The 53,020-nt window shown below is 67.8% G+C and carries 70 protein-coding genes (1 of these 70 cut by a window edge); 36 read left to right on the top strand and 34 right to left on the bottom strand.

All coding sequences use genetic code 11. The annotated features are described in order from the left end of the window. The 9 genes from WC729_RS29500 to WC729_RS29460 form a co-directional block, all read right to left on the bottom strand. Nucleotides 1-1,967: the 5' portion of a DNA polymerase gene (locus WC729_RS29500; protein ID WP_372858390.1), read on the bottom strand. 235 nt of this gene lie to the left of the window's left edge; 1,967 of the gene's 2,202 nt are visible here — the first part of the coding sequence; its start codon is at nucleotides 1,965-1,967; its stop codon lies beyond the left edge, outside the window. Nucleotides 1,968-2,044: 77 nt separating this feature from the next. Beyond that, nucleotides 2,045-2,584 (bottom strand): hypothetical protein, encoded by a 540-nt coding sequence (locus tag WC729_RS29495; RefSeq protein WP_372858389.1) that lies wholly within the window; start codon nucleotides 2,582-2,584, stop codon nucleotides 2,045-2,047. Nucleotides 2,585-2,641: 57 nt separating this feature from the next. Next, nucleotides 2,642-5,761: an LAGLIDADG family homing endonuclease gene (locus WC729_RS29490; RefSeq protein WP_372858388.1), complete on the bottom strand. Its 3,120-nt coding sequence runs from the start codon at nucleotides 5,759-5,761 to the stop codon at nucleotides 2,642-2,644. Next, the gene (locus WC729_RS29485; RefSeq protein WP_372858386.1) at nucleotides 5,758-6,030 is read right to left on the bottom strand and encodes a hypothetical protein; all 273 of its coding nucleotides are present in this window, start codon (nucleotides 6,028-6,030) and stop codon (nucleotides 5,758-5,760) included. Before WC729_RS29485 ends, WC729_RS29490 begins: the two co-directional genes overlap by 4 nt. Continuing rightward, nucleotides 6,027-6,452, bottom strand: coding sequence for a hypothetical protein (locus WC729_RS29480; protein WP_372858385.1), 426 nt, complete (start codon nucleotides 6,450-6,452; stop codon nucleotides 6,027-6,029). Before WC729_RS29480 ends, WC729_RS29485 begins: the two co-directional genes overlap by 4 nt. A gap of 86 nt (nucleotides 6,453-6,538) precedes the next feature. Then, nucleotides 6,539-8,371: a PD-(D/E)XK nuclease family protein gene (locus WC729_RS29475; RefSeq protein ID WP_372858384.1), complete on the bottom strand. Its 1,833-nt coding sequence runs from the start codon at nucleotides 8,369-8,371 to the stop codon at nucleotides 6,539-6,541. 22 nt (nucleotides 8,372-8,393) lie between these two features. Next, nucleotides 8,394-8,837 carry a hypothetical protein gene (locus WC729_RS29470; RefSeq protein WP_372858382.1) on the bottom strand — a complete coding sequence of 148 codons (444 nt, stop codon included), beginning with the start codon at nucleotides 8,835-8,837 and terminating at the stop codon, nucleotides 8,394-8,396. 1 nt (nucleotide 8,838) lies between these two features. Then, nucleotides 8,839-9,675: a ParB/RepB/Spo0J family partition protein gene (locus WC729_RS29465; protein WP_372858381.1), complete on the bottom strand. Its 837-nt coding sequence runs from the start codon at nucleotides 9,673-9,675 to the stop codon at nucleotides 8,839-8,841. A 54-nt stretch (nucleotides 9,676-9,729) separates the two neighbouring features. Beyond that, nucleotides 9,730-12,297, bottom strand: coding sequence for a DUF5906 domain-containing protein (locus WC729_RS29460; RefSeq protein ID WP_372858379.1), 2,568 nt, complete (start codon nucleotides 12,295-12,297; stop codon nucleotides 9,730-9,732). 492 nt (nucleotides 12,298-12,789) lie between these two features. On the opposite strand from WC729_RS29460, the gene WC729_RS29455 reads away from it, so the two are divergent. Beyond that, entirely contained in the window at nucleotides 12,790-13,200 is a 411-nt protein-coding gene (locus WC729_RS29455) for a hypothetical protein (RefSeq protein WP_372858378.1), read from the top strand. 81 nt (nucleotides 13,201-13,281) lie between these two features. Here WC729_RS29455 and WC729_RS29450 read toward each other — a convergent pair whose 3' ends face one another. From WC729_RS29450 to WC729_RS29435, 4 genes are read right to left on the bottom strand one after another with little or no spacing between them, the layout of a single operon-like run. Next, complete coding sequence (locus WC729_RS29450; RefSeq protein WP_372858377.1) at nucleotides 13,282-13,659, bottom strand: hypothetical protein; 378 nt, start codon at nucleotides 13,657-13,659, stop codon at nucleotides 13,282-13,284. A gap of 3 nt (nucleotides 13,660-13,662) precedes the next feature. Next, a complete protein-coding gene (locus tag WC729_RS29445; RefSeq protein ID WP_372858375.1) occupies nucleotides 13,663-13,965 on the bottom strand; it encodes a hypothetical protein in 303 nt (100 codons plus the stop codon). Next, on the bottom strand, nucleotides 13,965-14,204 hold the full coding sequence (locus WC729_RS29440) for a hypothetical protein (RefSeq protein WP_372858373.1): 240 nt from the start codon (nucleotides 14,202-14,204) through the stop codon (nucleotides 13,965-13,967). Before WC729_RS29440 ends, WC729_RS29445 begins: the two co-directional genes overlap by 1 nt. After that, entirely contained in the window at nucleotides 14,201-14,899 is a 699-nt protein-coding gene (locus tag WC729_RS29435) for a hypothetical protein (protein ID WP_372858372.1), read from the bottom strand. Before WC729_RS29435 ends, WC729_RS29440 begins: the two co-directional genes overlap by 4 nt. Nucleotides 14,900-15,108: 209 nt before the next feature. Here WC729_RS29435 and WC729_RS29430 point away from each other — a divergent pair, with 209 nt between their 5' ends. The 35 genes from WC729_RS29430 to WC729_RS29260 all read left to right on the top strand — a co-directional run bounded on the left by WC729_RS29430 (nucleotide 15,109) and on the right by WC729_RS29260 (nucleotide 42,658). Then, nucleotides 15,109-15,498 (top strand): hypothetical protein, encoded by a 390-nt coding sequence (locus WC729_RS29430; RefSeq protein ID WP_372858370.1) that lies wholly within the window; start codon nucleotides 15,109-15,111, stop codon nucleotides 15,496-15,498. Beyond that, a complete protein-coding gene (locus WC729_RS29425; RefSeq protein WP_372858369.1) occupies nucleotides 15,488-16,219 on the top strand; it encodes a hypothetical protein in 732 nt (243 codons plus the stop codon). The genes WC729_RS29430 and WC729_RS29425 overlap by 11 nt, the downstream gene beginning before the upstream one ends. Then, on the top strand, nucleotides 16,219-16,806 hold the full coding sequence (locus tag WC729_RS29420) for a hypothetical protein (RefSeq protein ID WP_372858368.1): 588 nt from the start codon (nucleotides 16,219-16,221) through the stop codon (nucleotides 16,804-16,806). The genes WC729_RS29425 and WC729_RS29420 overlap by 1 nt, the downstream gene beginning before the upstream one ends. Then, the gene (locus WC729_RS29415; protein ID WP_372858366.1) at nucleotides 16,803-17,171 is read left to right on the top strand and encodes a hypothetical protein; all 369 of its coding nucleotides are present in this window, start codon (nucleotides 16,803-16,805) and stop codon (nucleotides 17,169-17,171) included. Before WC729_RS29420 ends, WC729_RS29415 begins: the two co-directional genes overlap by 4 nt. An 8-nt stretch (nucleotides 17,172-17,179) precedes the next feature. After that, nucleotides 17,180-17,443, top strand: coding sequence for a hypothetical protein (locus tag WC729_RS29410; protein WP_372858365.1), 264 nt, complete (start codon nucleotides 17,180-17,182; stop codon nucleotides 17,441-17,443). Further along, complete coding sequence (locus WC729_RS29405; protein WP_372858364.1) at nucleotides 17,440-17,817, top strand: thioredoxin domain-containing protein; 378 nt, start codon at nucleotides 17,440-17,442, stop codon at nucleotides 17,815-17,817. Before WC729_RS29410 ends, WC729_RS29405 begins: the two co-directional genes overlap by 4 nt. Next, entirely contained in the window at nucleotides 17,818-18,126 is a 309-nt protein-coding gene (locus tag WC729_RS29400) for a hypothetical protein (RefSeq protein WP_372858363.1), read from the top strand. A 3-nt stretch (nucleotides 18,127-18,129) separates the two neighbouring features. After that, nucleotides 18,130-18,435, top strand: a complete 306-nt coding sequence (locus WC729_RS29395; protein ID WP_372858361.1) for a hypothetical protein — start codon at nucleotides 18,130-18,132, stop codon at nucleotides 18,433-18,435. Further along, a complete protein-coding gene (locus WC729_RS29390; RefSeq protein ID WP_372858360.1) occupies nucleotides 18,435-19,937 on the top strand; it encodes a hypothetical protein in 1,503 nt (500 codons plus the stop codon). Before WC729_RS29395 ends, WC729_RS29390 begins: the two co-directional genes overlap by 1 nt. 254 nt (nucleotides 19,938-20,191) lie before the next feature. Then, nucleotides 20,192-20,662: a hypothetical protein gene (locus WC729_RS29385; protein ID WP_372858359.1), complete on the top strand. Its 471-nt coding sequence runs from the start codon at nucleotides 20,192-20,194 to the stop codon at nucleotides 20,660-20,662. Nucleotides 20,663-20,672: 10 nt separating this feature from the next. After that, complete coding sequence (locus WC729_RS29380) at nucleotides 20,673-20,993, top strand: hypothetical protein (RefSeq protein WP_372858358.1); 321 nt, start codon at nucleotides 20,673-20,675, stop codon at nucleotides 20,991-20,993. Nucleotides 20,994-21,003: 10 nt separating this feature from the next. Continuing rightward, the gene (locus WC729_RS29375; protein ID WP_372858357.1) at nucleotides 21,004-21,690 is read left to right on the top strand and encodes a hypothetical protein; all 687 of its coding nucleotides are present in this window, start codon (nucleotides 21,004-21,006) and stop codon (nucleotides 21,688-21,690) included. A gap of 12 nt (nucleotides 21,691-21,702) precedes the next feature. Further along, nucleotides 21,703-21,930 (top strand): hypothetical protein, encoded by a 228-nt coding sequence (locus WC729_RS29370; RefSeq protein WP_372858356.1) that lies wholly within the window; start codon nucleotides 21,703-21,705, stop codon nucleotides 21,928-21,930. Between the two features lie 54 nt (nucleotides 21,931-21,984). Beyond that, the gene (locus WC729_RS29365) at nucleotides 21,985-22,458 is read left to right on the top strand and encodes a hypothetical protein (protein WP_372858355.1); all 474 of its coding nucleotides are present in this window, start codon (nucleotides 21,985-21,987) and stop codon (nucleotides 22,456-22,458) included. A 171-nt stretch (nucleotides 22,459-22,629) separates the two neighbouring features. After that, nucleotides 22,630-23,325, top strand: a complete 696-nt coding sequence (locus WC729_RS29360) for a hypothetical protein (RefSeq protein WP_372858354.1) — start codon at nucleotides 22,630-22,632, stop codon at nucleotides 23,323-23,325. Nucleotides 23,326-23,473: 148 nt separating this feature from the next. Then, the gene (locus WC729_RS29355; RefSeq protein ID WP_372858353.1) at nucleotides 23,474-24,661 is read left to right on the top strand and encodes a hypothetical protein; all 1,188 of its coding nucleotides are present in this window, start codon (nucleotides 23,474-23,476) and stop codon (nucleotides 24,659-24,661) included. Nucleotide 24,662: 1 nt separating this feature from the next. Next, the gene (locus WC729_RS29350; protein WP_372858352.1) at nucleotides 24,663-25,586 is read left to right on the top strand and encodes a hypothetical protein; all 924 of its coding nucleotides are present in this window, start codon (nucleotides 24,663-24,665) and stop codon (nucleotides 25,584-25,586) included. After that, nucleotides 25,586-26,479 carry a hypothetical protein gene (locus WC729_RS29345; RefSeq protein ID WP_372858350.1) on the top strand — a complete coding sequence of 298 codons (894 nt, stop codon included), beginning with the start codon at nucleotides 25,586-25,588 and terminating at the stop codon, nucleotides 26,477-26,479. Before WC729_RS29350 ends, WC729_RS29345 begins: the two co-directional genes overlap by 1 nt. 2 nt (nucleotides 26,480-26,481) lie before the next feature. After that, the gene (locus tag WC729_RS29340; RefSeq protein WP_372858349.1) at nucleotides 26,482-27,399 is read left to right on the top strand and encodes a hypothetical protein; all 918 of its coding nucleotides are present in this window, start codon (nucleotides 26,482-26,484) and stop codon (nucleotides 27,397-27,399) included. A gap of 22 nt (nucleotides 27,400-27,421) precedes the next feature. Further along, nucleotides 27,422-27,895, top strand: coding sequence for a hypothetical protein (locus tag WC729_RS29335; RefSeq protein WP_372858348.1), 474 nt, complete (start codon nucleotides 27,422-27,424; stop codon nucleotides 27,893-27,895). Nucleotides 27,896-28,269: 374 nt separating this feature from the next. Beyond that, nucleotides 28,270-28,833 (top strand): hypothetical protein, encoded by a 564-nt coding sequence (locus WC729_RS29330; protein ID WP_372858347.1) that lies wholly within the window; start codon nucleotides 28,270-28,272, stop codon nucleotides 28,831-28,833. Continuing rightward, nucleotides 28,830-28,991, top strand: a complete 162-nt coding sequence (locus tag WC729_RS29325; protein WP_372858346.1) for a hypothetical protein — start codon at nucleotides 28,830-28,832, stop codon at nucleotides 28,989-28,991. The genes WC729_RS29330 and WC729_RS29325 overlap by 4 nt, the downstream gene beginning before the upstream one ends. Further along, a complete protein-coding gene (locus tag WC729_RS29320) occupies nucleotides 28,992-29,723 on the top strand; it encodes a hypothetical protein (protein ID WP_372858344.1) in 732 nt (243 codons plus the stop codon). A 69-nt stretch (nucleotides 29,724-29,792) separates the two neighbouring features. Then, nucleotides 29,793-34,772 (top strand): hypothetical protein, encoded by a 4,980-nt coding sequence (locus WC729_RS29315; protein WP_372858343.1) that lies wholly within the window; start codon nucleotides 29,793-29,795, stop codon nucleotides 34,770-34,772. Nucleotides 34,773-34,781: 9 nt separating this feature from the next. Next, entirely contained in the window at nucleotides 34,782-35,579 is a 798-nt protein-coding gene (locus tag WC729_RS29310) for a hypothetical protein (RefSeq protein WP_372858342.1), read from the top strand. Next, a complete protein-coding gene (locus WC729_RS29305; protein ID WP_372858341.1) occupies nucleotides 35,576-36,019 on the top strand; it encodes a hypothetical protein in 444 nt (147 codons plus the stop codon). Before WC729_RS29310 ends, WC729_RS29305 begins: the two co-directional genes overlap by 4 nt. Nucleotides 36,020-36,022: 3 nt before the next feature. Further along, nucleotides 36,023-36,820, top strand: coding sequence for a hypothetical protein (locus WC729_RS29300; protein WP_372858339.1), 798 nt, complete (start codon nucleotides 36,023-36,025; stop codon nucleotides 36,818-36,820). Between the two features lie 101 nt (nucleotides 36,821-36,921). Further along, on the top strand, nucleotides 36,922-38,469 hold the full coding sequence (locus tag WC729_RS29295) for a hypothetical protein (RefSeq protein ID WP_372858338.1): 1,548 nt from the start codon (nucleotides 36,922-36,924) through the stop codon (nucleotides 38,467-38,469). Nucleotides 38,470-38,473: 4 nt separating this feature from the next. After that, nucleotides 38,474-38,833 carry a hypothetical protein gene (locus WC729_RS29290; protein WP_372858337.1) on the top strand — a complete coding sequence of 120 codons (360 nt, stop codon included), beginning with the start codon at nucleotides 38,474-38,476 and terminating at the stop codon, nucleotides 38,831-38,833. Between the two features lie 47 nt (nucleotides 38,834-38,880). Further along, nucleotides 38,881-39,480 (top strand): hypothetical protein, encoded by a 600-nt coding sequence (locus WC729_RS29285; protein WP_372858335.1) that lies wholly within the window; start codon nucleotides 38,881-38,883, stop codon nucleotides 39,478-39,480. 3 nt (nucleotides 39,481-39,483) lie between these two features. Beyond that, entirely contained in the window at nucleotides 39,484-40,059 is a 576-nt protein-coding gene (locus tag WC729_RS29280) for a JAB domain-containing protein (protein ID WP_372858334.1), read from the top strand. A gap of 13 nt (nucleotides 40,060-40,072) precedes the next feature. After that, complete coding sequence (locus WC729_RS29275) at nucleotides 40,073-40,378, top strand: hypothetical protein (protein ID WP_372858333.1); 306 nt, start codon at nucleotides 40,073-40,075, stop codon at nucleotides 40,376-40,378. A 5-nt stretch (nucleotides 40,379-40,383) separates the two neighbouring features. Further along, nucleotides 40,384-41,466 (top strand): glycoside hydrolase family 19 protein, encoded by a 1,083-nt coding sequence (locus WC729_RS29270; RefSeq protein WP_372858330.1) that lies wholly within the window; start codon nucleotides 40,384-40,386, stop codon nucleotides 41,464-41,466. 287 nt (nucleotides 41,467-41,753) lie between these two features. Further along, entirely contained in the window at nucleotides 41,754-42,380 is a 627-nt protein-coding gene (locus WC729_RS29265; protein WP_372858329.1) for a hypothetical protein, read from the top strand. A gap of 80 nt (nucleotides 42,381-42,460) precedes the next feature. Further along, a complete protein-coding gene (locus tag WC729_RS29260; protein ID WP_372858328.1) occupies nucleotides 42,461-42,658 on the top strand; it encodes a hypothetical protein in 198 nt (65 codons plus the stop codon). A gap of 97 nt (nucleotides 42,659-42,755) precedes the next feature. Here WC729_RS29260 and WC729_RS29255 read toward each other — a convergent pair whose 3' ends face one another. The 21 genes from WC729_RS29255 to WC729_RS29155 form a co-directional block, all read right to left on the bottom strand. Next, nucleotides 42,756-42,983, bottom strand: a complete 228-nt coding sequence (locus WC729_RS29255; RefSeq protein ID WP_372858327.1) for a hypothetical protein — start codon at nucleotides 42,981-42,983, stop codon at nucleotides 42,756-42,758. 3 nt (nucleotides 42,984-42,986) lie between these two features. Further along, nucleotides 42,987-43,403 carry a hypothetical protein gene (locus tag WC729_RS29250; protein ID WP_372858325.1) on the bottom strand — a complete coding sequence of 139 codons (417 nt, stop codon included), beginning with the start codon at nucleotides 43,401-43,403 and terminating at the stop codon, nucleotides 42,987-42,989. Next, a complete protein-coding gene (locus tag WC729_RS29245) occupies nucleotides 43,400-43,864 on the bottom strand; it encodes a hypothetical protein (protein ID WP_372858324.1) in 465 nt (154 codons plus the stop codon). The genes WC729_RS29250 and WC729_RS29245 overlap by 4 nt, the downstream gene beginning before the upstream one ends. Before the next feature lie 11 nt (nucleotides 43,865-43,875). Next, on the bottom strand, nucleotides 43,876-45,021 hold the full coding sequence (locus WC729_RS29240) for a sigma-70 family RNA polymerase sigma factor (RefSeq protein WP_372858322.1): 1,146 nt from the start codon (nucleotides 45,019-45,021) through the stop codon (nucleotides 43,876-43,878). Next, the gene (locus tag WC729_RS29235) at nucleotides 45,022-45,609 is read right to left on the bottom strand and encodes a hypothetical protein (RefSeq protein ID WP_372858321.1); all 588 of its coding nucleotides are present in this window, start codon (nucleotides 45,607-45,609) and stop codon (nucleotides 45,022-45,024) included. Then, entirely contained in the window at nucleotides 45,606-45,926 is a 321-nt protein-coding gene (locus WC729_RS29230; protein WP_372858319.1) for a hypothetical protein, read from the bottom strand. The genes WC729_RS29235 and WC729_RS29230 overlap by 4 nt, the downstream gene beginning before the upstream one ends. Before the next feature lie 43 nt (nucleotides 45,927-45,969). Beyond that, nucleotides 45,970-47,067, bottom strand: coding sequence for a tyrosine-type recombinase/integrase (locus WC729_RS29225; RefSeq protein WP_372858317.1), 1,098 nt, complete (start codon nucleotides 47,065-47,067; stop codon nucleotides 45,970-45,972). Then, nucleotides 47,064-47,660 carry a hypothetical protein gene (locus WC729_RS29220; protein WP_372858316.1) on the bottom strand — a complete coding sequence of 199 codons (597 nt, stop codon included), beginning with the start codon at nucleotides 47,658-47,660 and terminating at the stop codon, nucleotides 47,064-47,066. The genes WC729_RS29225 and WC729_RS29220 overlap by 4 nt, the downstream gene beginning before the upstream one ends. After that, a complete protein-coding gene (locus tag WC729_RS29215) occupies nucleotides 47,657-48,004 on the bottom strand; it encodes a hypothetical protein (protein WP_372858314.1) in 348 nt (115 codons plus the stop codon). The genes WC729_RS29220 and WC729_RS29215 overlap by 4 nt, the downstream gene beginning before the upstream one ends. Further along, a complete protein-coding gene (locus tag WC729_RS29210; protein ID WP_372858313.1) occupies nucleotides 48,001-48,240 on the bottom strand; it encodes a hypothetical protein in 240 nt (79 codons plus the stop codon). The genes WC729_RS29215 and WC729_RS29210 overlap by 4 nt, the downstream gene beginning before the upstream one ends. A gap of 9 nt (nucleotides 48,241-48,249) precedes the next feature. Next, nucleotides 48,250-48,825, bottom strand: a complete 576-nt coding sequence (locus WC729_RS29205; protein ID WP_372858311.1) for a hypothetical protein — start codon at nucleotides 48,823-48,825, stop codon at nucleotides 48,250-48,252. After that, the gene (locus tag WC729_RS29200) at nucleotides 48,825-49,136 is read right to left on the bottom strand and encodes a hypothetical protein (protein WP_372858309.1); all 312 of its coding nucleotides are present in this window, start codon (nucleotides 49,134-49,136) and stop codon (nucleotides 48,825-48,827) included. Before WC729_RS29200 ends, WC729_RS29205 begins: the two co-directional genes overlap by 1 nt. Nucleotides 49,137-49,256: 120 nt before the next feature. Further along, nucleotides 49,257-49,604, bottom strand: a complete 348-nt coding sequence (locus WC729_RS29195; RefSeq protein ID WP_372858307.1) for a hypothetical protein — start codon at nucleotides 49,602-49,604, stop codon at nucleotides 49,257-49,259. After that, complete coding sequence (locus tag WC729_RS29190; RefSeq protein ID WP_372858305.1) at nucleotides 49,601-50,125, bottom strand: hypothetical protein; 525 nt, start codon at nucleotides 50,123-50,125, stop codon at nucleotides 49,601-49,603. Before WC729_RS29190 ends, WC729_RS29195 begins: the two co-directional genes overlap by 4 nt. Next, nucleotides 50,125-50,505, bottom strand: coding sequence for a hypothetical protein (locus WC729_RS29185; RefSeq protein ID WP_372858303.1), 381 nt, complete (start codon nucleotides 50,503-50,505; stop codon nucleotides 50,125-50,127). The genes WC729_RS29190 and WC729_RS29185 overlap by 1 nt, the downstream gene beginning before the upstream one ends. Next, on the bottom strand, nucleotides 50,502-50,714 hold the full coding sequence (locus WC729_RS29180; protein WP_372858302.1) for a hypothetical protein: 213 nt from the start codon (nucleotides 50,712-50,714) through the stop codon (nucleotides 50,502-50,504). Before WC729_RS29180 ends, WC729_RS29185 begins: the two co-directional genes overlap by 4 nt. Beyond that, nucleotides 50,711-50,947 (bottom strand): hypothetical protein, encoded by a 237-nt coding sequence (locus WC729_RS29175; RefSeq protein WP_372858301.1) that lies wholly within the window; start codon nucleotides 50,945-50,947, stop codon nucleotides 50,711-50,713. The genes WC729_RS29180 and WC729_RS29175 overlap by 4 nt, the downstream gene beginning before the upstream one ends. Continuing rightward, nucleotides 50,944-51,210, bottom strand: a complete 267-nt coding sequence (locus WC729_RS29170; RefSeq protein WP_372858299.1) for a hypothetical protein — start codon at nucleotides 51,208-51,210, stop codon at nucleotides 50,944-50,946. The genes WC729_RS29175 and WC729_RS29170 overlap by 4 nt, the downstream gene beginning before the upstream one ends. Before the next feature lie 202 nt (nucleotides 51,211-51,412). Beyond that, entirely contained in the window at nucleotides 51,413-52,051 is a 639-nt protein-coding gene (locus WC729_RS29165; protein ID WP_372858298.1) for a MazG nucleotide pyrophosphohydrolase domain-containing protein, read from the bottom strand. Continuing rightward, nucleotides 52,048-52,767 carry a hypothetical protein gene (locus tag WC729_RS29160; protein ID WP_372858296.1) on the bottom strand — a complete coding sequence of 240 codons (720 nt, stop codon included), beginning with the start codon at nucleotides 52,765-52,767 and terminating at the stop codon, nucleotides 52,048-52,050. The genes WC729_RS29165 and WC729_RS29160 overlap by 4 nt, the downstream gene beginning before the upstream one ends. Beyond that, nucleotides 52,764-53,020: hypothetical protein (locus tag WC729_RS29155; RefSeq protein WP_372858295.1), on the bottom strand; the 257-nt coding region annotated here is incomplete at its 5' end. The genes WC729_RS29155 and WC729_RS29160, both read right to left, overlap by 4 nt.

Genomic DNA, 53,020 nt, shown 5'->3' with positions numbered 1-53,020 from the left:
GGCGTGAAGACCCGCATCACCTCGACCATCACCTTGGACATCCGGAACGCGGCGGCGTGCGCCTTCTTCGGGTCGTCCGATACCTCCCCGATGATCTCGTCATGCACGAACGCCACCGGCCGGGTGCCGTAGAGCGGGCTCTCGCGGACCGTGTAGCACTCCTTGCTGACCTCGTACATCGCGGCCTTGGCGCCACGCGCCGCGAGGCCCTGGAAGCCGGTGTTCGCGCCGTCGCAGAAGTGGCAGTTGCCTCGCGTGAGCCCAGGGCCGGGGTTTGGGTCCGCGCCGGGGACGACGATGAAGCCGCCGAAGGGGCCGTCGGTGTTGGCCTGGATGGCCTCGTGGTACTTGCCGACCTCGGTCCACTGCGAGAACCAGGAGGACCGGAGGTCCTTGGCGATGCTGAAGCAGTCCGCGCACAGCGGGTTGCCGTGCCGGTCCTTCGTCATGTTCCGGCCGCACTCACCCTCGTTGTTCTTGCCGGACAGCTCGCAGAAGCGGGCGTTGTAGGCGACGCGGGCGTAGTTGACGAGCGCGGAGGCGCCCAGGCCACCAGGCAGCCCGAAGTTCGCCGCCTTGCTCATCTGGCGGAAGGCCTTGGCCGTCTTGTCGCCGGCCTTCAGCTGGGCCATGAAGGCGTCGTAGGCGATGCCCAGCACGCCGGCTCCAAACTGCGCGTGGAGGTCGCGGCCAGCGTTGATGGCGTCGGCCATGTTGCTGTACCCGACGTACCAGATGCACACCTGGGCGAGGGTCACCAGCTCCAGGGTCGAGTAGTCGCAGCTGCAGTAGAGCCGCCCCTCGCGGGCGCAGTAGCACTCGCGGATGCGCCCGTTGCGTGGCTGGTTCTGGAGGTTGGGGTTGCGGTAGGAGCAGCGCCCCGTGTCCACCAAGACGTTGATGTCCGGGTTGATGGGGGACCGTGCGCCGCGCCGGATGATGGGCAGGTAGGTCGAGAAGAACTTCTCGTTCTCCCCGATGCCCGCGAAATCCTCGAGGACCTTGCTGCCGCTCTGCTTGAGCGTGTCCTCGTCGCAGCAGACCTTCCCGGTGGGCGTCTGCGGAACGCAGGAGAGGTCCAGGCCGGCGCCGTGGCAGTCCGGGCAGTTGACCGGCTTGCTAGTCCGCGAACTGAGCGTCTTGCCGCTGCCCTTGCAGAGGGCGCACGGGTCCTTCGCGCCGTAGGCCTCCGCGACCATCCGCGCCAGCTTGTTGGTGTCCTTCTTGCCCGCCTTCGGGCCCTCGGACCGGAAGAGCCCCACCGCGGCGAAGCGCGCGAGCGCCTCGTGGTGGCCCTTCTCGATCTCGCCCGCGACCTCCTCCACGATCTTCGGGTCGGTCCGGATGCCCCAGACGCTGGAGAGGTAGAGCGCCCAGGCCGCACGCGCCTGCTCGCTCTGGTGATGCAGGTTCTCGACGCGGGTCTTCTGGATGATGGCGCAGTCGAGCGCGTTCTTCGCGTCGTCCAAGACGTACTGCCGGGCCTCCGGAGGCCACTGCTCCACGGGGATGCCGTCAAGCTCCCGGTACCGCAGGCGCCAGGCATCCTCGCCCAGCTTCGCCGCCGTGCGGTCGATGCCCAGCAGGCGCTTCTCGATGATGGCGAGGGTGTAGCGGAAGATGGGCTGCCTCGTCTCCGGGTCGGTGAGCAGCTGCCCGTGGTAGATATCGTAGAGCGCCTCCGCGATGGCGAGATCAAAGATGCGACCGTGGTCGTAGGCTCTGAAGATGGTCTTGAGCAGCCGCGGCCTCGCCGCCGAAGCGCAGGCGAGGTCGTAGGGCAGGTGCTGACCGATGATCTCCACGTCGTCGTCGTTGAGAAGGGCCTCCAAGTAGTCGAGGGCCGTCTCCCGCAGCGCCAGGCCGGGCGCCTTCGTCTTCTCGGCCCACGAGCCGCAGACGACGCGCGGCGTCATGTTCCCGGCGAAGAAGGGGTACGTCTCGCTGTCGAAGGCGACCGAGATCATTCACGCTCCAGCTGTCCGACCGCACGGCCGGGGGCGCCCACACCCGCCCCCGGCCGGTCGCTGTTCGCTTCGGTGAGCTACGCCGTCGGCTTGCCGGCCGCGGCGTCCGCAGCGACCTTGTCGTCGGCAGCCTTGCGCCGCGCCATCACCTGGGCGAACTCCTCCTCGCTGGGCTCGATGTGCTCCCAGTTGTGGTAGGTGAACATCTTGGACGGGTCGTTCCTCTGCGGCTTCTCGAACGCCACGTCCTTGATGCGGAAGAAGCGGAGCGGCTGCGTCTTCTCGTTGGTGGCCTCCTCGATGGCCTGCGCCGTCACCTGCTCCTCGGGGACGCCCAGCGCGGCCATGAGGAACGCCTTGACGTTGCCGGGCGACGACAGCTGGTTCATCGTCACGACGTAGGAGGCCTGCGACTTCTCGGCGTTGGGCTTGTACTTGTCGTTGGTCATCCACGACTTCAAGACGACGAACTCCACGATGAACGTGTCGCCCTTCGTCTTCTTGTCGAACATGACCTTCTGGATCTCCAGCTCGTAGCCGGCGGGGACGAGGTAGACGCCGTTGCGGTTGGCCTTGGACGCCGCGATGGATGCCGCGAGGGATGCGCTGATGCCCATGATAGTGGTGCTCGCTTTCGTTGCCGTTGTTGGGGTTGGACTTACTTCCGCTGCCGTTCAGAACGTGCGTGCTGCGTAGAGCAACCGCTGCTTCCCGCCCGTGCTCTGCTCGATGTACCGGGCGTCCCGCGTGGCCTGCTCCAGGGCCTCGCGAAGTTCTTCGGTGTGCTGGTAGAAGTCGCCGTAGACCTCGTCCTTCTTCTGCCCAAGGCGGTGCGTGCGCCCCAGCAGCTGCTCGATGTCCTTTCCGCTCGACGGCGGGCTGGCGATGAGGTTGCGGTAGAAGATCTGGAGGTTCTTGCCGGTGCCGTGCGCCTTGAGCGAGGCGACGATGGACCGGTCGCCCTTCTCGCGGATGATCTTGCTGCTGGCCTCCGCGCCAGGCCCGAAGAAGGCGAGGCCCAGCTGCTGGAGTTTGCGCCCGAAGGCGTCGGCCTCGTACCAGATGATGCCCGGCTCGTCCTTCGCCCAGGCTGCCGCGTCCTGCACGAGGTAGTCGCTCACCCAGACCGCCTCGGTCTGCGGCTCTGCGGTTTCCTTCAACTCCCTCCACTGCAAGAAGGTCTTGGAGTCCCAGGTGAGCCGGTGCTTGGTGTGGGGCTCGTGCTTGGTGCCGTTCTCGTCGGTGAAGCCGTCGTGCCAGCGCGCGGCGGCGTTGGTGAGCAGGAGCGGCGAGTCCATGAACTCACGGCTGTGCTTGAGCTTCTCGCGGACCTCCTTGTGCCAGTCGCGCCGGGCGAAGAGCCACGCCTCGATGACGTTCTTCGACTCCCCTCTCGGCCAGATCCACCGGTAGTAGAAGCCCTGGGCCAGCTCGCGGCAGACGCGCGCCTTCGTCATCGCGTCGGTCAGCTCCTCGCCGTCCGGGCGCTGCCAGGTGTTGCGGATGCCCTGGAGGGCCTTCTCGACCTCCGGGGGCAGCGCCGGCATCCGGGAGTTGAGGATGAGCGAGGTGCCCAGCACGCCCTCCTCGGTGGCGACGACACCCTTCGTCTCGACCAGCCTGCGCCGGAAGCCCTCGCGGACGTGCTCGCCCTCGTTGCACAGCTTCCGGAGCGCGCCGATGGGCGAGGCGATGGTGTTGGGCCGCTCGGCGTCAATGGCGCCGGACCACTCCTCGACGGTCGGCCAGTGCAGCGGGAGCGGGCTCCCCTCGCCCAAGGCGAGCTTGGAGAGGTGGGCGTAATCCTCGAGCGAGCGGGAGGTCAACGTCCCGGAGAGCGCGACGAGGCGGGTCCGGGGGTTCTCGCTGAAGTGCCGGAGGAACCTCTTCGTCCTGGCCGCATCGCGGCGGCGCACGTTCTGGGCCTCGTCGCAGATGACCGTGTCCGGCGTGATCTTCTTGAGGAGGTCGGTGCTCTTGGCGCTGGACAGTTCGCTGTAGGCGACGACGTGCAGGACCGGGCGCCCCGGTGTGAAGTAGCGGCCCCCCGCCAGCTGCGGCGTCTTGAAGTGGACCGACCACTGGGGGTAGTCGCGCTCCAAGAACTGCGCCTTCAGGTTCGACGGGATGAGGAGCACGGTGCGCTGGCAGTCCGGCAGGACCATCGGCAGCAGGATGTCCAGGCCGGTGTTGTGGACGACCATCCCGTTGGCGACGAGGTTGTGCGTGTCCCTCACGCTCACGTCGTAGACCGGCTGCTCCCCGATGTTCTTGACGCTCTGCACCCGCTCCCAAGCGACCCGGTCGAGCAGCAGCTGCTTGGCGTACCGGCCCTGGTAGTCGAAGTGCTGGCAGAACTTCAGGAACTTCTGCCGTGAGAGGTACTGGCCGTCCGTCGCTCCGGTGAACTCCCGGACCTCCGTCTTGCGCCCGACCCAGCCGGCCTCGTCGTGAATCTCATTCAACTCCTTGCGACCGATAGGAACGCTGTCGAAGTTGGGGTTCTTGGTGGTCTTACGCAACCGCTCCAACAACTCCCAGTACCTGTGCTCACACCCGATGACGGGCCCGACTTCCTCCAAGAAACGCTCAAGGTCCGCGCCCGACACCTGAATCCTCCAGGCGTCAAACTTCTTGCCATTGCAGCTAGCCAACTTGAAGTGCTTCCGCGACCGGACGCCCAGGCGCAGGAGCAGGAACCGGATGTCGTCCACCAGACCTTCGGAGGCCAACGTACATTCCGCCTGATGCCCCTTCCCGAGGTGCCCGTCGCAAGCCCAGAAGCGGTTGAGGAACAACCGGACGTGTGGCGTCGAAAGCCCCCAGAGCTTCGGGTGCAGGCGCTTGTGCTTGGACAGGTCGTGGAGGTCCCAGCGCGCCGCCAAGTCCTGACCCTTGAGCAGGGTAAACTCCCGCGCTTTTGTACGACTCCTACCCTCCCCATACCCGCCGCAGATGGTGAGGGCGCACCGCTGGAACTCCGCGCAGGTGCTCTCGTTCTCGTCGGTGAAACGAATCGTGGAGCTGGTGAACCCGCCGTCCGCGTAGAGCAACCCAAGCAACGACACCTCGTCGTCGCTAATCTCCAACGTCGACCAGGGCTGCGGCATCTCAGACGGCACGGCGACGAAGTCGCACGTCGTCAGGTTTGCAGCAGGCACCCACCCGCGCGCCGTCAACACCTCATGGTCGGTGCTGGCGTCGATGGAGGCGCCGTCCCGGAGCGTCACGCGGACGCAGACCTTAGAGCCGGAGGGGAATGCCGTCCCCGGCTTCACGCAGAGTCCATGACCCTCCTGAACCGATGCCACAGCCAGCGGTCCAGGCTCCACGACTCGACGCCGCTCGCCCGCGGCAACATCAAAGACCTCGGTGTTCACACCCAGACACTTCCCTTCGCCTACGCCGATGAGCCCGAGGAGCCCGCCGGACGCGGCCTCCTCCAGGCCGTTGCCTTGGATGGGCAGCAGCTGCTTGATGCAGAAGCCCCACTTCTGCAGGCAGTCGCAGGTGCCGTCGTTGTCGAAGCGGCGCAGGAGGCTCGTCCACTTCTTCCCCGCGGCCGGGTCACGCACGTCGAGGGTGCGCCGGGGGAGCTCGAGGATGCGCGACAGGTCCCGCGAGGGCCCCACGGCCTGCTTGCCGTAGCGCGTGCCCGCCGGCTCCGGGTTGAAGAGCAGGGAGTCGGGCACGGCGACGCTGGTGCGCCCCAGGCGGTCCATGAGCGAGAACTGCTTCTCACGGGCCGTCTCGGTCAGGGCACCAGCGACGCGCAAGCGGTCGAGCAAACTCACAGGCGAACTCCCTTCAGCTTCAGCTTCCGATGCGCCAGGCGCTGGACCCAGGCGGGCTCCAGGCCGGCGAAGTTGCAGACCAGCTGGAAGTCCTCGCTGCCCTCCGCGAACCAGCGCGCGGCCTCAGCTCGGGAGATGTCCCGGACCGTGTTCTTGCTGCTGCTCTGCCTCCCCTTCGACTTGACCGACGGCGTCACCGCGTCCTCGAACGCGCGCTCGATGACCGCGAGCCAGAGGTGCTGCTCAGGGCTGATGGTGGCCTGGTTCACTTGACCACCCCGTTCGCCTTGAGCCGGTCGAGGAGCGTCGCCTGGGCAGCCTGGTGGAGGTCCTTCTGCCTCTGCACCGCGCGCAGCTTTTCGAGGAAGTCCATCTGCTTCGGGGCGAGGTTGACGACTGCCTCCGCCTCCTCCCCGACACGGCGCTTCCGGGTGATGAAGAAGTCCCGGAGCATCGGCTCGGTCCGCATGAGCATCCGGGCATAGAGCGCACGGTAGTTGTTGTTCAGGCTGAAGTCGTCGTTGCCAGTCGTCTCGACGTACAGCTTCCAGCGCAGGACCTCCCAGAGCATCCCGATCCCGTACACGCGCACGCCGGCCTTCCTGGCCTCCAGCGCCAGCTCGCGCAGGAGCGCGTAGACGTGTGGGTTCTCGATGTGGAAAGCCTCGAACTGCTCCTTGATGCGGTCCATCGCGTCCTCCCGTGAAAAAGCGTGAGCCTAGGCTCCCTACAAGTCGTCAGCGAGTCGGCATTCCTAGGCTCACGCCGTGCGGCGTACTACCGCCCACGCACGACCTCCGCGGCGATGGTCGCGAGCGCGTCCGCGATGGGGGAGTTGATGTCGCTCTTCCAGATGACGCAGTCACCGGCCGGCGGCGAGACGAGGGCCTGCTGCGCGAGGTAGCCGGACCACTTCCCGAAGCCCAGCGGGCCCCCGTCCGCGATCCGCACGTCCTCGAGGCTCGCGGCCTTGGCGACATCCTTGGCGATGTTCCAGCAGTAGTTGGTGAGGTCGTTGTAGGGGCGGTTGGGGACGCAGTTGATGAACAGGCGCAGAGCCCCCGGCCCGATGACCGGCGGCGGGATCTCGGTGATGGCCGGCGAGAGCGCGGGAGCGGCCGGGGCGGCGGGCGCGGTGGGGGCCGTGGCGGGCTGCGCCGCGAGCTTCGCCGCGTTGTCGGCCTCGATCTCGGCCTTCGTGCGGCGGTGGCGCTTCGCCTTCTCCTCGGCGGGCGCAGCGGGCGCAGCGGGCGCGGCGGCGGCGGCGGCGGCGAGCGGCTCCTTTGCCGCGTCGGGCGGGACCACGCCCTCGTCCACCTTCGGGGCGAGCGCGGCGGGCGCGGGCGCGGCGGGCGCGGCGGGCGCGGGCGCGGCGGGCGCGGGCGCGGGCGCGGCGGGCGCGGGCGCGGGCGCGGCGGGCGCGGCGGTAGCGGGCGCGGGCGCGGCGGGCGCGGCGGGCGCGGCGGGCGCGGCGGGTGCGGCGGGTGCGGCGACAGGCCCCAGCGGAGCGGTCGTCGGCATCACCATCACGGTCCCCTCGGCCCGGATGAGCTTGCTCTCCACGTCAGTGAAGAGCCCGAAGCGACCGGCCGGGCCCTGGCCCTCGCAGACCATGTCCACGGCGACGCCCGTCGCGCAGCCAGCCTTGAGGATGTAGAAGAGGCCCTTCTGCGCGGCCTTGGCCTCGACCTCGACGCCGGGCGCGGCGGCGGCGGCGGGCGCCGCAGCTGCTGCGGGCGCGGCGGTGTTTCCGGTGGCACTGGAAGCGGCGATACGGGAGAGCAGGCTCATCGAGAATTTCCTCGCAGGTGAATCGGGGCAGACAGCAATGAACGAACAACCGCCATACGCCCCGCAAGCTTCTTCGTTGTGGGGCACTTCCTTCGGGTCCTTCTTGGCCGCGGTGACCTTCATCAGGCCGACGACGTTGCTGTACCGCTGCCAGCGCGTCTCGATGTCGGCGGGCGTCAGCTGGACGCGCACCGGCAGGGACGCCTTGGCGCCGTGCGTCTGGTAGTACAGGTGCGTGAAGCGGTAGACCGACAGGCCCGGCCAGCGCAGCGTGGCCCACTTGAGGTAGGCCACGCACTGGATGTCCTCCAGCAGCTCCTTCTCGGTCTTGGCGTAGCGGGCGATGCTGGAGAGGAACTTGTGGTCGAGGACCTCGACCTTCGACGGGTCGTTCAAGTCGATGAGGTCGATGAAGCCGATCATCGGCAGGCCGGCGATGGCGAGCTTCGGCTCCTGGGCGATGAGGAGGTCCGGCTTCTTCGGGTCGAGCGGGAGGTAGTGGACGGGCCACTCGACGCGCAGATTCGACTTGGGCGGCGGCAGGTGCTGGATGCCCGCGAGCGCGATGCCCCCCAGGACGTTCTCGCCGGTCAGGAGGTAGTGCTCGACCTGGGAGTGCCCGGCCTTGCCCGTCTCCTGGCCCTTCAACTCCTTGCGCTTGAAGTGCTGGACCTTGTCGAAGAACCAGGCCCGCGGGCACCCGCCCGTCTCCGCGTGGAAGGTCTTGATCTGCGACGCGGAGACGTAGCGGAGGACGCCCTTCTCGACGGCGTGCCCCTCGGGCCGTCCAGACCATCGGGAATCGGGGATTGGCGTCATGGGAGGCATCCTCGCACGCGGGTCAGACATTCCTGCGGATGCCCACCAGTCCGTAGGACCAGCGGAAGAGGAAGTCGCGGTCCTGCTGCCGGTCCGCGAGGCGCTTGAGGCCCAGGATGTTGTGCAGCGGGGCCACGCACACGTCCTGAATCCAGAGGCCCTTCCCGTTGGTGAAGTACCGCTGGCGCAGACCGGACGCGGGTATGTAGTCCACCTTCACGCCGTCGATGGACCCGGTCGCACTCTCCTCGGTGGAGCCCTTGGAGAGCTTCAGCTGGAGGTCGTCCCCCTTCGGAGCCTTGAGGACCAGGAAGTCGATGTCGCCGGGCGTCACGTCGAAGCCCAGCATCCAGAGCGCGGAAGTGCCGACGAGCACGCCGACGATCTTCTGCTCCTTGAGCACCTGATAGGCCTTCTGGATGGACTCCACCGTGACCGGCGCGAACGCCTTCTTGTCGTCGTCCATGTCACTCCCCCTTCAGCCACTTCTTGAACCAGCCCTCGGCCAGCTGCCCCGTCGCGACCCAGCGCAACACGTCCTGCACCTCGACGCTGCACTCGGTGTCGCCCTCGGCCTGCTTGAGCGCGTCCTTGACCTCCTTCTTGGTCGGGGGCACGGCGGCGAAGTCGCCCTGGGCGTTCTTGACGGCCTTGGCGACCTTCTGGACGGTGGCCCTGCTCGACCGCTCGGTGGGGCCCTCGGCCAGGATTTCCTCGAGCTTCTCCACCTGCTTCTCGTTGGGCAGGACCGACAGCTTGGCGGCGGCGCTGGGCGACAGCTTCCCGGACTCGACGGCGTTCTGCACCTTCTTGTCGCAGGCGAGGAGCTTGAGCAGCCGGTTCGTCTTGGTCTTGTCCAGGCCGATGGTCGCGCCGGCCTCCTCCTCGGTGCGCCCGAAGCCCATCAGGCGCTGCACCAGCTTCGCGCGCTCGACCTCGCTGGTGTTGACCCGGTTCTCGTTGGCGGTCACCAGGACGCCGAAGAGCGCGTTCTCGTCGGCGCGCTTGTTCACGCAGGCCATCTTGATCTGCTCGCGGCCCAGCTTCTTGAGCCTGACGTTGGCCTCGCACGCGGCCTTGTACCGGCGCTTGCCGTCGATGACGACGATGTCCTCGCCGTCCTTGGCGACGGTGATGACGGTCGTGAAGCCCTCGGTCATCATCGAGACGACCAGCTGCTCGTCCACCGGCAGCTCGATGCGCGGGTCGTAGAGCGGGTGCGCCTTGTTGATGATGACTTTGAGCCTCTCGGGCTCGATCCAGTAGGCGTCGAAGCGGGCAGCGTCGATTGCGGTCTTAGCCACGTTGGGCTCCTTTTCAACAGGGGAGAATCGTATACAACAGGTTAAAGAACCACGTCAACTACTCTTCGCAGCCTTGGCCTTCTCGGCCTCGTTCTCGCGGCGCTCCTTCTGGCGCGACACCGCGGCGGTCATCACCGGGTTGGAGGCCGCGATGCGCTCCTTCATGTGCTCCAAGTCGCCCAGCTTCGTCTTCTCGGCCCAGGCCAGGAGCAGGCTGGGCAGGACCCGGTGGTAGGTCACCTGCTTCTGCTTCTGGTTCACGACCACCGACACGCGGATGCTCTGGTCGTTGGAGAGGTTCGCGAGCGCGCGGCCGATCTTCGTCGCGCTGGGCGGGTGCCCTGCGGAGGGGACGAGCGACACCCAGTACATCTCGTTGGTCATCAGCTCGGTGGCGACCCACAGCTCCTCGTTGCCGGTGAGGCAGCGCGTGTCCTTGAGGTACCCCGGCTCGCGCGAGGAGAGCCACGCGACGAGGAACTCCACGATGCAGCTGGTCACGCCGGTCGAGGTGAGCAGGTTGCTGTGGAAGTCGGTCTGCTTGCCCTCCACCAGGAACCGGCCCGTCGTCTTGACCTTGCGGTTGTCCCGGAGCCAGAGCGCGTGCCGGGCGATGCCGGCGTTGTCGAGCCACTCGCGGTTGATGTTGTCCGGACCGACCTCCTCAAGGAGGAACTGCCGGATCGGCGCGCTGCGCTCCTCCCCCGACGTGTCGATGAAGAGGAACCGGCCGGCGACGGCCGAGAGGTCGGAGGAGGAAAGCTCCTCCCCCGTCTCCAACATCCGGTCGTTGTTGCCGGCGATGATGAGCCGCACCGCTCCGAAGAGCGAGGCGACGGGCATGAACTTGCGGTTCAGGTTCCGCGTCGTCGTTCCGATGAGCTTGCGAAGCTCGCTCGTCAGGTGCTTGCCCTTGGCCGGGAGGCACTCGTCCGCGAAGACGAGCGGGCACTGGGTGAGCACGTCGTTGAAGCCGGCGAAGACGTTCTCCAGCTCGCTGGGCCCGCCGCGGGTCCACAACTTCGCGAGGCCCTGGGCCAGGAGCGTCTTCCCCGTCCCCTGGGAGCTGTGGAAGTAGAGCGCGCACGTCTGCCGGTCGAGGAGCATATAGGTGGCGACCCAATCAAGGAACCGCTCCGCGTCCTCGCCGCCCAGCATCCGCAGCCACTTGTCGATCTGAGGGTTGAACGTCGGCACCAGCGGTCGCATTGGACGAACCGCCTCGTGGAAGACCTGAGTCGAGGCGTCGTAAAAGCTCTTCTGGAGGGAGAGGCTTGCCTCAACTTCTCGCGCAAGCGAACCCCACTCATGGACGAGAGACTTCGCGGAGGTCCAGACGACACGGCCCTGCTTGTTGACGTAGAACAGGTCCTCGCACAGACCCGGCACGCGAGCGAGGTCGCGGCCGGTCGCGAGGTCGAGATCTGCCAGAGGCACCGGTCGCTCGTACCGGCCGTCGATGAAGACCCAGGCCGCGCCGCCTTTCGTGACGATCCAGCGGTCCTTGAACTCCTCGACGGAGTTGCACTTCTGCCCCAGCGCCCAGGCCAGTACCAGCGCCTCCGGATACGGCTTGGTGGGGTCCGGGTCCTCCGGCGTGGACTCCTTCGACGCCCGGCGGCACAGGTTCTCATGCATCGCCAGGTTCACGGCCTCGCGCTTGGCGTCGGACTCGGCCTTGTCGAGGAGGGCGCGCTGCAGCTTCTCCGCGGTGACCCCCATCCAGTCCGCGGCGCCGGGAGGGGGGTCGCCGGGGAGCGCCAGGATGGAGGGCCTCAAGATCTCGAGGAGGGCGTCCACGGGCGTCGTGTTGGGGAACGCGAAGGCCATGATGGACACGGCGCGCTGGATGGCCGTGTCCCGGCTCCCCTCGTCGGCCAGCGGCTCGCCGTGAACCACCGGCTTCATGAACGCCCGCGAGAGCGGGTCGGACAGGTAGCGCAACGTATTGCGGGCTTCCTCCATGTCCACCGGGGGGCCCTTCTGCGGGCGCTCGGCCAGGAGGATGGCGGCGGTGGGGGCCACGCCCTCACGGTCCGGCGGGGGAGGCGGGACCTTCGGCTTGAGCGGCGCGAGGAACTCATCGACGCGCAGCTGCTCCCCGTCCCAGGACTCCGCGATGACCTCGGCGTCGCTGGGCGCGCTGGGCAAGAAGAAGAGCCGGGAGGCGTCCTTGGCGCCAGGGTCGGCCGGGATGCCCAGGCGCTCGACCACGTTGGCGCGGAAGCGATCCCACTCCTCGAGCTTGACCGGCCGGTCGATGTCGATGACGACCCGCACGCACACGTCGTCGGGCCGGTGGCTGTGGCTGGAGTGGACGCAGGTGCGGTACTTGCCACAGTTACGGAGCGCGTGGACGAGCGCGCCGTCGTCGGGCAAGTGGTCGAGGTCAAGCACCAGCGCCGTCACGGCCTCGACGTTCTTCTTGGCCCTCTTGCCGTCCTTGTAGACCGTGGCTGACCAGGCCGGGCCCGGCTTCTCCGGGCAGTTCTTCTTCTGGCAGGTGGCCGTCGTGCAGCTGCAGCGACGGTGATCTTTGAGGCTCTCCACCAACTCATCCCAGAGGACCTCGGCGCGTTTCGGAGCATTGTCGTGCTCCGACTGCAACAGAGAGACGAGCAAGCGACCCTCCCACGGGCAGCCTTCAATTGCACGCCTGCTCGTCTACACCCGGACCCATTACAGCGTCAAGTACTAGCCGCCACGAATCGCGTGACCGCGTGTCACAACGGAAGGTGGATAGCAGCTGTTGCCAACAGGTAATAAGTGTGCGTTTCACACAAAGGCTCGGAGAGGACTGGCACGTTTAGTGCTTTCAGAGGCCTAGTAGGGCTGAACGCAAACCCACTCCCTCTAACACGATACTGTATTACGGTTCTTCTCTTATTACTTCTTATATAACCGTAAAATAGTACCTGATTGGAGGAGTAGTGATCTTGATCAGGTCTACTAGCAGCTACCATGAAACGGGCGTTTACGTCGGCTCCCTGTAGGACTTCATGGGACCGGCCCGCAGGTTCTAGAATTTATAAGTTGACAATGCCTGTACAATCTTTCATTTTGGATATCGAAGTCGGCAGGTCGTTTTTCGCAACCCATCTAGGAGGCTCGGCAATGGCTCGCGTGATGCGCCTCAAAAGTGAAGCTGTGATTGGCCGGATTCGGTACTACGCCATGCAGCGCCGAATCCACCCGGACGAGGCGCTTTTGGAGTTCGTGAACGAGTGCCTCGACAGGCACAACGTGCCTGGGCAGAGCCAGCTGCCCGCCGTCTTCAAGGGGCCGCAGGAGGAGGACTACGTCGAGCGGAACATGACGGCCGTGCTCTTCGCGTTGAAGCAGGCGAAGGACAACGGGATGCCTGTCGTCACCTTGGTCGAGGTGATGGCGGCTACGAGGCTGACGCAGATGAAGGCCCGGTACGCCCTCGACCAGCTCATCGCGGAGCGGTCGGTCGCGATCCAGAAGGTGATGACCGAGGGGAGGGGCCGCAAGCCCTGGGGCTACTCCCTCCGCAACCCTTGAGGGCAGAAGAAAGCCCCGCGTCCGGAGTGGACGCGGGGCCAGGTCCGGCGAACTCGCGGTGGGCCGGTCCTAGGAGCAGAACTACGAGCAGACCTCCTCAATTCTGGTCGCCACCTGCTCGTAGGTCGTCAGGATGGACTCGATCTCCCCCGCCACCTCCTTGTATTTGGCGACGAGGCCGGCGTCGGCCTCCTGGGCGAGGGCCATGAGCCCGACGAAGAGCTTGGCAGCCTCCTCGGTCGTCTTCTGGAAGTCGGCCTCGTTCTCGGAGTCGTCGGCCTTGACGAGGACGGCCTCGTAGGCCGTGATGGCCTTCTCGTCCTTCTGGCGCGCGAGGGCGAGCATGGTGTCCACGAAGTCCTCGGCCTGCCGGTTGAGGTCCTTGAGGCGGTCGTTGACGATGTTGAAGTCCTCGGCCAGCCGCGCGAGCGCGGAGCGGGGGCTCTTCTCTTCTGACATGGGCTACCTCTTGAGCGCCTTCTTGGTCACCAGCGTGCCGCGAGTGGCGCTCTTGGGCGCGGCCTGCCGTGGTTGGTAGACGAGGGTGCCCCGCTTGAACGAGCGGGCGATGTACTTGCCCAGGCCGCACTCGCCGGACCGGCAGTAGCGGTCCTTGGTGCCATCCCGGATGGAGAAGATCTCGGTCTTGCCGACGAGCGCGGCCATCCGGCTCTGGCGCTCGTAGCACTCCTGCCTCGAGATCGTGGCGGTGAGCCTGGGGCAGTGGAAGGTTCCGGCGGCGGTGAACTCGGGCTCGCGGGGCATCAGGTCTGGACCTGGGGTGAGGCGTCGCGGTGCTCGGCCAGGTGCTCGTCGCAGAAGAAGTGGCCGCAGTCGGGGCAGGCCTTGTTCCGCATGGGGACCTGGGCCCAGCCCAGCTCCACGCAGCGGGGGCAGGTGTTGGGGAAGGTGCGCGCCCAGGCCTCCTGGCGCTCCTTCTCCTCCTCGGGCGTGAGCGCGGCCTTCTCGCCCACGGTGAAGCTCCTGTTGACGAACATGGTCACGGCTGCTCTCCAGGGTTGCGGGAGTAGGTCCTGCAGGCGAAATCCTCGAACTGCATCAGGTAGTCGATGGCGTCCGCGTAGGCGTCGAGGCCTTCAGGGACGCAGAGCACGCGGTCGAAGGCGTCGTTGGGCAGGCCGTCCTGCTCGGCCTCGCTGGCGTGGCCGGCGATGCCCACCTGGCCGTCCTTGCCCAGGCGGATGAGGCGCACGACCCGGCCCCCGGCCGCGCGGATGGCGTCGAGCTCGTTCTTGAAGCGCACGTCCGGGATGACGACGCCGGTCGCGCGCCGCGGCGCCAGGTGCTTCGGCGTTCCGGGAGGGACCTCCGGGCCCAAGCCCAGGTGCTGGTGGTAGGCCCGGCCGGCGAGGATGTCCTTCGCGGTGCGGATGGCGAGGTCCACCCAGGTGTTGTCGTAGCAGCGCCGGCCCCACTCGGTGCCCAGCAGCTGCAGTGCCTCGCGGGGGGTGAGGTAGGGGAATCGAGGGTCGCCGTCCGGCCTGAAGTACCTCTTATCCGGCGCGTTGCGGCACTCAGACGGCCCCCAGAGCTGCTGGTCGGTGAAGTCGTACACCTGCTGGCAGATCCGCTTCAGGGGGTCGGCGAGGGCGACCTTCTGCCACCCGTACTTGAGGACCAGGCGGTCCGCGAACGTGTCCTTGCCAGCTCCCGAATGCCCGCACAGCCCGAGAATCATGTAGTCCCTCCGGTGGAAGTTGGTGTGAATCTGACACCTTGGCTGGAATCGTTGCAAGCGCAATCGTTGCGTTCGCAATCATTTCGTTCGCAACGATTCTGACCTTCGTGTGCTCTGAACACGATGACCTAAGTGTCTAGGGCACACGAATGCACTTGACCGGTCCGCGTTCCGGCGCTACCAGCGCAAAACCAACCCGAGGGTGCGCGGTGGCCGAGAAAACCTTCTCCCAGAGACTCCAGCGGGACCTCCGGATGCGTTTCGACCCGGAGCTTGCGGAGGCCGTCAGCAACTACCACCAGACGATGGTGGAGGCGGGCATGGCGGGCAACATGACTGACACCGTGCGCGAGCTGATCCGCCTCGGGCTCGCCAACGCCCCGTCCGACGTGGCGACCCTGATGACCCGCGCGAGGGCCTTCAACCTCGTCCGGGTGTGGGTCTTCCAGCACGTCCACCAGGGGCTCGCGAAGGTCCTGCAGGAGCTGGAGTACGAGATCACGCCCGAGGTCCTCAAGGCCTACGGCCTCCCCCCGCTCCCGCAGCTGGACGACACCGACCCCCACCCCAACGACGAGGAGGTCCCGGATGGACCTTAGCAATGACCGCCTGAGCATCGACACGTCGCACCGCGACGCGCAGGGCAAGCAGATCGACCCGGAGGAGAAGCCTGCGGAGCGGGTCCTCGACGCGGAGATCCCCATCACGGTGGGCGGCGGCGCGGCCGGCGTCGGCGCCAAGTCGGCCTCGGAGTTCACCAACGGCGCGGTGGGCGACCGCCTCATCCACAAGCCCACGGTGAACGTCGCCGGGACGGCTCTGGAGTTCGCCCACGGGCACAGCCACCGCTGCTGCCTCTGCAAGAACTACAACAACCACCGCTTCCTCGAATGGAAGCACCGGATGATGCTCTCACCCAACCTGCGCGAGCGCGCCGAGGTGGACTTCCTGCGGTCGAAGATCTTCGACGGCACCGTGTCGGCGCCCGAGGCCGCTGACGGCCTCCCCGACGTGGAGTGGATGCTCAACACCTTCGCCATCTGCGACGCGCTCTCCTCCATCTTCAAGGAGGAGCATATCGTCACGCCCGAGTCGGGCTGCCCGGACTACCGGGGCGAGGCGACGGTCAAGCCGGAACTGCAGCTGGACTTCCAGAACCTGTTCGAGCCGAAGGACGCCGACGCGGCCAGGATCTCCAACGCCAGCTACGACAACATCCTCAAGACGGCCCAGGGCGCGCCCGCGCCCAGGCGCGCGGAGCGCGTCAAGGTGGACCTGTCGAAGTACTTCACCCCGAAGCCCCCGAAGGAGAACCCCTGATGAAGATCATCCCCCGCCTCCTGTCGCTCGTCGTCGCCTCCCTCCTCACCTACGTCTGCTTCGTCTCCCTGGCCTTCGCGGCCGAGGCGGTCGTCCTGCCCGCCTCGTCCGGCATCGACTGGACGAAGGTCGTGATGGGCATCATCGGCGCGCTGCTGCCGCTGCTCATCACCGGCCTGACGTGGGTCAGCAAGAAGCTCGCGGACCTCATCGGGCAGAAGGTCAAGAACGAGGAGGTCAAAGGCATCCTCGCGCGCCTGGACGAGATCGTCTTCAACGTCGTCAAGGAGCTGATGCAGACCACCGTGGACGCCGCCAAGAAGAAGGCCGACGAGGGTGGGCTGCCGAAGGAAGTGGCCGACGCCGCCGGCAAGGCCGCGCTCGACAAGATCAAGAGCTACCTCGGGTCCGAGGGCCTCAAGCTCCTTGGGATGGTCCTGGGCATCACCGACGACGCCAAGCTGGACGAGTACCTCAAGACCAAGATCGAGAGCACGGTCCACACCGTGAAGCTGCAGCGCGACGCCAGCGTGAGCGCGGGCGCGGCCACGGCGGCGCTCACCAGCGCCTTCGGGATCGTGAAGTGACTCGCGTCCTCGCCGTCGTCTTGGCGATGGCGATGGCCCTCCCGGTTCAGGCGCAGGACACCGCGTCTGAACCGGAGGCGTCCGATCTTCCGCGCACGGTCAAGTCGGCCGTCACCGTGGATGACGTGAAGCTGGGGGGCGGGACCTGGCTGTCCCCACCGCGCTCTGCATGGGTCGCCGCCGAGAAGAGGCGCTGCGAGGACGACAAGAAGCAGCTGCAGGACGCGCTCGAGAAGAAGCCGCTCCAGCCGCCCGAGACGACCGGCCAGATCGCCACGGCGGCGAGCATCGCGGGCGGTGGCGGGATCGTCGTCGGCATCCTCATCACCCTCGTGGGGCTCATCGCCTCCGGGCACATCAAGTAGAGGTGAACGTGGACCGTCAGGAAGCAATTCTCGAAGCGAAGCAGGAGAGCGAAGCAGCGGTCGCCTTCGGCGTCCCGCCCAAGGAGGTCGCCGTCGAGGTCCCCCGCGTGAAGCTGCGCCCGGACCGCCCCGGCCAGCCGCTCAAGGAGGTCATCATCACCGAGCGGTTCGTCTTCCGGCGCGGGCAGCTGATCGTCTACGTCTACTACGACCCTGGCTTGGGCCTCACCCGCGAGGAGCGCGAGGCGATGAAGGGAGGGTTCAACGCATGAACGTCGCGTGCCGCCTCTACTTCTTCTACGCTCCCAACTGCCCTCACTGCGCGATGGCCGAGCCCGACGTGACCAGGTTCCACCGGAAGCATAAGCGGGTCCTCGTCGTCCGGGTCAACAACAACAACCGGGACGCGGGCATCGACGGCTTCGCGCCCGCCGGCACGCCCGCCTACCTGCTCAAGGTCAACGAGCGGAAGGCGTTCCACCACATCGGGCGCTTGACGCTCGTTGAGCTCGACAAGGCCTACGACGAGGCCTTGAGCGAGCACGCCACGAAGGAAGAGTTGGGCCTCGCGGGAGACGACGAGGACGACAGCGACGACATCGACGCGGAGTCCAAGGAGCAGGACGCCCGCGACGAGGAGGAGTAGATGCTGCAGCTGCTCTTCTTCGCGCTCTGCTCCTTCGGCCTCGCGTACATCGTTGGGCACGCCCGCGTGAGCCTGGGCGTGCGCGAGTGGATGGCGCGGCGTCGAGGCGCGGCCTGGCGCTGGCTGCTCGCGCTCATCGAGTGCCCGGCCTGCTTCTCGACGTGGGTCGGCTTTGGCTTCGGAGCTTGGCAGCCCCAGGTCGTTCCGTTCCCGGTCCCGGTGCCGCTCGCGGCGTTCATGCTGGGGCTCTTCAGCTGCGCCGTCGGGTTCCTCTTCGGCCGGGCGACCGGCCTCATCCAGAAGGAGTAGGTCATGGACACTTCGCAGCGGCTCTGCCCGTTCACCATGAAGGCTCCGGAGTCCACCAGCATCATCACCAAGGACACGCACCCCGGCGGTATCGTCGCCGCCCCATGCGCCCAGCAGGCGTGCGTCGCCTTCACCATCATCTACGACGAGAGCGGAAAGCCCGTCTCAGGGGACTGCCGGCTCTGCATGGCGTCGCAGATGCTCAACGGCGTCGTCGAGATGCTCGACGCCAACAACCAGCTGCTCGCCGCTGCGCTGCAGGCGCAGGGCATCGACCCCACGAAGGACCAGAAGAAGGAGACGCACTGATGCCGCCCAACGACATGAGCCAGGAGGCCATCCTCCAGATGATCGCGGACAAGGCGAAGGCCGACGGCGACGACTTCCGTCTCCGCATCGCCAGGCGCCGCACCCTCGGGACGCTCCCGGAGATCGTGGCGATGCTCGAGGAAGCGCACGCCGAGCACCTCGTCGCGCCCGAGACGTGGCTGCCGCGCCTGACCGGCGGCGGGCGCCTGGAGATCTCGGTCTACCACTCCAGCAACGTCAACACCCCCATCGGTGGGCCGGTCATCGTGACGGTGGACGGCGACCCCATCAAGCCCGACGCGGCGCTGCTGCGCTTGCCGGACTGGGCCGGGCCGCGGCGGCTGACGTACCCGCGCCCGGAGAAGAAGAAGGAGAACGAGGGCTTCTCGATGTCGAGCAACGCCCCGGCCAACCCGATGGCCCCGTCGTTCCACCACGACGAGGCCAAGGCCAACGCCCGCGAGGTGCAGTTCGAGCAGACCCTGCGCGACCTCAACGCCCGCATCGAGGCCACCGCGCGCCTGGAGCGCGACCTCTTGGAGAAGAAGTCGCAGATGGAGGTCGAGGCCATCCGCCGCGACGCCGACGCGCGTGCCCGCGAGGCCGAGGCCCGCGTCCAGCGCCTGGAGCAGGCGCAGCTGCAGCCGCGCGCCCCCACCGAGAACCTGGGCTCCGTCGTGGAGAAGCTGATGCCCCTGGTCCTGCAGGTGATGGAGAGCAACCGCGCGGCGTCGGCGGCAGCTGCGGCGGCGCAGGCGCAGGCGACCCTGGAGGCCGCGAAGATGCAGGCGCAGGTGCTGCAGGCGATCATGTCGAAGCCGGCCATCGACCCGCAGATGCTCGCGCTGCTCACCAAGGACGACGGGAGCGCCCGCGTGATGGAGCAGATGGGCGACCTGTTCTCCGCGACGACCGCCACCACGATGAACGTCCTCAACGCGGCGGTGGAGATGGGCCTGGCCGGAGGGCAGCGGGGCAACGAGGAGCCGGTGGCGCTGCGCGCGGTGCGCGAGGGCGTCCGCGCCCTGATGGCGCTCTCGGGTGCCGGCCGCAACGCCGCAGCTGGGGCCAAGCCGCGCCGCCAGCTCCCGGCGAAGGAGCAGCCGAAGCAGGAGGTCGCCTCGCCGCCTCCCGCCGCGCCGGCTCCCACCGTGGAGAAGGGAGGGGCCGCGGCCGAGGCCCCGCTGAAGGCCGCGGAGCCGACCGCGCTGGACAAGGTCATCCACCGCATCGAGCAGAAGAAGGACAAGCCCGAGGAGATCGCGACGTACCTCGTGGAGAACGTCACCGACCCGTCCATCATCGAGGTGTTCGCGGACCCGGAGGTCGACTTCCGCGCCGTGTTCGAGGAGCGCCTGGGCGACTGGCTCGACGCCGACGAGAACAAGAACTTCCTCAAGGCGGTCATCCACTCGTTCGCGGAGCAGGGCGTCGAGGCCGGGCTCTTCACCGCGGAGGCGCTGCCCGAGATCGAGAAGGCGATGGAGTCGCTCGGCACCTAGCGCGAGGTATTGACTCCGGGTGCTTTGCGTAGTAAGTACACCAACGGCAGCGCGGTACCTCCGAAGGGCTCTCGGCCTCCCACCCGAGAGCCCTTCTCCTTTACGGGCTTGACTCGACCCGCACTAAGGCGCTACCACGGCGGCACGCGGCAAGCAGGGTTGGGCCCGAGGCGCAGTTGTCGTTCTCCCTCCGAGACGTGGGCAGCCAGCGGAAGGCTCTCGCGACTCTCGCGCAGATGACTCGTCGCGCGATCTTGCGGCCCGAGATCGTCACGGCGGCGCGCCGCATCGTCAACGACTGCCCGTCCCGCGACGACGACTGCGAACTTAACGCGGTCTACGAGGCCGTCAAGAGCGGCACCGTCAAGGTCAAGGGCCTCGGGAAGGGCTTCCGCTACGTCCTCGACCCGCTGCCCGCGGACTGGTTCCAGTCGCCGCAGCGCAGTTTGCAGTCGTGCCTGTCCGGAGCTTGCGGCGGCGACTGCGACGAGCACGCGAGCCTGGTCGCGGCGCTGGTCGGCGCCCTCGGCTACCGCGTTGGCCTGCGCGCCTACGGCCCGGCCGGCGGCAAGGACTTCACCCACGTCTACGCCTGCGTGGCGTACCCGAAGACCCGTCCTCCGAAGGACCCGCGCGAGTGGGTCGGCATGGACACGACGGTGGATGAGGCTTTCGTTGGCTGGGACCCCCCTCGCGGTCGCTTTCTGACCGCCCAGGTCGTTTGAGGAGCACACGATGTTCATCAAGGACCGCAAGTTCAGGGGCTTCGGCGCCGTCAGCGGCAAAGAGATCAACCAGTGGATCAAGATGGGCCTCGACGTGATCGAGACGGGCATCGACATCGGCCTCAAGGTGGACGCCGCGTCGAAGGGCCAGGGTCAGTCCAAGCCGCCGCCGCAGCAGCAGCAGACGCAGCAGCCCAGCCAGCCACAGACCCCCGCCGGCCAGAACGTCCAGGGCCTCGGGTCCTCCATCGACACCAACACGATGCTGATGGTCGGCGGCGGGCTCGCTGGCGTCGGCCTGCTGGCGTTCCTGTTCACGCGGAAGAGGTAGGGGAGGCGCCGTGTACTTCAACGACTACGGAGCCGACCTCCTGACGCAGTCCGTCTTCAACGAGCGCATCGCGGGCGTGAAGAAGGTCTTCTCGGTCTGGGCCGTTGCCAACGGCATCCAGAAGCGCACCAAGGTGCTGTCCCAGGACGGCCGGCTCACCGGCGCCTGGGCGGCGCTCAACGTCGGCCCGATCCCCGCCTTCATCAAGGGGTACGAGGCGACGATGCGCTCGGTCGCCGCCGGCAACTACCTCGGCCACGGCCTGTCGGAAGCGGAGCTGGCGGTGCTCGGCTCGTTCAAGATGATGCCGATGCCGGGCGCCGCCGGATCGGGCGTCTGGAACACCGCGAGCGACCCGACCACGGGCAAGACGGTCTACGTCTGCGTGGACACGGCCAAGGCCACCGGAGCGGAGCCTCGAGGACCGTGCTCGGACTTCCCGGAGCCCGGAGCCAACGCGGAGTGCCTCTCCAAGTACGGCAAGCCCTGCGGCGCCACGATGGGCAAGGTCTTCATCCCCAGCGCCCAGGCGAAGCAGCTGGCCGACGACGCGCCGATCATCGGGCTGCTGACGAAGGCCCTGGGGGGCAACGCCTCGCTCGTGATGGGCGGCAGCGCCGGGGTCAGCACGCTGGGCAAGGTCCTCGCAGGGGTCGCGGTCCTGGGCCTGGGCCTCGCGTTCTACAAGAGTCGCTGAAAGGAAGTCGCCATGCCGGTCCGCATCGCCATGTTCGAGGGGATCAAGCGCAGCCGCAGCGGTTCGCGCAGCTGCAAGCCGGGACGCCACGTCGGGTGCGTCAAGAACCGGCGCGCCCCGAAGACCGCGAAGGCCAAGGCCTGGCGCAAGAGGTTCACGACGGCGGCGCACAAGTGCAAGCCGGCGTGGAAGAGCGGGCGGTCGAGCTTCAACGCCTGCATGAAGAAGGCCCTGAAGTAGGGCGCTCAACGCCCGCAGTCCAACGCCGCACCGAGAACAGGAAGGAAATCCACAATGAGCAAGCGTTCGTTCATGGGCTTCGGCGCGCTGCCGGGCCTCTCCACCCTCAAGAAGGCCGCTCCCGGCATGGACGTGCTGATGGGCGTCGTCGTCGGCCTCGCCGGCGCCGCCGGCCTGAAGTTCGCCATCAACAAGCTGCGCCAGAACGGCACCAACGTGCCCGAGTTCCTCGACAAGGCCGCGCCGGCCCTCGGCAGCGCGATCCTCGGCGCGCTCGCCTACGCCCTCTACCGGAAGAAGAGCAGCGCCCGCGCCACCGGCTGGCTCGTCGGCGCGGTCACCACCGGCCTGGCCGTCACCGGCCAGAACCTGATCCGCGACGCCGAGTTCATCCCCGGCGACTTCAAGAGCTACCAGGACTACGGCCTGATCGCCGCCGACAACTCCGACATGGGGATGCTCGAGTCCGACAGCGGCCTCGACGGCCTGGCCGGGATGGCGATGCTGGAAGAGGACAACGCCTACTAGGCGTCCCTCGTAGAAAGCCCGCGACGCTCCTCGCGGGCCACCAGCTGGTGAGGAACCTCTCCCCGGCTGTTGCTCCGCGAGGAGAAGCAGCACGACCGGCGACCATCGTGGAAACCGGTCATAGCCCGCGAAAGCCGTAAAGGCCTAGTCGGCGCGAAAGGTAGTCCAGTCATGGCGAAGGCTCTCATCCCCGGCGCGAAGTTCCGCTCCCCCACCGCCCTCCAGGGCCAGTCCGACATCCGCGACGAGCTGATCTACAGCTCCATCGTCATCGCCCACGGCGGCGGCTCGACCCAGAAGGCCTTCACGGTCCCCCAGGGCCAGGCCATCCCGCAGATGAAGGGCGCCGCCATCACCCCGACGGAAGCCCACCACCTCACGCACACCGAGCTCTCGACCTGCCTCGAAAAGGCGGGCGAGTTGGGCGCGGGGATTGGCGACGCCGCGGTCCGCAGCATCGGCCTGAACCTCGAGACGGCGTACCCGCTGAACGCCGGCTACAGCGCCTACGGCGCCTCGCCGCGCGAGGTCGCGGAGTTCGTCAACAAGACGTACTTCCAGTTCAAGATCGGCGGCAAGACGATGACCCAGGGCCCCGCGGGGATGTTCCCGTCCTCGGGCGGCCTGCAGGGCAGCGTCTCGACCACGCAGAACGTCGCCACGCTGGGCTTCGCCCAGAACGGCAACCCGCTCTCCGGCGGGCGCAAGCTCCGCATCCCGATCCAGATCGCGCGCACCGACGTGGTCGTGGGCCTGTTCGGCCTCGCCAACGGCGCGACCTACAGCTTCACCGTCCAGGCCGGCGTCGGCCAGGAGACGATGGTCACCTGCGTCCTGGGCGCCCTCGTCCGCGGCGACGTGCGCTAGTCGCACGCTGAAGTTGGCCTGGGGCGCTACGGTGCGCCCCAGGCCGTAGGTTCGACGCGGGGCCAGCCTCTCGGCCCTACCCTCCACTGGGAGGTTGGCTCCGCGCCGGTTGTCAGTGCAGTGCCACAGCCAAGCAAAGGACCGGGCGATGCCTGCGAAGAAGCCCCCGATGGCGCGCGATGCGCGCCCGACGCTGAACCTCCCCGCGCGCGAGCGCGTCATCGACATCCCGACCCGTCGTCAGCCCGGCCTGCTGCCTGGGCGGGCGCTTCCGGGGAAGGCTCCGGTCCCCATCCGGTCCGGCGGCGTGACGATGATGCCGGGCCGTCCGGTCCTCCCGCGCCAGCCCATCAAGAACCAGCCCAACCTCCCGGTGCGTCCGGGCCTCGGTGGGGGCGGCATCGGCAACCTGACCGCCGGGATGCCCTTCCACCTCACCGCCGGGCTGACGCTGCGCTCCGGAGCGGTGGCCTCCCCCAACCTCCAGTCCCTGCGCGCCCCCAACGGCCAGGGCCTGCTCATCGAGGAGGTCACGTTCGAGATCGGGTACTTCCTCTCCGACGGGAACCCGTACATGGGAAGCACCATGAACATGGGTTCGCTCATCGGCTGCCAGATGCAGCTGGGCGCGGAACCCCTCACGGCCGGCTTCGTGCCGCTCGCCATGTTCGGGCCGACGCTCTCGACGGTGTCGGAGTACCAGACCATCGACGACGACATCGGGTTCCTGAGCATCTTCACCTGGCGCCCGCCGGTTCCGATCTACGTCCCGCCGGGGCAGCTGTTGGAGCCGACGTTCGTCCACTTCGGTCTGTACAACGCCGTGCTGCAGGTGAAGGTCAGCTACTCCGGCATCGCAGGGCAGCGCCCGCAGCAGAAGGCCCTCCCCTACGTCATGCACTGGGCTGCCGACGCCTTCCTCGCGAACGGCACCGAGGTGGAGCGGGTCTGCAACGAGAAGGACCTCGCCAACCCGTTCAACGTGCCCTTCCACGTCAAGACCGTCCTGGGCCGCGTCTACGGGCTCTTTCAGGACATCGCGCAGGCCAAGCAGTACCTCACCGAGGGAGGGGTGGACACCGCGACCTACCCCCACAATGACATCTACGTCTCCACCAAGGTTCAGCTGCTGGGGTCGTGGGGAACCCCCGTGGTGCGTGATTACACCCCCTGGCCGCAGATCTTCGACCCGTGGACCCGGCAGCTGGAGGTCGCCCACGAGATGCCGCCGGAGAGCTACTACCTGGCAGGCGTGAAGGGCGGAAGCATCGCGGACGCAGCGTATGACGGGCAGGGGCTGGCGCGCATCTCGCTGGTCGGCTGGCGGGAGGTGTAGCATGAAGCTTGGTTCGCCCATCGTCTTGACCGCCACGGTCAACCTCAACTCCAACAGCGCCCCGCTTCTCTTCGACTCGGCGGCGCTCCAGGCCCCCAACCGCGAGGCCGTCCTCGTCTCGGAGATCCGCTTCTTCGGCCGCTACCCGGACGGCTTCGTCCTTGGCGCGGGCGCCCTCCGGAACCTCGGACCGGAGGCGCGGTTCAACCTGCGTCTCGGTCGCTACATGATCACGCAGGACTACGTCCCGATGTGGGTCTTCGCCCCTTCTAAGGACGCTATCGCTGAGAACTTCTACGGCGAGACGGGGGAGGGCGTGATCTCGAGCTTCCGGTGGAAGCTGCGCCGGCCGATGTTCATCCCGCCGGGTGCGGCCTTCAGCGCCAGCGCCTTGCGTGCGGTGTCGGGGGACGCCAACAACGCCTTCGACGGGCAGGTGACCCCCATCTCCATCACGCTTGTCGGTAGGGTCGTGACGGGGGACTTCCCCAACACCACCAGCGTCCCCTGGGTGTCGGCCTACGCGCCCAACACCGTCTCGCTTCTCGCCACCAACGGCGACTTCATGTCGCAGCAGGGGCATCTGGAGAACGAGCTCTCCAACGCCGTGGATATCCTCCGCATCAACGGGCGCATCTGCTACGGTGCCAGTGGGCAGCATCAGGACTACACCACGTTGCCGGCGGCGCTCCGCTACTCCCACAAGTGCTCCCTGCAGCATGGCAACCACCACATCGTCCCACAGGACACGGAGTTCAACGTGGCCTTCGACGCCGCCAGCCGCTCCATCGACATGAACGGGCTCATGCTGCAGTCGGGAGACAGGGTCTTGTTCAAGATGCGGACGCCAGCGGCCATCGCAGGGGACACGGCGAGGGTGGCCCCCCACCTGGCCCTCGAGGCTGTCCGAAGGGAGGCCGTGTAATGCGCCCCGTCATTCTCTCCTCGCCGTTGACCTTCGTGGCTGTCGTTGGTGACGTGAAAGGCCCCTCGGACCCGTCCGCGCTGCAGTGCCCGGAAGGTACCGCGATGCTGGTGGACGAGATCCGGGTCCACAGCGACTACCAGCTCGACCGGGCAGACTTCTCTTTCTCGCTGGGGCGCGCGAAGATGACGAACGGGTACCTGCCCCCCTCCCTCATCGCTCGTCACGAGAACCCCAGCAAGAGCACTGCCGGCTACTTCTGGAACTCTACTGGGGGCGTCATGGTCTGGCGCTTCCCTCGGCCGCTGTTCGTCCCTCGCGGCCGGTCGATCACCATCAGCGGCGTGTCCACGGTGGCGGCGGCGAGGACCTTCTACGTCTCGTTCAAGGCGAGGATCTTGGAGGAGGGCGCTCCGGAGCCGGCCGTCGTGGCGGTGCCTTACGTCAGCGCCTTCTACCCGGCGGCTCCAGCCACGGCACTGGACGCGGCGGACACTACCACGGTCCGGCGTAGCGTCACGGGCGAGCTTGGAAATCCCTTCGCCGTTCCGCTGCACGTCCGGTCGTTCCTGGGTTGGTCGGACATCGGCCTGACCGGCGGCTACGACCGCTACGCCTATATCACGCTGCAGACGTGCATCCAGCGGTACTACGCCCAGATGCAGATCTCGGACTGGAACGGGAACCCGCTGGTCCGGACCAAGACGAGGCTCTCGCACCTCTGCTCCTCCAAGGGGTCGAACGAGTGGGCCCTCCCCTTCGACATCCCGGCGGGGAAATCGCTCTACGCAGTGATGGACGAGACGCACCCGGTGGTCGCCGGTCGCATCAGCCTGCGCCCCGGCATCAGCATCAACGGGTGGCGCAACGTGCCGATCTCGGAGGTCAAGTAGCCATGAAGAGCGGCGCTCCGGTCGTCCTCCCTCACATCTTCGACTACCAGTCCTGGTTCAACACGACGAACCTGGCGAAGGCCATCGCCGTCCAGGCCGCGGGGCAGATCATCGCCTCCACGACCAAGCGGTCGGAGGACCTTGCCGGCTACGGCGTCGGCCTGGACCCCATGTCCGAGACTCCGGTGGCCTTGGAGTTCAAGGGCACTTCCAGCAAGCTCGGCACCTCCCCGGTCATCCTCAAGCCGGGGCAGGTGCTCTTCCCCTTCGGACGCGAGGCCGACGACCACTTCCAGGGGTTCGACTGGGGCCTTCCCTACGGCTGGCTCGGCGGCGGGCTCGGGAGGCTCAACGTCTTCCGCTCGCCGCGCGCGGAGGTGGATTGGAGCGGGCGCCCGGAGATCATCATCCAGCGCCAGCGCATGGAGATCCTCGCGGCGGGCGCCGACCTCGTCGGCTACAACACCGCCGCCAGCGTCCCCCGGAACTGGCCGACGATGTTCCCTCCGCTCGGCCTGCAGCGCGCCGGTACGCAGGCCGTGAACCAGGCCGGGCACCCGGCCATCGCCGTCGAGCCGACCAAGATCGTCATGCGGCTCAACACGCCGTTCGCGGCGCTCGCCAGCGCCTCGACGGTCCGCTTCCTCATGTACGGGACCAAGGGCCTGGACACCACGTCCACGGGCGCCCTGGACACCACCTACGCCTGCTACGAGGACGTGACCTTCCCGGTGCTGGTCGAGAAGGGCATCAACGCGACGCCCAAGCAGTCCTCGGTCGTGGTGCTGTCCGGCGACCGGCCGCTGGTGCGCCTGGGCTGCGACCTCTCCGCGGGTGGCGGCGTCATCGCCATCGACTACGGCGACGGCGAGATCCTCGGTGGGATGTACCTCGACATCATCCGCTACGGCCGGTTGTAATAGGCCTCCGGAGGGCTGGACAATGAAGCTGCCGTCGAACTTTGGAGACTTTGGCAGGCGCTCGGCGGTTAACACCGCGCCGCAGGCCGCGGCGCGCCCCAACCTGCGCGTCGTCTCGCGCCCACCGCAGACGATGACGGCCCCCGCGAACCTGGGCGCCGTCGTGGCGAAGCTCGCGAACATCGAGCGCCGGCTCGCGCGCCTGGAGCAGCTGGGCGACCCGGTCGCGCGAGCCGGCGTCAAGAGGCTGGCCCAGGCGCTGCAGCAGTTGCTCGGCCGTGGCGCCAAGCGCCAGGCGCCCTCGCGCCAGCCGGTGCAGGCCGGCGGGCAGGAGGAAGAGCAGGAGGCCATCGAGCCCGAGGTGATGCCGCCCGAGGACGGCAAGGGCATCAGCCCGGAGCAGGCCGCAGCGGCCATCGAGGACGCGCAGTTCGGGGAGCCCGACGCCTCGGACGAGTTTGAGGCGATGCTCGAGGGCGAGGACGAGGACCAGTAGCAGGAGGTGAAGGATGATCCGCGATGACGGAAAAGGATCGGCGCTCTTCCACGGGCTCAACGCACTGGCAGCCCTCTTCGGGGCCGACGAGGCCGAAGAGCCCGCCCGTGGCCCGGCCCGTCCCCAGGGCCCGGCCGGTGCCAAGAGGCCCTGCAACTGCACCGGGCGCCGTAGTTCGCTCCCGCCGATGCCCCCTGTGCGGAAGGCCCGCTGATTCGGAGGCGCAGCTGGGGCCGGTGAAGGTCCGCATCTGCGGGAAGTGCGCGGAGGCTGGGGTTGGGCTGCTGAAGGTGTTGGAGTGGTGGGCGGGCAAGGGGTAGGGCAACACGCTGCTGAAGAACTGGTGTGGGCAGGGAAGGGCTGAGAGGCACGGGATGCTCGTCAGGGACAGCAGGCGCTTCGGAGCGGTGGAGGCCAGCGGCACGGCGTCGGCGCTCCTCGCCGTCGCGGAGCTCAAGCTCGCCTACCTGAAGGGCGCGCTCGAGATCGGGGCCAACCCGGACAACGTCGCCCGGCTCGTCGTGCTCGGGCCCGCCATCGCGTTGCTCACCGACTTCGCCAAGAACGACTCCCAGGTCCAGCTCTCCGCGAGCTACAAGCAGCTGGGCGTCTACATCGACACCTGGGCGACCACGATGCGCGGCTGGGCCGAGAAGGGCGTCCGCGACGACGGCTCGGCGTACAGCTGGGCGAAGTGGGCTGACCTCGCCAAGGGCTACTTCGAGTCCATCCGCATCTACACCGGCCTGGCCTGGGATGTCTCCACCTTCAACAACGTGGTGACGACCCTCAAGAAGTTCGAGGTCCCCGGCGTCAACGTCCCCTTCCCGTCCTGGGCCAAGTGGCTCCTCGGCGGGATGGCGGCGCTCGCGGTCGGCCCCTACGTCCTCGGGATGTACGAGGGCGAGCGCGGCCGGTGGTCGAGGAGGGGTCGATGATCCTGCGCCGCTACGGTCAGCTGGAAGCGGAACTGCAGCCCGCGGCGCAGGCGCCGCTCGCATCGGGGGGCGTGACCCTCGCGCAGCTGTTCTTCGTCAGCGTCGGGTCGGGCCTCACCATCTGGCTCATCACGCGCTGGCTCGAGAGGAGGACGTAGATGAAGACCATCATCCGGTTGCTGGTGATCGCGTCGGTGCTCTGCAGCAGCACGGCGCTCGCGCAGAACAACGAGGTCACGCAGGGCCAGCCCGGACGCAAGGGCCCCTGGCCGGTGACCTCGGTGCAGACCCCCTTCACGGCCTCCACGTTCGAGGAGGTCCTCGTGGACGTGGCCGCGACGGCCTTCCCGAAGCCGACGGGGACCGTGTCCACGGTCATCAAGAACCTGGGCCCCAACCCCATCTACTGCGGCTTCGACTCGGGCACCTTGGGCGTCGGCAACGGCCTGAAGGTCGCGACCGGTGAGGCGGCTCGCTTTGACACCACCCAGACCCTCTACTGCATCACTACGGTCAAGCAGGTGGCGCTCGCCGCGACGCGGTACATGACCCTCAACACGTCCGGCGCGGTCCAGCTGTTCGGCGGTGGGGGAGGCTCCTCGACCTCCACCGACTACACCCCAGGCGTGCCGACGAACCTGTCGCTCTCCGCGAACGTCTCCGGGGCCGTGACTGGGCTCGCCGCCGGGAGCTGCTACCAGTTCAGTTGCAACGCGGACTTCCAGTACCGCACGGGAACTGGTACGCCGACAGCGGTCGCCACCGATAGCGAGGGCAAGGCCAGCGTCATGTACCGGCAGTGCCTGACGAACGCCGCCTCGCACACCGCCTTCGCCTTCATCTCAAGCTCGGCGGCGACGTGCAAGGTGGCGCTCATCCCGGCGAGCTAGTCGGCCTCGAGTAGTGCTTCCAGGGCCGGGAGCGGGATGCCGCCCCGGCCCTCGTTTTAGGAGGACAGCATGATCCGCAAGATGCTCTCGTCGTTCTTCATCGCCGTCGGCCTGGCCGCGCTCCTGCTGGGCTCCTTCGGCGCGCTCGCCGGCGTGGGTCACCAGAACTGGGGCGGGCAGCAGACCGCCTCGGCCATCGGGTCGCCGGTCGTCGCCAGCTTCCCCTCGGAGTCCTTCGGTGGCGCGTTGGCTGACGCGGCCAACGCCGACGCCAACACGGTCATGTACTGCCGCATGGACAACCCGGACGGCACGACCTCGACGCCCCAGTGCGGCCTCAACGACATCAAGCACCAGGGCGTGGGCCCGGCGGCGGTCAGCAATCTGCTCAACGTCCCAGCGAACAGCGCGCTCGACTTCGCGGGTGATTTTCACGAGTGCTTCGTGGCGAGCGTCGTCGGCAGCTCAGGAGTCCAGAGGCTGCTCACCGTCGGCAACGGCTCAGGGGCCGGGTATTCCGTAGGCATCGACGCCAATGAGCTTCCGGTATTGACCACCTACGGGGCAGGTCCCAGCACGACTGTCACGACGGGGCCGGCCGCGGCGGTCATCGGTGCGACCAACTTGTTCTGCGTTGGGCGTTCAGGCACAACGCAGTGGCTCAAACTCAACAACGGCGCGGTGCAGACCACGGTGAACGCCAAGGTCGTCGCGGCGACGGGTGTGGTGGGGACGTTGCTCAATGACTCCGCAACCGCGCCCTGGCTCGGGCGGGTCTACGAGTTCGCGGCCTCTACTACGGCCCCCACCGAGGCCACCCTCGATGCCCTCTGGACGAGCGTGGCGACGTGCCGTACGGCGGGCCGCTGCCTGCCGACCAACGCGAGCGAGGTGGCCTACTTCAACGGCGACAGCTACCTCGTGGGCGGGTCTTGGGCGGGCACGGGCCTGACGGCGACGCTCACCGGACAGGTGCTCACGGCCAAGAGCCGGTACAACTGGGGCGCGCCGAGGGTCACCAACGTCGTGCTCCAGTCCAATGTGCTCGCCAACGCCTCGTGGACGAAAGATGCCAACGTCACGGTGGCCGACGCGTCTGCCTCTTGCCCGGTCGATCCGCAGGGGGCGGCGATGAGCCTCGTGACGATCTTCAGCGGCGGCACTGGGGTGAAGCAGGACGTGGCCGCGACGCCCGCGCGCTCCGTCTACTTGGCGAAGCAGACGGGCAATCCCGACTGCACCGTGGACTGGTCGGACTACTCCGGGGACGGCAGCGCCACAGTGTCGCTCGTCGGGGCGCCGGCTCGGTTCACCAACTACACGGCAGGGCAGACCGGCATCAAGGTCATCGCCAACACCTGCCCTTCTTGGTGCCAGTCTTCGGCGCAGTTGGAGGCCACGACGAGCGTCGGCCAGTACTGCGGCCCGACGACGACCGCAGCGGTGACGTGCGCGGGTGGCGGGCTTGCCTGGACGCACAACGGCACCGTGCCGCGCGTGACCCAGAGCAACCTCTATCCCGAGGGCTTCGGGGCGAAGCACGCGGGGTTGAACGGGTGGAGCGCGGCGAACTACTTGTCGCTGGGCGCTGGGCCTGACGTGCTGGACTTTACTGGGGACGGGACTATCTGCGTGATCTTCAATCCTCCCGCCAACAATGCTCAATACTTCATCGCCAACGGAGGCACCAACAAGGGGGGCTACGCACTTCAGACCTCTTGCTACGACTCGTGTCCCGGTCCAGTCAAGGCGCTGTTCAACGACTACCCAGCCTCCGGGGCTGTGCAGATTTTTGCTACGGCTAACACGACGACGGCGGGAGTTGATACGGTCATTTGTGGTGGACGAAGCGGGACCGATGTGAACCTCAAGATGAACGACGGGGCAGTGGCGAACGGCGCTTTGAATCATGCAGCGGCGGTGGGAACAACGGTGACCGCTTTGGTTGGCCGGAATACGTCAGGGACTGTGCTGTCGGACGGCACGTTCAAGGAAATATTCTTCACCTCGACTCCAGCGACCACCGCCTACCTCACCACCCTCAACAACCAGGCCCTCTCCTGCACCAAGCCCGGTCGCTGCTTCACCCCCGACGCGAACACCGTCATGCACTGTCACTCGCCGGACGGTGGCGGGAAGTGGCTCTGCCCCATCAACACCGGAGCCGACCAGTGGACCGAGAACGGGACGCTGACCAAGACCACGCCGGCCCGCTACGTCTGGCCTGCTGGCGTGGACAAGCGGGACGCGGAGGCTGCGGGGCCGTTCAGCGACGCCAACTACTTCTCACTGGGGACCGGCCTGGACGTGCTCGACTTCGCTGGGGACTTCTCGCGGTGTACGGTCATCAACGTCACGTCCTGTGCGACTGCGCCGATCATCGACATCGACGGTGCGGCGGGAGCCGGTGGCTACTACGTCGCGCTCAACACTTCATGTGTGCCCATCTTCACGACCGCCGATGCCGCAGGGCAGTTGACGCAGACGGCGGGATCGGCCGTTGCGCTGAGTGGCGACAGCATCCTCTGCTACGGCCGGGCCAGTGGCGCGGGGTTCATTTCGGTGAATGGCGACGCTGCTGTCACGTCGGCGGCGCGCACGACGCGGGACACGGCCAACCCCGCGCGAGTCGGCGTGCTCAACGACGGCACCCTTGCGTTGGCCGGAACGGTGTTGGAGCAGTGGGCCAGTTCCACCCCCGCCTCCGACGCCCTCTTCACCAAGATTCAGCGCCGCTGGCTCGACCAGCAGGGCTCCCAGGCCCAGCCCGTGTCCATCACGCGCACGACCGAGGCGACGGCGGTGATCGACGGCAAGCTCTACCGCCACCCGGCCGGGACGCTGCGGAGCACGTCGCAGGGCAAGCTCTACGAAGGCGCGGTCATCAACGTGGCCCAGTACAGCGAGCAGTTGAACACCGGGTGGAGCCTCTACAACACCAGCGCCGTGACTGCGGATCAAAGCGTCGGGCCTGAAGGGCTGACGAACATGGACTCCTTCACGCACACGGCGACGGACGGCACCGTCTATCGAATCCCCGGAGGACTCGCGGCGGGCACCTACACTGCTTCGTCTTGGGGCGTGGCAGCGGCAGGCACCGCTATCGGCACGATTCAGGTTTTTGAGGACACCCTGGTCACATCCTGCACTTGCGGCACCAGCGATGGCTCGGCCTGCACGGCGGCAATTCGGGATGCGCGCTGCGAAGCGTATTCCACGTTCACCACTACGCCGAAGCGGCTGTGGGCGACCGGGGCTATGGGCACTGGGGCCAATGTCGGAATCGGCCTGCACGCCGGTCAGATCACGGTGTCGAACGCCGATGTTCGATTCGGCTACGCCCAGTTTGAGGTGGGCACCTTCCCGCACCAGTATTGCGGCCCGACACTCAATGCAACTCGTACCTGCAACGCGGACGCGGTGACCATCGCTAACCCGCTGCGCCCGCCGGGGAACGACTGGACGAACCGCATTCTCCAGAGCGAGAACCTGACCGTGACCTGGGCTCCTGGGGGTGCAGCAATCTCGGCCACGGCCAATACCTGTCTCGCTCCCGATGGCAGCTACACGGGGAGCACCGTGACCGGCACGGGAGCTAACTCCAGCGATTCGATGTATCAAGTCCTGACGCTGGTGGGGACCGACTTCGCGCAATCCCTCTGGTTCTCCGCGCTGAGCGGGACGACCGACGCCACCGTGGCGTTCATGTGCTTTGACGCGGGTCTGACGCAGCAGACGATCTCGTCCTGCACTTGCTCGCGTGCGGATGGCTCGGCCTGCACGGCAACTTATGACACGGGCGGTGGCGCGAAGATTTGCCGGGTCAAGAGCAACTTCAGCACGGCGGGCGACCGGCTCACGGCCAAGGTTCAGTGCGCGGCCCCAACCGCGAAACTGAACTACATCATCACCCCCGGCGAGTACCGGGTGACGACCGCCGGTTCGGTTTGCGCGTGGGGGATGCAGCTTGAGTCCGGTACTCAGGTCGCCTCGCCTTACTGCCCCACGACGACCGCCGCAGCTACCTGTGGCCCTGGGGGCGCGACGGGGAAGGTGATCACGAACCTCACGCTCCAGAGCCAAGATCTGACGGCGGCTCCTTGGGCGAACTACGACGGCACGACCACCGTCAACTCCGGGTGCCCCGCTGGTCTGACCAAGGTGACGACGGCAGCGACGGTCGGCTCGACGGCCCAGTCCGTCACCGTGGCCTCCTCGACGGGCCCGTTCGTCATCAGCGCCGAGATCGCCTCTCCGACTGGAGCCGGGACGACTTCGCAGACGCTCACGGCCTCCTGCGAGAATCCCGATGTGGTCGTCGGCTCGGTGGAGTGCTGGCGCAGCGATGGTGGAGCCTGCACGCCGGGGATCGGCACGGGCTCCTACGCAGACCGGCCCTATGCCGTCGTCAGCGTCACCGAGACTCCGGTGCGCGTGTCGCTCAAGTACAACTGCCAGAGCGCGACGACGGTCTTCTGGAACGGCGCTCACGGTGGCATCTACGACTCGACCTTCGGCGCGGGCTGCTTCGGCAAGTACCAGAGCGGGCAGGCCACCGTCGCCGGCCCCTACTGCGGCCCCACGGGGGCCGCGAGCAAGACCTGCGCCCCGTCGCAGAAGTGGTGCGTGCGCGCCAAGGACGTGACCCCGGAGAACGGTAAGCTGTGGGCGGGCGGAAACGCGGGGCTGCTCCTGGGAGGAGCCTCTACCGTGGCGGCCAATTCGCTGTACTCGCGCATGAGCGGGAACAATCTGGAATTCGCAATCATCGACGGGGCGGCGGTGAGCAAACTCTACAGCATCAACAAGTCGGCGCTGGTGTCGGGGACGTTCTACACCTTCAAGCTCTGCTCCAACGACGGGGTGATGACGATGTACCAAGATGACGTGCTGCTCGCCCCGTCGCTCACGGGGGCTGGGACCGGGCTGCTGTCGGCGTGGCCTTCGACGCTCTCGCTCGCGGCATCGGCTTCAGGGCAGGAGTGGAATGGCTACATCGGCTCCATCGACTTCAACACCAGCGGCGACTACCGCGACTTCGGCCCGTAGGAGAACGTCATGCCCAACCCCAACGCCAACGTCCCCGACAACGCTCGCAACAAGGCCGCGCTCACCTTCCTGGGGCTGCTGGTCGCCGTCGCGGGCGGCAGCTACGCCCTCTTCTCCAACCCGGACAAGAGCTACATCGAGGCGCGCCCAGTCGTCGCCTCGGACGCAAGCTACTCGCACTGCTGGCGGGGCACCGTTCGCGCCGACCCGGCGCTCTGGGCCGCGCTCGGCCTGGAGGTCAAGGACGGCGGCTCGGGCCTCGCCTACGCCTCGTCCTGCTTCGCGCTGCCCCCGGAGTGCGCGGACGCGGGCGGGCTGGTGGACGACGCTGGCGAGGACCTCTGCGGGGCCCCGGACCAGGCCCTGCCGCTCGGTTTCGAGTGGACGCCGGGGGACGAGGAGGTCGTAGCCTGGGCGCCCGGCGACCCGCTGTTCGCGGTCTGGACGGCTGAGAACGACGACGCGCCCTTCCGATGCGCGTGTGGCGCGCGTACCCGCCCCAGCGACGGTCCGTGCGAGAAGCTCGTGGACGGCCTCTGGGTGCCCGCCACCGAGGACGACATGGGGATGCAGGCCGGGCAGTGGAGGGGCGGCTGCAAGCGCATCCCCTGCTCGGCCTGGGGTGAGAGCACGACCCCGACCGAGTGCTGCACGACCCGGTGCAAGCCGGGGTGGGAGTGCGGCGCCAACAAGTGCGGAGGGACGTGCGGAACCTGCGGCGAGGGGACCGAGTGCCGGGGGCACAAGTGCGTCGCGCTGCCGGGGCCTGACGCGGGCGAAGAGCCGGACGCGGAGCTGGCGCCGTGATCATCCTGCGCCTGCTCGGCCACCTCTGGATGTGTCCCAACACGTTGGTGGGGCTGTTCCTCGCCAGCTTCTGCGGCTACTTGCACCACGACGGGGATGCGCTGCTCTTCGTGACCAAGCCGGACAGCTTCATCACCCGGTGGATGCGGGGTGGCGGCTTCTTCGGCTTGGTCAAGGCGACCGTCGGCGCGGTCACCGTCGGGGCCTGCATCATCATCCGGGACGACCAGTGGGAGCTGTGGTCGGAGCGCCAGTCGAGCATCGTGTGGATCAGGTTCATCAAACACGAACAGCGCCACGTCTGGCAGCAGATGGTCGGCGGCGTGTTCCAGCCGCTGGCCTACGTCATCGGTGTCGGCGTCGCCCAACTCCAAGGTAAGGACCCGTACCGCGACTGCTTCCTCGAGCTTGACGCCCGACGCGCTTCAGGGGAGTCCTAGGTCATGCTCGACGCCCTGCTCGCCGTTGGCCCTCTCGCAGCTGGAGCTCAACAGGTCGTTGTCCACGGCCTGGAGGCCACGCCCGACTTCCTCCTCCCGGACCGTGCCAGCAACATCGTGGTCATCGCGCGCAGCTCCACCACCGTCACCTTCCGCAACGACGGCGGCGGTACCGAGAGCGCCTTCTTCCTGGCCTGGAAGGTCCACAGCATCCAGAGCCGCCAGGACCAGCAGTTCGCCCGGCAGGGCGGGGGCATCGCGAAGGATCTCGAGCAGGCCGCAGCGCGCTGGGACGACCTGATGGTCCCCAACTCCGCGTTCCGTATCGGGGGCACGGCGCCGGCCTTCACCAACTGGATCGGCGGGCTCTACGCCTACGCCTTCGCGGAAGGCGAGCAGGTGTTCTTTGAGACGCAGTTCCCCCACACCTGGGCCTGCAACGTGGCTGGAGGCGCGGTCATCAGCCCCCACTGCCACCTTGTCTTCCCCAGCGCCGCCGCAGGCAACTACGTCTTCGGCCTGGAGTACACGGTGGCGAAGATCGACGGCGTCTTCGGGGCGCCTGGCGCGGCCCTGGAGACGGCGGTCACGGCGTCGCCTGGGGTCGCCAACAAGCACGTCATCGTGGAGTTCCCGGACATCGACTTGACGGCCTTCGGGGAGATCTCGGCCATGATCGCCTGCAGGCTCTTCCGCAAGTCCGGCGTCGCGGGGGCCTACGCGGACGACATCGTGCTCCTCGAGTTCGACTGGCACATCCAGAAGAACGACCTGGGCAGCCACGGGGAGTACCTCAAGTAGACGTGTCTCGTGCTACAAGACGCGGTAGGGAATGGCCCGAGGCGGCGGTGATCTTTGGCGACTACGAGGCGAAGTACGACGCGACCCTCCGCGGGGAGCTGGTGAACGCAGGCACCCCCGACGCAGTCCGCGCCGTCGTCAAGAAGTACATCTGCCGGGGCTGGCTCTTCCCCCAGATGAAGGCCGCGCTCGACCAGGTCAAAGACAGGATGAAGGGGAACTTCTACAACGTCGCCGTCGCCTACGCGACGGTGCATCTCCTCATCCAGGCCAGGGACGACCGGGAGATCGCGGCGTCGATCAAGTGCCCCCAGCCCATCCGCGGCGGCATCTACGACAACATCCGCTGCTCCTCGAACCTGAAGGACCGGATCGGCAACGCTCGAGACTGTGACACCCACGACCTCACCGACTACGACATCCATGGCGTCGCCCAAGGCTGGTGGAACCTCGACACGCCCCAGTACGCCCACGCCTGCGCGAGCAAGCCCGCCGGCTGCGCCGCGCTGTTGAAGTCCAACCCTGACAGCACGCCGGCCAGCGCGGCCTACTACCAGGGGCAGAAGCTCGACCCCAACAAGACGTGCTGCGTGAGGACGGTCAACAACCCGCCCCGGCTCGACTACTGCGGTGACCTCTACGGTCCGCGGACCGGCGACCGTGCCAGCGGGATGAAGACCAAGGACGGCCGGGAGATCTACATCTCCGTCGACAACAAGTTCTTCACCCTGGGCGGCGAGAAGTGCCGGCGCGCAGAGGGCAAGGACTGGCGCGTGGAGGAGGCCCGCGAGGTCGTCTTCCTGCTCACCTTCGACCAGCTGCTGCGTGAGGGCCGGTCCGAGGAGGCCTACGGCCTGATGCACGCCTTCTTCCTCCACAAGAGCACGATGCGCTTTCAGTGGGTGACGAAGGTCCCCGGCTTCGTGACCTACCCGCGCCCGGCCGTGGCGACGAACGGGCGCTACACCTACGTCGCCGCGCGGTACCGCTACATGGTCGCCGGCCAGGAGGCGACGAGCTACTTCTACCTGCCCAACGACCCGCTCGTCCTGCGGCAGTACCTGCCCTTCCGCATCGTCAACTGGGGCGACTACGGCAAGCCTGGCTACGTCGTGGCCGCACGCGCCGACCCGGTCTGCCAGAAGGCAGCGGCGACCAAGGCGGTCGTGGACACCGTGAAGTGGATTCAGAGCTTCATCACGGGGGGCGTCTCGGTCGACAGCCTCATCACCACCGCCGTCGGGATCGCGGTGAAGGCCGGCACGCAGGCGTACATGAAGTCGCGGGGCGGCGCCGCGGCGGCGATGGCAGACAACACCAACCTGCTCGACTTCTCGATGGGCATGAGTGGCCTGGTGTCGCAGTGGAACGACATCGAGGACACCTGCGTCGCCGTGTCGGAGCGCAAGGCCGCGCCGTACCGCGAGCAGCTCGCCAAGACCGTGCGCCTCTTCACCGACCCGATCTGGGTGAAGATCGCGGCCGAGAAGAAGGCCGCGGCCCCGGCCGCTTCCTCTCCACCCCCGCCTCCCAAGAAGTCGAACTGGGTCGCTGCCATCGCAGGTGCTGCAGCTGGAGCCGTGGCCGGGGGTCCGGTCGGCGGCGTCGTGGGGGCGGTCGCTGCGGCGATGCTCACCCGGAAGAAGTGACCCCATGATCTTCAGCGGAACGGCCGAGGACATCCTCAACACCTTCAAGACCGTCGCCAACGTGGCGAAGGAGGCCCAGGGCAACCCGGAGGGCCTCATCGAGTCCATCGAGATCCACACCCGGTGGCTCCCGCCCATCCTCATCGACAAGCCGCTGGTCGAGAGCAACGGCGTGCCCAGCCCCGCGGACGCCTTCGCGAAGGCCTTCAAGCCCAAGGTCATCGTGCGCGTGAAGGGCATCCCCTCCATCGAGTACGCCCCGGCTGGGGAGCCCGGCCCCACCCGATGGCCCTACGTCCGCGCCGGCCTCGTCGTGGGGGGCATCGGTTTCGCCTACCTCATCTTCCGGATGCTGCGGAAGTGAGGTATCTTGCAGGTACTACCAGCTGAAGGGATTGACCTTGGTGCGGCGTGCTTTACAGGGACTCGAGCTTCCGGTCGTTTGGCGAGACGATCAACGTCGCTGACATCCAGCGGGTAGGCAAGTGGGGGGAGGCGATCAAGCAGCAGCTGCGCGGCTTCGCCACTCGCCTCGCCTCCGACCAGAACCTCCGCAGTCTGGTCCCCGCCTTCGTGCGCGACTTCAACGCCTGGGAGATGATGTTCAACATGGCGTTGGCGACCGCCATGACGATGGACCGCTACGACTTCCAGAAGCGGCTCGACCTGATCATCGCGTCGGTCAAGGCCCTCTCCGACAACTACACGGCGCAGGCCGTGTCGCTCTCCAAGACGGCCCCCACACTGGTCATCGAGGAGTCGACGGTCATCGAGGCCAGGCCGCGCACCTCGACCTCGACCTCGAGCACGCCGCCCCCGCCGCCGCAGACCGGTACCGACACCCCCTGCGGGGCCGGGTACCAGAGGTCGACCACCACCGGCAACTGCGTGAAGGTCGAGCGGTTCGACCAGGAGTCCTTGGTCGGCCGGGTGCCGTCGAAGCTGCCGTGGTTCGTGGGAGGCTTCGGCGCGCTCGCCATCATCGCCATCGCCTTCGGCGGGAGGCGGTAAGTCGTGGCCCGCCGCCGGCTCTCCGACTACGAGCTGCAGCCCGAAGGCGTCGTCCACCTGGGCGACGCCGACGAGCTTGCGCCCGAGGTCAAGACCAGGCGCCTGAAGGCCGTCTCGTCCTGCGCGTCGGCCCGTCAGGACTACGCCTGGATGCGCGCGGAGATCTGCGTCTCGCGCCGGGGCGGCAACTACAGAGACTTCCCGACGATGGCGAACCCCGGCGCCGTCTCGCGCTTCGTCCACTCCATCTACCCGGTGGCGAACGCGATGAACGAGCTGGGCCTGGTGCTCGTCGTGGACACCAAGAACCGCCCCCTCGGCCTCTTCGTCGTGGCCCAGGGCGGGCTCAAGGAGATGACCCTCGACATGAGCGTCATCCTCCGTGGCGTCCTGCTCCTGGGCGGGACCGGCTTCTTCTTCTTCCACAACCACCCGTCGGGCGAGCCCACGCCGTCTATGGAAGACCGGAACCTCACCGAGAGCATCAAGCGCGCCTCGGACCTCCTGAAGGTCAAGTTCCTCGACCACATCATCCTGACGCCCGACAAGGACGAGTACCACAGCTTCTTCGCCTCCTGAGAGGACTCACCACATGGCTGCGCCCGACACCAGCTGGCTCCCGAAGAAAGCACAAGGACCTGTCCAGGCCCTCATCGCCATGCTCGTGATCTTCGCCGCCGGGTGGGTGGGCTACGCGAGGGCCCAGAGCTGGGTCGAGGTCCAGGCCAAGAAGACGGCGACCGAGGAGGTCGCGGAGATCAAGCCGCTCATCAAGGAGATCCACCAGGACTCCAAGTTCAACCGGTGCGCGATGATCGCGCATATCAAGAACCAGCCCGACGACCTCATCAACTGCGACACGATGGCAGCGCCGGCCCCGGCCCCCGCGGGGAAGTAGAGCTCATGGCGAAGCGACCTCCCAGCTGCGACGCCCAGCTCGCGCGCGAGCAGATGCGTCAGGACGTGGACGAGTGGGCCAACATCGACTCGTTCCGGGTCCGCACGCCCTCGCGCGTCTGGCGCACGCTGCTCAAGGACGCCGGCCTCAAAAGCGGCCAGCTGTTCCACGGAGTGCGCGGTGAGCGTGGCCGCTTCCCCAACCCGGACGCCGCGCAGCAGCTCCTTGAGCAGATCGACAACGCCAACGACGCCCAGGTCTGCACCTACGACCGGGAGCGGTCCTATGCCATCGAGCACGACTTCTGGGGCGTCGAGGACAGCATGGTCGAGGGTGAGCCGCGCCGGCGCAGGGGCCTGGGCTCCTCCGGCGGCGGGCGCCCCTGGTACCTGCAGTGGTGGCTCTGGGCCAGCCTCGCCGCCGGGTCCTACGCCATCTTCAAGGGAAGGTCCCTCGTGGGAGGAGACTCCAACATGACGACGACGACCCCCTCGACGCCCCCGACCGTGCAGAGCGGCCTCATCAGCCTCGACCAGCTCCGCAAGATCATGCCGCGCATCCCCACCGGCAAGGCGCAGATCTACCTGTCCTACCTCAACGGCGCAATGGAGAAGTGGGGCATCACCAGCGCCCGGTCCATCGCGGCCTTCCTCGCCAACGTCGCGCTGGAGACGGGCGAGCTGATCTACCTCTCCGAGATCTGGGGCCCCTCCGAGGCGCAGCTGCGCTACGAGGGCACCAAGACCATCCCCAGGCTGGGCAACACGCAGCCCGGCGACGGCTTCAAGTTCCGCGGCCGGGGCGCGCTGCAGCTGACGGGTCGGGCCGCTTACCGCGAGGCGGGCACCGCGCTCAACATGGATCTCGAGGGCAACCCGGACAGCGTCTCGTCCAACCCGGTGGCGATCTTCGGGACGGCGGGCTGGTACTGGAGCAGCCACAAGCTCACCCCCTGGGCCGACGCGGGCGACTTCGACGCCGTGGTGCGCGGCATCAACTGCGGCAACCCCACCTCCACCTGTACGCCGTACCACCTCGACAAGCGGCGCGAGTACTACCAGAAGGCGTTGGCCGCTCTCGGAGCGTGAAGAAAGGCAGACACCCGATGCACCTCAACGACTACGGCCTCACCCCCGTCGGCAAGACCACGACGGGCAAGACCAAGACCCCGGCGAGGGCCCGGACGACCTCCAGGGCGCTCCCCACCGTCACGCCTCTGCGGCGGGTCCCGACGGTTACGGCAGCAGCGGCGCGGCCGGCGCGCGAGGTCATCACCTCCCGCCGCCCGGCCCCGGCGACCCGTCGCCCGAGGCCGGAGGAGTCCCGGCGCCCCGCGCGAGAGACGAGCCCCTCGGTGGCCGTCCCTGGCGGCAGCGTGACGACGCCCATCCGCGACGACTACCAGCCCATCCGCGACGACTACCAGGACGAGTACTACGACGACGGGACCGTCACCAACAACACCCCCGTCGAGGTCCAGGGCGAGCAGCTGCTCATCGTCGGGGACAAGGGCTACGGCGTCACGGTCAAGAAGCCCGCCTCGACGCTGCTGCCCCTCCTCCTGGGCGGCGGCGCCGGCTTCCTCGTCGGCGGTCCCCTGGGCGCGGCGGTCGGCGCGGCCGGCGCGGCGCTGTTGGGGGGCAAGAAGACCGCGGTCGTGCCCACCGACAACGTGGACGAGGTCGAGGTCGCACCGGAAGCGGCCCCGGTCTACGAGGAGCAGGAGAGTAGCACGGGCTGGGAGTGGGCCGACGACCGCAACGCGGCGCAGGACTTCGGCGCCGTCGACCCGGTCGAGCGGGAGAAGGCGCGGCAGGCGCGTGAAGCGGCTCGTAGCACGACACCCAAGCTCATCGGCCGCAACACCGCCGCCGCCACCCGTCGGCCGTCCAGCGAGGCCAAGAACCGGGAAGCGGCCAAGCGGGAGGACGCGAGCAAGAGCTTCGTCACCGCGCCCGTCGCGGCCGGCGGCGCGGCGCTGCTCTGGCTCCTGCTGCGGTAGGCTTTCTCGGGCCGGGAGGGTGTGCTACTTTCCGGCCGCACGGTGCTGGAGGGCTAGGGCAGGACCTCGAGGAAAACGAAATGCGCGTCAAGATCCGCAAGAAGATGCACAACTGCAAGATCGCCATCAGCCGCGGCAGCTGGAAGTCGCTCTCCTGCAAGTCGGTGAAGAAGGCGCGGAAGGGGCCGTCGAAGGCCGCGACCAAGCGCCACAACGCCCTCTACAAGAACTTCAGCCCCGGCGCCAGCTACGAGGGCCACAAGCGCCGCCGCCGGTAGTCCCGCTTCCGCAGCCCGCACCACCGCGACGACCACGTCATCCGAGACGCGACGGCTACGGCGAGGCCCCGGACCTTAACTGGTCCGGGGCCTCTTTTTACGTCAGCTCGTAGATGTCGCCCACGGCGTGCCCGAGGGCGCGGAGCAGGGCCTGGAGTTCACACGCCTGGGAGTAGAGCGAGGCGGTGGCCTTGCCGCCGTCCAGGCGCCCGGCGCGGACCTCCAGCATGGTTCCCAAGGGGATGGCCTGGACGGACCCGAGGACGACAGGGCCTTCGTTCACGGTGATGGTCCCGTTGAGCCAGTTCGTGGTCAGGCCGAGCATCCACTACCTCCGGATCGCGACCTCGCCGCTCTCCTCGATGACGATCTCCCACGGCTGGCCCTGCGGCGGCGACACGGCCACGCGCACCGGCCACTTGGCGAAGAGGAAGGAGGCGCGCACCCGGCCGGCGTCGGCGGCCCCCTCGGGCGCGTTGATGACGAAGGTGCCGGTCGGCGGGAAGGCCGTGTGGTAGCCCTTGTCGTTCACCCAGCGCCCCCGCGGCGGCTTCGGGGCCGGCGTGCTCTCGACCACGGGCTCCTCGACGGGTGGCGCCGCCCACACCGGAGCGCGCATGGACGGGCCGTTGAGCGCCTCCCAGGCCTTGCCCAGGCCCCAGAGCACGACGAAGAGGGCGGCGCAGATCAGGCAGGCGTCAACGATGGTCTGGGCCCAGCGGGCGGCGCGGTCGCGGAGCATCATGGCGCCGATTCTACCACGTCGAGAAGTGGCACCGGCGAGACGCGGATGCCGCAGCCGGGGCGCCGCGAGTCGAAGAAGGTGAAGCCCTTCGACGGGTCGGTGGGGGCCATCGTGGCGCAGTAGGTCCACTTCCCGGCGTCGGAGTCCCCGTCCCAGCACACGTTCCACCGCTGGACCGGAGGGACCGGGCAGTTGCACTCGGCGGGGAGCTTCGGCGGCGCCCAGGCCCCCTCCCCAAGCACCAGCTGCCCCTTGTGCCCGCCGGGGAGGTAGAAGTCGGTGGACTCCCCCAGCGCGAGCGGCGCGCACAACGTCAGCGAGGACCCGGCGTCCCAGTTCTCGCGGTCCTGGTAGCAGACCTCGACGCGAGGCGCGGGCGGAGGTGTGTAGAGGAGCCCCCACGCGGCGCGGAGGCCGATGGTGAGGCAGACGCCGAGAACGAAACCGTCCTTCCAGTGCATGGAGCCTCCGGTCACGCCACCAGCGAGGAGGGAGGCAAGGCGAGGGCGCCCAGGGCCTCGCGGAGCGCGGCGTGCCGGCGCTTCGCCTCCGCGATGCACTTGACCAGGAGGTCGTCGGAGAAGTCCTTCGGGTCGAGGGCCTCGCCGTAGCGGTGGAGCGTCTCGCTCAACGTCAGACCCGGAGTAGCGCCGGCCTGCACGTCCATGTCGTCGGGCACCGGCTTGGTCGGGGCCACGATGGCCGCGACCCGCTTCTTCGACGCCGGGAGGTCCTTCCGCAACTCCTCGTGCTGCTTCTCCCACGCCGACAGGAAGCCCTTGGCCCTTGAGGCCTTCTGCGACTCGGCCAGCGCCGCCCGGTCCTTCCGCTCGTCCTCCTTCCGGCAGAAGTAGCAGACCGTGTGCTTGCTGTTCGGCCGGATGCTGTGGCCGCAGCCGCGGGGGCACTTCTTCCAGTTCTTCGTCGCCAGACCGCCCATGCTTCCCTCCAGGCGCGGCTCGCGCGCCAGCTCACGTTGGACAACCTCTCGGAACTTCGGCACCAGTTGCATCTCCAGCTGCCGGACCCGCTCCCGGCTGCAGCCCAGGTCCACTCCCACTTCCGTAAGCGTCCGGCCCTCGATCAGCCGGCCCGTCAGGACCTCGATGGCCGCGTCGCTGAAGTACCGCTGCAGCGACTCGGCGGCGACCCAGCTCATGCCCTTGAGCTCAACCTGCGTCTCCGGGGTGATCGCGTGCTCATCCGCGAGCACGTCCCGGAGCAGCTGCGGCTTCCGGTGCGACCCGGTGGACACCGGCCCGTCGATGTCCAAGACGGCGTAGTCGTGGAGGGTGGAGATGGGCTTGATGCGGGCCTGGGCGTACCGGGAGACGTAGGCCTTGACCCAGTGCGTGGCGTAGGTGGAGAAGCGGCAGCCCTTCGACGGGTCGAAGAGTTGCACGGCCTTGAAGAGGCCCAGGCAGCCCTCCTGGCAGAGGTCCTCATGGACGCTCTGGCCGGCAGGGCTGAACTTGGTGAACTGCGTGACGTAGGAGTAGACGAGGCCCACGTTAGACCGGATGAGGCGCTGCATCGCCGCCTTGTCGCCCTTCTGGGCGCGGCGGGCGAGCGAGCACTCCTCGTCGGAGGAGAGCAGGGGGTTGGCCTGCGTGAGCATTCAGTCCTCGCCCGGCCTGAAGTGCCCGCCGCAGCCGTGGCCGGGGTTGGTGGTCCGCTCCTGGTGGTCCTGCACGTTCGCCGCGCACAGGGGCGAGCAGGACCCGTTGTGGCCCTTGTGGTGGAAGAGGGGACAGCGCCACTCGCTCTTCTCGCCAAGGACGACCAGCCCAGCCTCTCTGGCGTTGAGGCAGGCGTCGCCGTAGCGGTCGCAGAACCGACAGAGGGCCTGGAACCCAGCCTTGCGCCACCCCGCAGAACAGGAATATGCGCTTGTCGAGGCAGCCTCCTGCGCCGCCGCCTCCGCGGCCGTCATCGCCTGGGCAACGTGCTGGTGCGCCTTGGCCTCCAGCGCCGCCACCCGCTCCTCGAGGCTGGGCTTCTTCTTGTTCTTCTGCTGCAGGTCCTCCAAAGCCTTCCGGTAGCCCTCGCGCTGGGCCTGCAGCTGCTCGATGCGCCGGTCCTTCGGTTCGAGCAGGGCCTGCAACTCCTCGATGCGCCGGTTCGCGAAGTCGAGTCGGGCCTGCAGCTCCTTCGTCCTGATCTCCACCGCCGCCTTCAAGTCGCAGCAGTCGTCACAGCCGCTCACGGCTTCTTCTCCTCGGCCAGGAAGGCGTTGCAGACGAGGCTGCGCTGGTGGGTGACCGCGCTCAAAGCCGTGTGGGCCTCCTCGACCAGCTTGTCGTACTCGGTGACCAGCGCCTGCAGCGCCTCCATCCGCGTGGCGTGGACCTCGCTGGCGAGCTTGCGCGGCGAGTACCCGAAGGCGATGCAGTCGTTCTCGGTCGGGTAGTCGAGGTGGACGGTGTGCTCGCCGCAGGCCTGGACGACGCCCGTCCCGACGAGGACCTTGTCCACATACAGGCGCGCCTTGAAGGCCTTCTGGTTCATCTCGAACTTGGGCATGGTGTGACCCTCCGGTGGAAAAGCGGAACCTGTATACAACGGACTACTCCAGCTTGTCGATAGCGTCCGCGAGGCTCTTCTCCATCGCGGCCCTCGGCCTCATGTCGTAGCGCATCGTGGTCTTGATGTCGTCGTGGCCGGCGAGCAGCTGGATGTGGTGTGGGTCCATGTTCTGCATGAAGCAGCCCGTGATGAACGTGCGCCGGAGGTCGTGCGCGGAGAGGTCCACGCCCGCCGCCTCGCCCAGCTCGTAGACGACGGTCGAGACGCTGTCGGCCGAGAGCGGCCGGGGCGTCATCAGGAGCTTGCCGGGGATGGCCTTGACGTTGAAGAACATCGAGCCCGGCGCGTCGCCGCGGACCCGCAGCCAGGTCTGCACGCGGATGAGCGCCCAGGCCAGGAGCGGGACCGTCCTCTGCTTGTTGCGCTTGCCGACGAAGGTCAGCTTGTTGTTGGTGAGGTTGCTCATCTGCAGCCCGGCGATCTCGGCCCGGCGCAGGCCGCACCCCAGGCCGATGGCAAGGATGGCCGCGTCGCGCTCGCGCAGCGGGGAGCGGCGCTGGTCGCAGGCCACGAACAGCTTCGCCCGCATCTTCTCGTCCAAGAAGAGGCCGGGGCTCTCGCGCTCGCCCACGACCGCGCGCCAGGCCGTCGCGGTGTGAAAGTCGTCGGCCGACATGAGCGGCCGCTCGCGCCCGTCCTGCGTGTAGCCCTTCATCAACGAGCACTCCTTGAGCACGCCGCGCAGCGCCGAGAGCCAGAGCTTGGCGGTGTTGGGCGCTAGGCCCCGCTCCTTGCTGGTGATCTGCGCGTGAATCCAGCGGGTCTGCGGCCGGCGCAGGCGCCACCACTGGAACCGCAGGCCCGGCTTCTCCCCCAGGACCTTCTTGGCCTCGGCCTCGTTGGCGATGACGCCCTCGCTCGCGATGATGACGCACAGCCGGTCGAGGGACTTGCCCATCGTCTCGGTCGAGCCGGGGGAGAGGCCGGTCAGGTACTCGACGGCCGGGCTCTGGTCGCAGCGCACGACCGCGTCGGCGTCCTGCATCGGCGGCGTCCAGGCCTCGATGGTGACGGGCGCGGATGTCGAGGGAACGATCCCCTGGGGATTGGTATCAAGGGGCAGCAGCTTGTCGGTCAAGGTTTCTTCTCCTGCAGGGTCCGCAAGGCCAGATTGACCAGCACGTCGCTGCGCCCCATCATCTGCTTGCGGCTGAACTTCACACTAAGAGAATCACTGAAGGACACGAGCGGGTGGTCAATCCGTCCGACGACCTTGTTGTTGTAGAGCAGCAGCGTCTTCGGCATCTTCACCTTGTCCTCTACGAAGTCCCGGCCCAGCTGCGTGATGCGCCAGAAGCCGTCCTTGAACTTGTCCTCTTCCTCCGCTTCAGATTCAGGCGTCCCGCTCTTCTCCTCCAGCAGCTCCCAGCGGTGACCCATCACAACGGCGCCGGACTGGTACAGGTCCGGGTGCGTGGAGACGCGCATCGCATCTGCCCGGTGCCAGTACCGACCGGGTGTCAACCGGTCCAGGCGGTAGAAGTCGCGGAGGCCAACAGCAGTGCGGAAGATGAGCTTCCACGGGTAGACCTTCGCGGGCTGCGCGCAGCAAGGGCAGATGGCACCATCCTTCCACTTTTCCTGCTCAGTCCATTCCCGTGCTTCCTGCAGGCTGGAGTGGGGGTTGGGGAAGATGGCGAATCCTTGGCGCTGCTGACGAGGGCGGCTCATGCGAACTCTCCACGGCGTGCGAGGTAGTCATCAATCTGGCGCATCTTGGCCTCCAGGCGCTTCACCTTCTCCTCCTCGGCCCTGGCCTCCTCGGCGCGGCGGGTGGCGTCGTCCTTGTCGTAGGTGACCGCGCTGGGCGTCGTCGCGCTCTCCGGGTAGAGCAGGGCCGGGTGGTGCGCGGTGAGCCAGATCACCATTTCGGAGCGGGCCTCCGGGGTCAGACCGCAGTCGTGACCGCAGGCAGCCCGGTGGAGGTGGGTCCGGAGGAAACGCACGAGCGCGGCCGGGTAGATCCGCAGCGGCGCGCCGCAGTGGCACTTCGTCTCGTAGTACTCGGTGGTCACGGGCCGCGCCCCGAGAAGAAGGTGCCCGCCTCGTCCTCGACCCATCCGCTCGGGTCGACGTAGACGCTCCCCGCGTCGCGCGTCCTCCCGTTGACCCGGATGGTCCGGGAGCCCTGGACGTTCACGCCCCGCGCGACGAGCCAGGCGTCGATGGCGGTCGCGACCTCGTCGCCCGTCAGCTCGATCAGCACTCCGGGGCCGTACTTCGTCTTGCCGTCACCGTGTCGGATGTTCACGAGGTCCTCCTACTTGCTGGGGTAGAAGTGCTGGCGACCAGGGTGGCCGAAGTCACCGGTCGCGGCCTGGTCGAGGACCCGGTCGCGGTCGTCGCCCAGCGCCAGGTTGCTGCAGCTGAGAGCCTTGGCCTGCTGACGGTTCGCAAGCTGCATCGACTCCACCACCTGCAGCAGCTTCCGCAGGCGCTCCTCGAGCCCCTTCACCTGCTGGCGCAGGAGCTTGTTCTGGGCGAGCAGCCCCTCGTCTGAGGCCGGGGTGCCGTCGATCATGGCGCGGTAGTGGGCGCGCCGGTCCGTGCGCCTCTTCGCCGCCTTCCGGGCCGCGAGCTTCCGCCGGAGGTCCTGCAGCTCCAGGCGGTACTGCCGGACGACGCTCGGCCTCTGGTACTCGGAGAGGCGCGCCTCGATGAACCGGATGCGCTCCCGGACCTGGGCCGTCGAGAGCGCGTTGGTGAAGCGGTTCCTCGACTGCTTGGAGCCGGGCTGGTGGACGCCGCAAAACGGGCTGCCCTGCTTGCGGCGGTTGGTGCAGGTGTAGCCGTAGATCGTCCGCGCCGTGCAGCAGAACAAGGTGGTCTTGGTCATCACTGCACCGTGGAGGGCGCGAGGTCGGCGCCGATGTCTAGGAGGACCAGCTGCGCGGAGTCCCAGTCCGGCGGCGCCTTGCCGGCGAACATCTGGTCGAGGCCCTTCTTCATCGCCTTGAGGCCGTCGGTGCCAAACAGCTCCTTGGCGCCGGCCGCGACCGTCTCCAGGCCGTGCTCGTCGCAGAGCAGCAGGGTGGACGTGGCCTGCAGGGGCTTGTGCGGCCCGTAGATCTTCACGTCGGCCCAGACCTTGAAGCCGACACGCTTCGTCGCCCTCGCGGTGCAGTCCGTCCTCATGCAGATGGTCATTGTGGGTTCCTCCGGGGCGTTGCGCGAAGTCAGGATACCAGCCTCTCCTGTCCCAGGAAAGTCTAGTTTCCCTGGGTGGATTATGAAAATCCTCAATGAAATCAAGTACTTAGCCCCTATTTAGGGGGTCAGTCGGTTTCTGCCGCCCAGGGAGCCGTCGTTTTCGGCCCCGTCGCGCCAGGGGCAGCGGTCGCACGCTACCGGGCGCCGGTCCCCGCGGGGCCCGAAGCACGGGCCCCACGACGGGCTCCACGTCTCGGGGAAGGTCGCGCGGCCGGGCCGGTACCCGAGGGAGAGCAGGCGCCGGTAGTAGCGGCGCGCCTGGGGCAGGGGCAGCGTCCACTCCGGGCCCGTGTCCAGCCCGCGCCGCAGGGTCTTGACCAGCACCGCCTCGCCGGCAGTCTTGAAGGCCACCGACCACTCCTTCCTGAAGCAGGTGCCCCAGCGGATGAGAAGGTGCTCGCTCACGGCACCTTCTCAAGGTGGCAGACCTCGACCTCGGGCCCGCCGCCAGCGAACGAGATGAGGCTGTAGAGGAAGCTGCGGACCTTGCTGTCGTCGGAGTACTTCAGCCGGGCGATGCGGTGGACCTTCTCGTCGGCCAGCCCGCCGGGCTCCCAGTCGCTCTCGCCCCAGTAGTTGGTCCCGCCCCCGCTCGGCGGGTAGTACCGGCCCGTCTTCACCGACCGGACCTCCTGCACGATGTACGTCCCCTCCAAGAGCGAGAGGTCCTGCTCGGTGTGGACCGTGCGCTCCGGGCCCCCGAAGTGGTCCTTCTGCGCGAGGCCGTAGGAGAGCGCGTCGAGGATGCGCCCCTCGGCCTTCGTCCCGAAGCGCAGGGCCTGGCCGTCCGGCGTCCGGAGCTGCCGGTAGAGCTCCTCGGCGGCGACGGCGTAGTCGGCGGGGACCTTCGGGTAGCCGCAGCGCACGAAGCGCCGGGGCTCGAGGACGCGCACGCGGTCACCGGGGCGGTAGACGATGTCGGGCATCAAGGCTCCTCCTTCGCTGGCTTCCAGTGGCTGTACTCGACGCATCCGCCGCAGCGCGTTCCGTTCGGCATGTGGTCGCCGCAGATGCAGTTGCCGCAGTTCTGGCCGACTTCGGGCCTCGCGGCGGCGGCGGATAGGGCGGCGCGGAGGGCGCGCTTGCTCTCGCATTCGCCGCAGAAGCACGACGGGGTGTCGGTCGTCGACGGGGTGTCGGTCGTGTCCATCATCCTCGCCGCATCCGCCACCCGCTCCAGCCGCGCGAGACGGGCGCGCAGCCGCTCATGTTCAGCCTTCCACCGCGCCCAAGCGGAGTCCCGCTCGGCACGCAGTTCGGCCACTTCCGCGCGGAGGGCGGCGAGGAGCGGCTTGTCGTCGCTCATGCCTCGCCTCGCTTGTGCTCGTAGGGGTAGATCTCGTCCTGGCCCGAGGACACCTTGGCGCACTCCGGGTGCATCTTGCAGGTGCAGGCGTCCCGGCCGTCGATGGAACACCAGCGCGCGTACTTCTGGCCCGGCTCGATGTCCTCGCCGCACCAGAGGCAGCGGTGCTTCTTCCGGGCCTTGCGCTCCTCGTAGCCGACGCAGCTCACCGAAGCACCTTCCGGCCCTTGCAGCGGGGGCAGACCCGCCAGTCCACGGTGCCCTTGCCATCCACCCACCGCCCAGGCAGCCGCCCCTCGCCGTCGCACTCCCAGCACGTCGTCGCCGGCACGTTCTGCTCCCAGCACTTCTTGTGCGCGTCAGTGGGGAACTTCGCGAGCCGCACGCGGGCCTGGTTCAGGTGCATGGGCTTGCCGCAGTAGTGGCAGAGGGACTCGTTCACGGCGCCTCCCAGTGGCCGTAGCCGCTGCACCACACGCACGGCCCTTTCGTCGGGGTGACGTTGGCGCTGCGGTGCTTACAGTTGGCGCACTGGCGTGCCTCGGCGGGCGTGGGCCGGAAGTCGAGCATGGCGTTGCAGGCGAGCAGGTACCGCTTCGCCGCCTCCTCCGACTCGCGGGTGCCGGGCTCGGTGCGGAGCCATGCGAAGTTGGTCCGGCGCTCCTCGAACATCAAGGCCAGCATCTTGTCGGTGTCGCTGCTCACGGGGCGGCTCCCTCTTCGCACTCAGGGCACGCGCATCCTCGCCCCATCGGCATACACTCTTCGCAACCGTCGCGTCCGCACTCGGGGCACGTCAGTCGATAGGAGAACGGCTCGTCTGAGGTGTCGGAGGTCTGGTGGCCGCAGTGATCGCACTTGCGGTCGGGCCAAACCGCGAACCGGGGGTTGGGCGTCTTGCTCTCACTCACGGGTGCTCCTTCGCCTTGTTCGCCAGCGTCATCGCGTGCTCCTCGGCGGGGGTCGTGGGCTGCCCCTGCGCCGGGTCGAAGATCCAAGGCTTGCGCCGGCGCAGCTTCTCGCGTGCCCCGGTGAGGACCTCCTCCAGCGTGAAGAGCCCCTCGTCCTCCGCCGCCAGGACCGTGGTCAGGGCGCACCAGATCACGTCTCCCAACTCCTTCTTGAGGTCCATCGGGTCGGGCTTGGAGCAGGACGGGTCGTCCTTCTCCAACGTCAGCAGCGCCTCGGCCGACTCCGAGACGAGCCGGTACAGCCAGCCGTGGACGCCCCGCGCCCGACACCAAGGCGACTTCTCGTAGTTGATGCGGAGGTCGGCCAGCAGCAGCCGGTACGGGTCGGCCAGGGCGAGCCTCAAGGCGTTCTTGTTGAGGATGTTCGCGCCCTGCGCCTCGTCGCGCTCGGCCTCAGCCTTGTGGTAGGCCTCCAGCGCCTCCGCGTAGCGGGTCTTGGCCTCGGCGCACTGGCGCTTCTCGTAGTCGGCCAGCTTCAAGGCCTCGTCGCGCTCGGCCGCAGCAGCCTCCGCGAGCTTGAGTGCGGCCATCTTCTGCTCGCGCATCCGGGTGTACGACTCGCCAATCACGGTCACGGCTTCCTCCTGTCGAGGCGCTCCCAGAGCAGCGCCTCGATCCGGGGCTCGGGCTTCCAGTAGTTGGGGCCCTTCAAGAACTTCCCGCGCTCGTCCTTGATGGGCTTGCCGTCCGCGCCCAGCTTGGAGGCGTTCGAGTCCATGATGATCTCGAGGACCTCCTCCAGCGGCAGGCCCCAGCGCAGCGCCTCGGACCGGCAGTAGACCGTGAGGTCGCCCAGGAGGTCCGCGAGCTTCACCAAGGTCGCCATCTCGCTGTCGCCCGCGCCCCGGCCGTCGAGGATGTCCTCGATCTCCTTGCACTCGTCCACCAGGATGCTCTTGAAGTCCCAGAGCCGGCGCGTCGCCTCGGAGTGGAACCTCGGCCGGTCGTTCACCGGCAGCTCGTACATCTCGTTCATGGCCCGGATGCGCCGCGCGAAGTGGAACTGGTCCTTCGGGCCGTCGTTGCTCTCGACGTGCTCGACGGCGGCACGGGCGATCCCGCGGTACTCCTCGGCCTTGTTCATCCAGTACGCGGGTCCACCCTTGTCGGTCCCGACGTGCCTGCTGTTGGCGATCTGCCCCAGCGCCTTCTCGGCCTCCTGCAGCTTGGCCTCGACTTCCCTCAACCTACCCGCCAAGTCGTACCCGCACACCTCGCCGGGATCGGCCTTTCCGTAGTGGGCGCACTCCTCGTTGCACTCCCTGTTGAAGCCTCGGTCACACGCGATCAAGACGACCTCCCGACGATGATGAGTTCTCCGACCTTCCCGCGCTTCTTGGCGTTGCAGTTCACGGCCCGGCGGGCCTGGACCTCGTGCAGCTCCCAGAAGTCGGCGCGGCCGGGGATGTGCTCCAGCAGCTTGCGCGTGTGCGGCGTGTCGCTGTTGGAGATGATGACGTGGACGCCGCGGTGGGTCAGGATGTCGGCCTCGACCAGCAGCCGCTTCTGGGCGTCCCCGTCGAAACCCTCGGCGGTGTAGCTCG

Origin of the sequence: Sphingomonas sp., from assembly GCF_041661825.1 — a bacterium.
Taxonomy (GTDB): Bacteria; Pseudomonadota; Alphaproteobacteria; order Sphingomonadales; family Sphingomonadaceae; genus Sphingomonas.
The sequence above is the reverse complement of the archived record's forward strand: the minus strand, read 5'-3'. Positions and strand labels throughout refer to the sequence as shown.

What these genes read in the sequence shown, in the direction of transcription:
- WC729_RS29370 (WP_372858356.1), top strand. Translation starts at nt 21,703, where the DNA reads ATGCCGGTCCGCATCGCCATGTTCGAGGGGATCAAGCGCAGCCGCAGC.
- WC729_RS29340 (WP_372858349.1), top strand. Translation starts at nt 26,482, where the DNA reads ATGAAGAGCGGCGCTCCGGTCGTCCTCCCTCACATCTTCGACTACCAG.
- WC729_RS29495 (WP_372858389.1), bottom strand. Translation starts at nt 2,584, where the DNA reads ATGGGCATCAGCGCATCCCTCGCGGCATCCATCGCGGCGTCCAAGGCC.
- WC729_RS29335 (WP_372858348.1), top strand. Translation starts at nt 27,422, where the DNA reads ATGAAGCTGCCGTCGAACTTTGGAGACTTTGGCAGGCGCTCGGCGGTT.
- WC729_RS29220 (WP_372858316.1), bottom strand. Translation starts at nt 47,660, where the DNA reads ATGAGCCGCCCTCGTCAGCAGCGCCAAGGATTCGCCATCTTCCCCAAC.
- WC729_RS29320 (WP_372858344.1), top strand. Translation starts at nt 28,992, where the DNA reads ATGAAGACCATCATCCGGTTGCTGGTGATCGCGTCGGTGCTCTGCAGC.
- WC729_RS29355 (WP_372858353.1), top strand. Translation starts at nt 23,474, where the DNA reads ATGCCTGCGAAGAAGCCCCCGATGGCGCGCGATGCGCGCCCGACGCTG.
- WC729_RS29390 (WP_372858360.1), top strand. Translation starts at nt 18,435, where the DNA reads ATGCCGCCCAACGACATGAGCCAGGAGGCCATCCTCCAGATGATCGCG.
- WC729_RS29330 (WP_372858347.1), top strand. Translation starts at nt 28,270, where the DNA reads ATGCTCGTCAGGGACAGCAGGCGCTTCGGAGCGGTGGAGGCCAGCGGC.
- WC729_RS29475 (WP_372858384.1), bottom strand. Translation starts at nt 8,371, where the DNA reads ATGACGCCAATCCCCGATTCCCGATGGTCTGGACGGCCCGAGGGGCAC.
- WC729_RS29400 (WP_372858363.1), top strand. Translation starts at nt 17,818, where the DNA reads ATGCTGCAGCTGCTCTTCTTCGCGCTCTGCTCCTTCGGCCTCGCGTAC.
- WC729_RS29190 (WP_372858305.1), bottom strand. Translation starts at nt 50,125, where the DNA reads ATGCCCGACATCGTCTACCGCCCCGGTGACCGCGTGCGCGTCCTCGAG.
- WC729_RS29310 (WP_372858342.1), top strand. Translation starts at nt 34,782, where the DNA reads ATGCCCAACCCCAACGCCAACGTCCCCGACAACGCTCGCAACAAGGCC.
- WC729_RS29470 (WP_372858382.1), bottom strand. Translation starts at nt 8,837, where the DNA reads ATGGACGACGACAAGAAGGCGTTCGCGCCGGTCACGGTGGAGTCCATC.
- WC729_RS29350 (WP_372858352.1), top strand. Translation starts at nt 24,663, where the DNA reads ATGAAGCTTGGTTCGCCCATCGTCTTGACCGCCACGGTCAACCTCAAC.
- WC729_RS29240 (WP_372858322.1), bottom strand. Translation starts at nt 45,021, where the DNA reads ATGCTCACGCAGGCCAACCCCCTGCTCTCCTCCGACGAGGAGTGCTCG.
- WC729_RS29435 (WP_372858372.1), bottom strand. Translation starts at nt 14,899, where the DNA reads ATGATTCTCGGGCTGTGCGGGCATTCGGGAGCTGGCAAGGACACGTTC.
- WC729_RS29315 (WP_372858343.1), top strand. Translation starts at nt 29,793, where the DNA reads ATGATCCGCAAGATGCTCTCGTCGTTCTTCATCGCCGTCGGCCTGGCC.
- WC729_RS29260 (WP_372858328.1), top strand. Translation starts at nt 42,461, where the DNA reads ATGCGCGTCAAGATCCGCAAGAAGATGCACAACTGCAAGATCGCCATC.
- WC729_RS29395 (WP_372858361.1), top strand. Translation starts at nt 18,130, where the DNA reads ATGGACACTTCGCAGCGGCTCTGCCCGTTCACCATGAAGGCTCCGGAG.
- WC729_RS29300 (WP_372858339.1), top strand. Translation starts at nt 36,023, where the DNA reads ATGCTCGACGCCCTGCTCGCCGTTGGCCCTCTCGCAGCTGGAGCTCAA.
- WC729_RS29270 (WP_372858330.1), top strand. Translation starts at nt 40,384, where the DNA reads ATGGCGAAGCGACCTCCCAGCTGCGACGCCCAGCTCGCGCGCGAGCAG.
- WC729_RS29405 (WP_372858364.1), top strand. Translation starts at nt 17,440, where the DNA reads ATGAACGTCGCGTGCCGCCTCTACTTCTTCTACGCTCCCAACTGCCCT.
- WC729_RS29185 (WP_372858303.1), bottom strand. Translation starts at nt 50,505, where the DNA reads ATGAGCGACGACAAGCCGCTCCTCGCCGCCCTCCGCGCGGAAGTGGCC.
- WC729_RS29480 (WP_372858385.1), bottom strand. Translation starts at nt 6,452, where the DNA reads ATGGACCGCATCAAGGAGCAGTTCGAGGCTTTCCACATCGAGAACCCA.
- WC729_RS29380 (WP_372858358.1), top strand. Translation starts at nt 20,673, where the DNA reads ATGTTCATCAAGGACCGCAAGTTCAGGGGCTTCGGCGCCGTCAGCGGC.
- WC729_RS29200 (WP_372858309.1), bottom strand. Translation starts at nt 49,136, where the DNA reads ATGACCATCTGCATGAGGACGGACTGCACCGCGAGGGCGACGAAGCGT.
- WC729_RS29275 (WP_372858333.1), top strand. Translation starts at nt 40,073, where the DNA reads ATGGCTGCGCCCGACACCAGCTGGCTCCCGAAGAAAGCACAAGGACCT.
- WC729_RS29230 (WP_372858319.1), bottom strand. Translation starts at nt 45,926, where the DNA reads ATGCCCAAGTTCGAGATGAACCAGAAGGCCTTCAAGGCGCGCCTGTAT.
- WC729_RS29425 (WP_372858369.1), top strand. Translation starts at nt 15,488, where the DNA reads ATGGACCTTAGCAATGACCGCCTGAGCATCGACACGTCGCACCGCGAC.
- WC729_RS29345 (WP_372858350.1), top strand. Translation starts at nt 25,586, where the DNA reads ATGCGCCCCGTCATTCTCTCCTCGCCGTTGACCTTCGTGGCTGTCGTT.
- WC729_RS29420 (WP_372858368.1), top strand. Translation starts at nt 16,219, where the DNA reads ATGAAGATCATCCCCCGCCTCCTGTCGCTCGTCGTCGCCTCCCTCCTC.
- WC729_RS29255 (WP_372858327.1), bottom strand. Translation starts at nt 42,983, where the DNA reads ATGCTCGGCCTGACCACGAACTGGCTCAACGGGACCATCACCGTGAAC.
- WC729_RS29445 (WP_372858375.1), bottom strand. Translation starts at nt 13,965, where the DNA reads ATGCCCCGCGAGCCCGAGTTCACCGCCGCCGGAACCTTCCACTGCCCC.
- WC729_RS29455 (WP_372858378.1), top strand. Translation starts at nt 12,790, where the DNA reads ATGGCTCGCGTGATGCGCCTCAAAAGTGAAGCTGTGATTGGCCGGATT.
- WC729_RS29250 (WP_372858325.1), bottom strand. Translation starts at nt 43,403, where the DNA reads ATGATGCTCCGCGACCGCGCCGCCCGCTGGGCCCAGACCATCGTTGAC.
- WC729_RS29205 (WP_372858311.1), bottom strand. Translation starts at nt 48,825, where the DNA reads ATGACCAAGACCACCTTGTTCTGCTGCACGGCGCGGACGATCTACGGC.
- WC729_RS29325 (WP_372858346.1), top strand. Translation starts at nt 28,830, where the DNA reads ATGATCCTGCGCCGCTACGGTCAGCTGGAAGCGGAACTGCAGCCCGCG.
- WC729_RS29290 (WP_372858337.1), top strand. Translation starts at nt 38,474, where the DNA reads ATGATCTTCAGCGGAACGGCCGAGGACATCCTCAACACCTTCAAGACC.
- WC729_RS29365 (WP_372858355.1), top strand. Translation starts at nt 21,985, where the DNA reads ATGAGCAAGCGTTCGTTCATGGGCTTCGGCGCGCTGCCGGGCCTCTCC.
- WC729_RS29360 (WP_372858354.1), top strand. Translation starts at nt 22,630, where the DNA reads ATGGCGAAGGCTCTCATCCCCGGCGCGAAGTTCCGCTCCCCCACCGCC.
- WC729_RS29450 (WP_372858377.1), bottom strand. Translation starts at nt 13,659, where the DNA reads ATGTCAGAAGAGAAGAGCCCCCGCTCCGCGCTCGCGCGGCTGGCCGAG.
- WC729_RS29245 (WP_372858324.1), bottom strand. Translation starts at nt 43,864, where the DNA reads ATGCACTGGAAGGACGGTTTCGTTCTCGGCGTCTGCCTCACCATCGGC.